Annotated in this window: 41 protein-coding genes and 1 pseudogene (1 of these 42 cut by a window edge); 14 read left to right on the top strand and 28 right to left on the bottom strand. The window is 37.5% G+C overall.

Annotation, left to right across the window (positions count from 1 at the left end; all coding sequences use genetic code 11):
* Window positions 1-222: 222 nt before the first annotated feature.
* On the bottom strand, window positions 223-1,413 hold the full coding sequence (locus tag CWR48_RS18240) for a coenzyme F420-0:L-glutamate ligase (RefSeq protein ID WP_115774745.1): 1,191 nt from the start codon (window positions 1,411-1,413) through the stop codon (window positions 223-225).
* Window positions 1,414-1,535: 122 nt separating this feature from the next.
* On the opposite strand from CWR48_RS18240, the gene CWR48_RS18235 reads away from it, so the two are divergent.
* Window positions 1,536-2,420 (top strand): LysR family transcriptional regulator, encoded by an 885-nt coding sequence (locus CWR48_RS18235; RefSeq protein WP_115774744.1) that lies wholly within the window; start codon window positions 1,536-1,538, stop codon window positions 2,418-2,420.
* A 109-nt stretch (window positions 2,421-2,529) separates the two neighbouring features.
* On the opposite strand, the gene CWR48_RS18230 is transcribed toward CWR48_RS18235, so the two are convergent.
* A complete protein-coding gene (locus CWR48_RS18230) occupies window positions 2,530-5,616 on the bottom strand; it encodes an efflux RND transporter permease subunit (RefSeq protein ID WP_115774743.1) in 3,087 nt (1,028 codons plus the stop codon).
* Window positions 5,617-5,719: 103 nt separating this feature from the next.
* Between CWR48_RS18230 and CWR48_RS18225 the strand changes: the two genes are divergently transcribed.
* On the top strand, window positions 5,720-6,556 hold the full coding sequence (locus CWR48_RS18225; protein WP_115774742.1) for a TetR/AcrR family transcriptional regulator: 837 nt from the start codon (window positions 5,720-5,722) through the stop codon (window positions 6,554-6,556).
* A gap of 70 nt (window positions 6,557-6,626) precedes the next feature.
* Here CWR48_RS18225 and CWR48_RS18220 read toward each other — a convergent pair whose 3' ends face one another.
* On the bottom strand, window positions 6,627-7,607 hold the full coding sequence (locus CWR48_RS18220) for a Gfo/Idh/MocA family protein (protein ID WP_115774741.1): 981 nt from the start codon (window positions 7,605-7,607) through the stop codon (window positions 6,627-6,629).
* Window positions 7,608-8,172: 565 nt separating this feature from the next.
* On the opposite strand from CWR48_RS18220, the gene CWR48_RS18215 reads away from it, so the two are divergent.
* From CWR48_RS18215 to CWR48_RS18200, 5 genes are all read left to right on the top strand, one after another.
* The gene (locus CWR48_RS18215; RefSeq protein ID WP_115774740.1) at window positions 8,173-9,039 is read left to right on the top strand and encodes a DMT family transporter; all 867 of its coding nucleotides are present in this window, start codon (window positions 8,173-8,175) and stop codon (window positions 9,037-9,039) included.
* A 175-nt stretch (window positions 9,040-9,214) separates the two neighbouring features.
* On the top strand, window positions 9,215-9,340 hold the full coding sequence (locus CWR48_RS21055) for a hypothetical protein (RefSeq protein WP_281270315.1): 126 nt from the start codon (window positions 9,215-9,217) through the stop codon (window positions 9,338-9,340).
* 350 nt (window positions 9,341-9,690) lie between these two features.
* Window positions 9,691-11,211 (top strand): acetaldehyde dehydrogenase ExaC, encoded by a 1,521-nt coding sequence (exaC, locus tag CWR48_RS18210; protein ID WP_115774739.1) that lies wholly within the window; start codon window positions 9,691-9,693, stop codon window positions 11,209-11,211.
* Between the two features lie 22 nt (window positions 11,212-11,233).
* Window positions 11,234-11,596, top strand: coding sequence for a DUF779 domain-containing protein (locus tag CWR48_RS18205; RefSeq protein WP_115774738.1), 363 nt, complete (start codon window positions 11,234-11,236; stop codon window positions 11,594-11,596).
* A 208-nt stretch (window positions 11,597-11,804) separates the two neighbouring features.
* Window positions 11,805-12,941, top strand: coding sequence for an acyl-CoA dehydrogenase family protein (locus CWR48_RS18200; protein WP_115774737.1), 1,137 nt, complete (start codon window positions 11,805-11,807; stop codon window positions 12,939-12,941).
* Between the two features lie 154 nt (window positions 12,942-13,095).
* Here CWR48_RS18200 and CWR48_RS18195 read toward each other — a convergent pair whose 3' ends face one another.
* The gene (locus CWR48_RS18195; protein WP_115774736.1) at window positions 13,096-13,593 is read right to left on the bottom strand and encodes an SRPBCC family protein; all 498 of its coding nucleotides are present in this window, start codon (window positions 13,591-13,593) and stop codon (window positions 13,096-13,098) included.
* A gap of 250 nt (window positions 13,594-13,843) precedes the next feature.
* Entirely contained in the window at window positions 13,844-15,271 is a 1,428-nt protein-coding gene (locus CWR48_RS18190; protein WP_115774735.1) for a catalase, read from the bottom strand.
* 145 nt (window positions 15,272-15,416) lie between these two features.
* Here CWR48_RS18190 and CWR48_RS20935 point away from each other — a divergent pair.
* Window positions 15,417-15,509, top strand: a pseudogene (locus CWR48_RS20935) (hypothetical protein); the annotation flags it as partial.
* 89 nt (window positions 15,510-15,598) lie between these two features.
* Here CWR48_RS20935 and CWR48_RS18185 read toward each other — a convergent pair.
* From CWR48_RS18185 to CWR48_RS18170, 4 genes are all read right to left on the bottom strand, one after another.
* The gene (locus tag CWR48_RS18185; protein WP_115774734.1) at window positions 15,599-16,036 is read right to left on the bottom strand and encodes a universal stress protein; all 438 of its coding nucleotides are present in this window, start codon (window positions 16,034-16,036) and stop codon (window positions 15,599-15,601) included.
* Between the two features lie 65 nt (window positions 16,037-16,101).
* On the bottom strand, window positions 16,102-17,556 hold the full coding sequence (locus tag CWR48_RS18180; protein WP_115774733.1) for a DHA2 family efflux MFS transporter permease subunit: 1,455 nt from the start codon (window positions 17,554-17,556) through the stop codon (window positions 16,102-16,104).
* A gap of 13 nt (window positions 17,557-17,569) precedes the next feature.
* Window positions 17,570-18,130 carry a TetR/AcrR family transcriptional regulator gene (locus CWR48_RS18175; RefSeq protein ID WP_115774732.1) on the bottom strand — a complete coding sequence of 187 codons (561 nt, stop codon included), beginning with the start codon at window positions 18,128-18,130 and terminating at the stop codon, window positions 17,570-17,572.
* 333 nt (window positions 18,131-18,463) lie between these two features.
* Window positions 18,464-18,892, bottom strand: a complete 429-nt coding sequence (locus tag CWR48_RS18170; RefSeq protein WP_115774731.1) for a MarR family winged helix-turn-helix transcriptional regulator — start codon at window positions 18,890-18,892, stop codon at window positions 18,464-18,466.
* A 142-nt stretch (window positions 18,893-19,034) separates the two neighbouring features.
* Here CWR48_RS18170 and CWR48_RS18165 point away from each other — a divergent pair, with 142 nt between their 5' ends.
* Both CWR48_RS18165 and spx read left to right on the top strand, forming a co-directional pair.
* Window positions 19,035-19,535: a CarD family transcriptional regulator gene (locus tag CWR48_RS18165; RefSeq protein WP_115774730.1), complete on the top strand. Its 501-nt coding sequence runs from the start codon at window positions 19,035-19,037 to the stop codon at window positions 19,533-19,535.
* A 305-nt stretch (window positions 19,536-19,840) separates the two neighbouring features.
* A complete protein-coding gene (gene spx, locus CWR48_RS18160; protein WP_115774729.1) occupies window positions 19,841-20,236 on the top strand; it encodes a transcriptional regulator Spx in 396 nt (131 codons plus the stop codon).
* Between the two features lie 161 nt (window positions 20,237-20,397).
* Here the strand turns inward: spx and CWR48_RS18155 are convergent, their stop codons facing one another.
* The 7 genes from CWR48_RS18155 to CWR48_RS18125 all read right to left on the bottom strand — a co-directional run bounded on the left by CWR48_RS18155 (window position 20,398) and on the right by CWR48_RS18125 (window position 26,311).
* A complete protein-coding gene (locus tag CWR48_RS18155; protein WP_115774728.1) occupies window positions 20,398-21,162 on the bottom strand; it encodes an SDR family NAD(P)-dependent oxidoreductase in 765 nt (254 codons plus the stop codon).
* A gap of 207 nt (window positions 21,163-21,369) precedes the next feature.
* On the bottom strand, window positions 21,370-21,528 hold the full coding sequence (locus tag CWR48_RS21265; RefSeq protein ID WP_484213803.1) for a DUF6198 family protein: 159 nt from the start codon (window positions 21,526-21,528) through the stop codon (window positions 21,370-21,372).
* A gap of 212 nt (window positions 21,529-21,740) precedes the next feature.
* Entirely contained in the window at window positions 21,741-22,613 is an 873-nt protein-coding gene (locus tag CWR48_RS18145; protein ID WP_115774727.1) for a spermine/spermidine synthase domain-containing protein, read from the bottom strand.
* A 154-nt stretch (window positions 22,614-22,767) separates the two neighbouring features.
* Window positions 22,768-23,574, bottom strand: a complete 807-nt coding sequence (gene phnE, locus CWR48_RS18140) for a phosphonate ABC transporter, permease protein PhnE (RefSeq protein ID WP_115774726.1) — start codon at window positions 23,572-23,574, stop codon at window positions 22,768-22,770.
* Between the two features lie 10 nt (window positions 23,575-23,584).
* A complete protein-coding gene (gene phnE, locus CWR48_RS18135; RefSeq protein ID WP_115774725.1) occupies window positions 23,585-24,400 on the bottom strand; it encodes a phosphonate ABC transporter, permease protein PhnE in 816 nt (271 codons plus the stop codon).
* Window positions 24,375-25,160 carry a phosphonate ABC transporter ATP-binding protein gene (gene phnC / locus CWR48_RS18130; RefSeq protein ID WP_115774724.1) on the bottom strand — a complete coding sequence of 262 codons (786 nt, stop codon included), beginning with the start codon at window positions 25,158-25,160 and terminating at the stop codon, window positions 24,375-24,377. Before phnC ends, phnE (CWR48_RS18135) begins: the two co-directional genes overlap by 26 nt.
* A gap of 80 nt (window positions 25,161-25,240) precedes the next feature.
* Entirely contained in the window at window positions 25,241-26,311 is a 1,071-nt protein-coding gene (locus tag CWR48_RS18125) for a phosphate/phosphite/phosphonate ABC transporter substrate-binding protein (protein ID WP_115774723.1), read from the bottom strand.
* Window positions 26,312-26,755: 444 nt separating this feature from the next.
* Here CWR48_RS18125 and CWR48_RS18120 point away from each other — a divergent pair, with 444 nt between their 5' ends.
* Window positions 26,756-27,073 carry a DMT family transporter gene (locus CWR48_RS18120; protein WP_115774722.1) on the top strand — a complete coding sequence of 106 codons (318 nt, stop codon included), beginning with the start codon at window positions 26,756-26,758 and terminating at the stop codon, window positions 27,071-27,073.
* A 9-nt stretch (window positions 27,074-27,082) separates the two neighbouring features.
* Window positions 27,083-27,418: a DMT family transporter gene (locus CWR48_RS18115; protein ID WP_115774721.1), complete on the top strand. Its 336-nt coding sequence runs from the start codon at window positions 27,083-27,085 to the stop codon at window positions 27,416-27,418.
* Window positions 27,419-27,466: 48 nt separating this feature from the next.
* Here CWR48_RS18115 and CWR48_RS18110 read toward each other — a convergent pair whose 3' ends face one another.
* The 4 genes from CWR48_RS18110 to CWR48_RS18095 all read right to left on the bottom strand — a co-directional run bounded on the left by CWR48_RS18110 (window position 27,467) and on the right by CWR48_RS18095 (window position 30,928).
* On the bottom strand, window positions 27,467-28,015 hold the full coding sequence (locus tag CWR48_RS18110; protein ID WP_115774720.1) for a cupin domain-containing protein: 549 nt from the start codon (window positions 28,013-28,015) through the stop codon (window positions 27,467-27,469).
* A gap of 92 nt (window positions 28,016-28,107) precedes the next feature.
* Window positions 28,108-29,043, bottom strand: coding sequence for an SDR family NAD(P)-dependent oxidoreductase (locus CWR48_RS18105; protein WP_115774719.1), 936 nt, complete (start codon window positions 29,041-29,043; stop codon window positions 28,108-28,110).
* An 83-nt stretch (window positions 29,044-29,126) separates the two neighbouring features.
* Complete coding sequence (locus CWR48_RS18100) at window positions 29,127-29,651, bottom strand: TetR/AcrR family transcriptional regulator (protein WP_281270317.1); 525 nt, start codon at window positions 29,649-29,651, stop codon at window positions 29,127-29,129.
* Between the two features lie 398 nt (window positions 29,652-30,049).
* Window positions 30,050-30,928, bottom strand: a complete 879-nt coding sequence (locus CWR48_RS18095; RefSeq protein ID WP_115774718.1) for a LysR family transcriptional regulator — start codon at window positions 30,926-30,928, stop codon at window positions 30,050-30,052.
* A gap of 196 nt (window positions 30,929-31,124) precedes the next feature.
* Here CWR48_RS18095 and CWR48_RS18090 point away from each other — a divergent pair, with 196 nt between their 5' ends.
* On the top strand, window positions 31,125-32,336 hold the full coding sequence (locus CWR48_RS18090; RefSeq protein WP_115774717.1) for an MFS transporter: 1,212 nt from the start codon (window positions 31,125-31,127) through the stop codon (window positions 32,334-32,336).
* Window positions 32,337-32,516: 180 nt separating this feature from the next.
* On the opposite strand, the gene CWR48_RS18085 is transcribed toward CWR48_RS18090, so the two are convergent.
* Window positions 32,517-33,650: a 5-methyltetrahydropteroyltriglutamate--homocysteine S-methyltransferase gene (locus CWR48_RS18085; RefSeq protein ID WP_115774716.1), complete on the bottom strand. Its 1,134-nt coding sequence runs from the start codon at window positions 33,648-33,650 to the stop codon at window positions 32,517-32,519.
* Window positions 33,651-33,751: 101 nt separating this feature from the next.
* Window positions 33,752-34,675 (bottom strand): LysR family transcriptional regulator, encoded by a 924-nt coding sequence (locus tag CWR48_RS18080; RefSeq protein WP_115774715.1) that lies wholly within the window; start codon window positions 34,673-34,675, stop codon window positions 33,752-33,754.
* Between the two features lie 425 nt (window positions 34,676-35,100).
* Here CWR48_RS18080 and CWR48_RS18075 point away from each other — a divergent pair, with 425 nt between their 5' ends.
* The gene (locus CWR48_RS18075) at window positions 35,101-35,466 is read left to right on the top strand and encodes a VOC family protein (RefSeq protein ID WP_170140805.1); all 366 of its coding nucleotides are present in this window, start codon (window positions 35,101-35,103) and stop codon (window positions 35,464-35,466) included.
* Window positions 35,467-35,506: 40 nt separating this feature from the next.
* On the opposite strand, the gene CWR48_RS18070 is transcribed toward CWR48_RS18075, so the two are convergent.
* The 6 genes from CWR48_RS18070 to zwf form a co-directional block, all read right to left on the bottom strand.
* Window positions 35,507-35,968: a MarR family winged helix-turn-helix transcriptional regulator gene (locus CWR48_RS18070; protein ID WP_115774713.1), complete on the bottom strand. Its 462-nt coding sequence runs from the start codon at window positions 35,966-35,968 to the stop codon at window positions 35,507-35,509.
* Window positions 35,969-36,271: 303 nt separating this feature from the next.
* Window positions 36,272-36,742: a hypothetical protein gene (locus tag CWR48_RS18065; protein WP_115774712.1), complete on the bottom strand. Its 471-nt coding sequence runs from the start codon at window positions 36,740-36,742 to the stop codon at window positions 36,272-36,274.
* Window positions 36,743-36,813: 71 nt separating this feature from the next.
* A complete protein-coding gene (locus tag CWR48_RS18060) occupies window positions 36,814-38,148 on the bottom strand; it encodes a glucose-6-phosphate isomerase (RefSeq protein ID WP_115774711.1) in 1,335 nt (444 codons plus the stop codon).
* A gap of 75 nt (window positions 38,149-38,223) precedes the next feature.
* Window positions 38,224-38,889: a fructose-6-phosphate aldolase gene (fsa, locus tag CWR48_RS18055; protein WP_115774710.1), complete on the bottom strand. Its 666-nt coding sequence runs from the start codon at window positions 38,887-38,889 to the stop codon at window positions 38,224-38,226.
* Between the two features lie 50 nt (window positions 38,890-38,939).
* On the bottom strand, window positions 38,940-39,833 hold the full coding sequence (gene gnd, locus CWR48_RS18050) for a phosphogluconate dehydrogenase (NAD(+)-dependent, decarboxylating) (RefSeq protein WP_115774709.1): 894 nt from the start codon (window positions 39,831-39,833) through the stop codon (window positions 38,940-38,942).
* A gap of 101 nt (window positions 39,834-39,934) precedes the next feature.
* On the bottom strand, window positions 39,935-41,245 hold the 3' portion of the coding sequence (gene zwf, locus CWR48_RS18045) for a glucose-6-phosphate dehydrogenase (protein WP_115774708.1). Its footprint extends 177 nt past the window's final position; only the last 1,311 of its 1,488 coding nucleotides appear in the window; its start codon lies beyond the right edge, outside the window; it ends in the stop codon at window positions 39,935-39,937.

The following is a 41,245-nucleotide window of genomic DNA, read 5'->3' as shown; positions in this document are numbered from 1 at the left end:
ACCATAACTCTATCTATAAATAGGTAGTTTAACTGTAGAGTTTCTTGGGGGCTGCGGACCTCGGCAAAGAAATTCTGAATTAAAGTTATCAGCAGTTTATCTAAATACCAACAAATCATACGAAAAGAGCCATTATGAAAATGTTATCGGCAGCTCTCCATTTTATTGAGTCTTAAACGATGAAAAAGCAATGCCAATCGACTGATTAGCATTGCTCCACCATTATTTTGTATAGTTATCGAAATAACCTTGAATAAAGACGAATGGTGTCCCTTTATCGCCACTTCCGGAAGTTAAATCTGCTAACGAACCGATCAAATCGGTAAGTTTTCTAGGTGTTGTTCCTTGCGCTTCCATTGCCCCAACAAGATCGGCATCTTTGTTCTCAATGTATTCGGATATCGCCTTTTGAAGCTCCTCACCTTTTAGATCTGCAAAGTTGTTATCTGCAAGGTATTTTAATTTGACTTCATTCGGTCTACCATCAAGTCCCGCGGTATATGCTGGCGAAACAACTGGATCAGCAAGTTCCCATATTTTTCCGATTGGGTCTTTAAATGCGCCATCGCCATAAACCATGACTTCCACATTTTTACCTGTCTTTTCTTTAAGTATCGTTTGAATATTATCAACGATTGGTTGGCAATTCCGTGGGAAAAGCTTAACCTTCTCTTCAGTCGATTTATTTGAACCTAATAAGCCATATTCTTCGTTATAGCCGCTGCCGTCAATAGATTCAACTAATATATCATCGAGACTATAAACTTTTTCTCCACCATTTTCATTCAAAATTTTCTTCGTTCTAAATCTTGTATGAATATCACATGTTAGCACGCTTTTCGTATAATCTAAAATTGTCTTTGCATTATTTGAGAAAATGACTTCACATTCAATACCATATTCTTCAATGAGTGATTTATAATACTCAATATAATCAACACCAGTAAATGTATGCTTTAAATAGCCGAAGTAGTCACGGAATTGCTTTTCAGTTAACACATCTGTCCACGGATTGACTCCCTTTTCATCAAGCATATCAATGCTCACTAAATGGTTACCAACCTCATCAGATGGATAGCTAAGCATTAAGACAATTTTTTTTGCACCTTTTGCAATCCCACGAAGGTTATTAGCAAATCGATTTCGGCTTAAAATAGGAAAGATGACACCAATTGTATCGTCACCAAATTTGGATTCCACATCTTTCGCGATATCATCAATTGTTGCATAATTCCCTTGTGCACGGGCAACGATTGATTCTGTAACTGCAACGATATCCTGATCCAGAATTTCAAATCCTTCTTGTTTTGATGCTTGCAATACACTATCTACAACGATTTCCTCAATATTATCACCTTGATTAATGATTGGACCACGCAGCCCTCTAACAACCGTTCCAACTACTCTTTCCATTCCGTTCACTCCTCTAGAACACTTAAGTTTATATGTTTATCATGACCCTACTTGTAATATACATGATATACTTGATATAAGTAAAATGAATATATCTAATAACCGATATAAGGAGTAGTTATATGGTAAGTAAATTGGATTTATATAAAGTATTCACCCAGGTAGGAAAAAGTAAAAGTTTCTCTGCAGCAGCGAAAGATTTATACATGACCCAACCAGCCGTGAGCCAATCCATCATGCAGTTAGAAAGGGAATTAGATACTCGGCTCTTCACAAGAACAACCAAAGGAGTTACCTTAACAAATGAAGGTCAGCTATTGTTTGAATATGCTAATTCAGCGATAAATCTAATTGATGTCGGTGAGGAAAAGATCTTGGAGTTTAAAAACCTTACCGCCGGCGAATTGAAAATTGGTGTAGGTGATACCATATCTAAATACTTCTTACTCCCATACCTTGAAGCGTTTCATAATCATTTTCCAAATATTAAATTTAACATTATAAACGGAACAACGTCAGAGCTCTGTGCTATTTTAAAATCAGGAGAAGTCGACATTGCTTTTTGTAACTTTCCCGTAGATGAGCCAAGATTGATTCAAATACCTTGTATTGCTATTCACGATATTTTTGTTTGCGGGGATAAGTTCCAACATCTCTTAACTGCACCTGTCACCTTTGAAGAATTAACAAATGAACCCTTAATTTTACTTGAACAAAAATCCATTTCGCGAAAGTATGTCGACAACTTCCTTAGCGCAAATGGCTTTACTATTTCTCCAGAGATTGAACTTGGCTCCCATGATTTATTATTGGAATTCGCCAAAATTAATTTAGGTGTTGCCTGCGTAACGAAAGAATTCGCTAAGGAGTATTTAGAAAATGGAAGCTTATTCGAAGTTCCATTAGCAAATGAAATACCTCCACGAAGTATTGGTATGTGTTATTTAAATAGCGTCTCCCTGTCTCCTGCAACCACGAAATTTATTGAGAGCATCAACGTGCAATAGGAACAAAGACTATTTTAGGAAACTTCCTGTTGGCCCCAAGATTATGCAGTAAGAAAGTAAAAAGGCCCACCAAGGTAATTCATTCACCTTGGTGGGCCTTTTTTAACGATTAATTTTCTTCTTCATCTTTACGATTTTTCCTAAATAGCTTGGAAAGTATTTCATAGGCAATTGGTACAACGATTAATGTTAATAATGTTGAACTTACTAGCCCGCCGATTACAGTGATTCCAAGACCTTTCGATATTAAACCGCCACCACCAGCTGAACCGAATGCTAATGGAACTAACGCACCAATCGTTGCGATTGCTGTCATTAAGATTGGGCGTAGACGCGTGCTACCTGCTTCTAAAATAGCTTCACGCATAACCAAGCCATCGCGTTCCATCCGAACAATTCGGTCTACAAGTACAATAGCGTTCGTTACGACGATACCAATTAACATCAGTAGTCCCATCATAACGGATACGGAAATGGTTTCACCAGCAATCAATAGACCAACAAATGAACCAATTACCGCGAACGGTAGTGATAAGAGAATTGCAAATGGTGCAACACCCTCACGGAATGTAACAACTAGGATGAAGTACACAATCGCAATTGCCGCAAGCATCGCGATACCAAGCTGAGTAAATGCTTCCGTCATATCTGCAGTTACACCGGCAACACCGACTGTAACACCCTTAGGTAAATCTAACTCGTCGATTGATTTCCCTACTTCAGACGATGCTTTTGAAACATCATTACCAAGCACTGTTCCCGATACAGTTGCATAGTACTCACCTGCGCTACGTGCAAGTGTATTCAATGTTGTGCCTTCTTCAACTGTCACAAGCTCAGAAAGTGGCATTGATGTGCCCATTGCTGTTGGCACTTCTGTTGCTAACATCTCGTCAACTGACTTCGGTTGTGCAGCCTGTTCTTGCTGTACAATCACATCAATTGTATTTCCGTCCTTTTCAACGGTTGTTAATACTTCAGGAGTTACATTCGGATTCAACATCATAATGATTTGCCCTGTTGTTAACCCATACTGCAGTAATTCATCTTGCTCAACATTGAATGTATATTCTACATATGCATCCTCAGCTGTTGATGAGATATCTTCTAAACCGTCATTCTCATTCATCACATCTTCTACCATTAATACAGCCTCATTTAGCTTATCTAAATTCTCACTGTAAAATGTATAGCTAATTTCATTTGACGCCACTCCCATCGATGAGAAGTTCTGGCTCTTCCACTCACCTGATTGGCCTATGTTAAACACATAATCCTCAATTTCTGTGCGCACTTCTGGGAAATTTTTCATTTCAGGATCAAATATAAGATACATTAATGCGCCATTCGATCCCCCGCCCGACATTGCTGCCATTGGGTTACCACTATCCGTTACCGATAGTTGAAGGATATCAATATCATCACGTTTTAATAATTCTTCTTCTACAACTGCAATATTTGCTAATGTATCTTCTTCAAGCTCACCAGTTTCTGGTGTATATGTTAAATACATTACTTTTTCTTCTTCACTACCTAAGAAACTAAAACCGATTAAAGGTGTTAGCGCTAGGCTACCAACTAATAAAATAATTGCAATCGCTGAAGTAATAATTTTATGGTTTAAAGCCCATTTAAGTATACTTTTATACCAATTAGCTAGTTTTCCAGCTTCTTTATGACTGCTCTCTGTCTTCTCGCTATATAATTTTTTCTTAAACAATGTATGAGATAGGACAGGAACAATGGTAATTGCAACAAGTAATGAAGCAATCAGTGCAAATGCCATCGTTAATGCGAACGGCATGAATAACTCGCCAACCATTCCACCAACGAATACAAGTGGTGCAAATACTGCAATCGTCACTAATGTAGACGACATGATCGGTTTGAACATTTCAATCGTCGCTTCACGAATTAGTGCTCGCCCTGTTAATTTCTCTGTTCTTAAATGAAGTCGCCTGAAAATATTTTCAACTACAACAATCGAGTCATCAATTACACGACCGATTGCAACTGTAATTGCTCCAAGCGTCATCATGTTTAGCGTTATATCCAACCAATTCAATATCAATAATGCCATAAAAATGGATACTGGGATGGAAATAATGGAAATAATCGTTGATTTGAAATCGCGTAGGAATAAAAGAATGATCAATACGGCAATTAAACCGCCAAATACCGCTTTTTCAATCATCGTTGAAACCGAAGATTCAATTGGTGCACCTTGATCTAATGATATATCTATTACTAAGCCTTCATTATTTCCTTCTTGCTCTTTCACTAACTCTTTTACATCGTTTACAACATCAACCGTGTTTGCTTGTTGGTCTTTAACAATTTGAATCGCAATTGCATCTTCCCCATTTGTTCGGGAAACGGATTGTACCTTACCAACCACTTCAATTGTTGCAATATCGCTAAGTTTTACAAATGGAGAAGGATTTGCTTCTGATGGTTCTGCTGGAATAATCATTTCATTTAATTCATCTGCAGTCATGAACTTACCATCGATTGCTACAGCTTGTTCTCCCTCTTCAAACTCATAAAGTCCTAATGAAACAGCAAGGTCACTTGCTTGGATCATATCTTTAACGTTATCTTCCGTAATACCGAGCTCCGCCATTCTCTCTTCATCATACGTAAGCTCTACTTCTTCAATATGTTGACCAGTTATCGTCGCAGACGCAACACCATCAAGTTTCTCGATATTTGGAACAATGATTTCTTCTACTGTTGATGTTAAGTCAACAATATCCTCTGACTCACTGCTTACACTTAATGCTACGACAGGCATCATATTCATACTAATCGCCGTAACCGTTGGATCCTGTGCATCTTCTGGTAAGTTCACTGTATCAATTGCCGATTCTAAAGCACGTTTTGCTTCGTCCATATCAATGCCATAATCATATTCAACTTGAATACTAGACATATTTGAATAGGAATTCGAGTAAACGGCTTTCACATCTTCAAGACCTTCTACCGCCTTTTCTATCGGCATGGATACATCTTCCATTACTTGCTCAGGGGTCGCTCCAGGATATACACCGCTCACCATTAAGTAAGGGATTGAGATATCTGGAATCGTCTCTGTTTTCATTTGTGTACTAGAATAAATCCCAGACACAGTTATGATGATCGTTAGCAGCCATACTGCTAATTTATTTTTTAACACAAAATTAACTAAACCCTTCACTTTCACACCTACCCTTAAATTGACTTATCGTTCCCAATTACTTATACTAGATGACTAGTCGGTCATTTGTCAACTCTAGAAGTAATGGGAGCGATAATATTATATGGTTAAAAAACAATTAATTATAGATAAGGCATTAGAATTATTTGCAGAACAAGGTTTTGAAGCAACTTCCGTTCAACAAATAACAGAGAAGTGCGGTATTTCTAAAGGGGCTTTTTACTTATCTTTTAAATCTAAAGGCGAGCTGATCTCAGCAATGATTGACCATTTTATGATAGAGATAACCACGAGGATTGACCATGTAGTCAATAACACGGATGATAATGTGCTTCTATATACGTTTTATTATGAAACCTTTCAATCCTTTCAAAAGCATTCCGATTTTGCTAAGGTTTTTATCAAAGAGCAAACCCATACCATTGATAAAGAACTATTATTAAAAATCAGCTACTATCACAGCTTATTTGAGGGAGCAATTTTATCAATAATTGAACGTGTCTTTGGCGAAAAGGTCAAACAAACCAAATATGATTTACTCTACTGCATAAAAAGTTTCATCGGTATTTATACAGAATTAAATCTATTTTATAATGTTCCACTCGATTTACAATCGCTAGCTGAATCATTCGTCGAGAAGACTAACTTACTCGCAAAACATACTACAATTCCATTGATTTCGGCAGAAACGGTTCAATCAATGGAGCACCCATTGATTGAAGAGGTAAAGATAGAAAAGCTGCTTGAAATTATTGAACAGACAATAATTGAAACAAAGGAGCCAATAGAGAAAGAATCTTTGGTTTTATTAAAACAAGAGCTACTTGAACCAGCGCTAAGTCCAGCAATCATAAAAGGTTTAATAAATAATATTCGAAATAATCCCGATTGCAAGTGGATCGCATATTTACTTCTACACTATTTTACGTTCAAAATTTGAGCACATTTAAAGCCAGCCTCCTGATTTTACCTTAAAATCAGAGGCTGGCTTTTGTTAATATGAACAGTAATCATCTTTCATAATATTTTTTTACCATTTCATCCATAACCCAATTGGTTCTTGCACCTGTCACGCCGGTACTTGGACATTGTCCACCTTCGCCAGTTAGCTCTGCCACCATTATTTCCACTAAAGGCTGATGGACATGCTGTGGCGGATCAAAACTCCATTCTTTCGTTCCATCCGCGGTCGTTAATACTATCGGGTCGTTGCCAAATGTGGAGAAGGTTATTTTCCCCTTACTACCAACAATCTCATTCACATCTACATTTGCAAACGCGGAAAAACACCAATTGCCTACACCGTGAATTCCGGATTCAAATAGATAGCTACCGGTAACAATATCCTCTGCTGGGTAGTGCCCTGCTTGATTGGAAGCAAATCCTTGGACAGACTTAATTGGGCCAACCAAAAAGTCCAATATATCAAGCGTGTGACTCGCCAAATCAAAAAACAATCCCCCACCAGCAAGCTCTGGCTGAACACGCCATGGAATCTCTTTTTCTATTACATTCTGTTGATACTGGGTTGATGATACAAACCGAACGTCACCGATCGTATTATTTTCTAGCAACTCTTTTATCTTTACAAATCTAGGTTGCGCCCGGCGATAATAAGCTACATATAATGGGACACCAGCCACATTACAGGCAGCAATCATTTCCTGCGTTTCTTGATAATTCCTAGCCATAGGTTTTTCTACATATACTGCTTTTCCAGCTTTTGCTGCCATAATTGCATATTCTTTATGGGATTCTGGTGGTGTCGCAATATAGATGGCATCAATATCTGGATCATTTATTAGATTGTCTGCATCATCGTACCATTTGGGAACATGATGCCGCCTCGCATAATCCTTGGCAAGTTCACCCGTTCTTCGCATAACGGCAACCAGTTCAGAATTCTTGACCTTCTGGAATGCCGGTCCACTTTTCACTTCCGTTACATCCCCGCATCCAATAATGCCCCAACGAACGCTTCTATATTTCATATTGATTCCCCCCATTGCCTCGATTTTATAACATATTATAATTGGCTTACAACTTGTGACCGATTACATAAATCTCATATCATCTATTAGACTTGTGACTAATGACCTCTATTTTAACATTGGCTGAATTTCCTCTTAATTATACATGATAATGTCGTTAACGTATGTCAATGAGCAGCTTGAAGAGATTTTAAATAGAAATGAATTAACAATTGATGATATTGCTATTTTTGTTTATCCCGATTTGCTACAATCAGCATTGAAAAAGTTCAAGAACGATTTAATATCAAATAAAAAAGTCGTCTATGTAGGGACACAAGTATGAGTACACAAGGATAAGTAATCAATTCCTTGTTTCTAATGAACGAATTGAATCTGGCTGTATTGAACGTGGTGACTTAGTATTGTTTTAGATCATTGGCTGTAGTCATCAATTTGTCAACATAGTATTTAGATAATAGGCTGGTGTTCTAATAATTTTATTAGGCCGTACCTAGATAAAATATCCTTCTCTACACATGATATAATAAAATATTGGTATTCTGAAGCTGGAAGGATGAAAAAATTGTTAAGAGCATATGCTTGGCTTACTTTTTGTGTAATGGTTTGGGGCAGTAATTTCGTATTTGGTAAAATTTTAGTCCAGTATTTTTCACCAACCCTGTTAACCATGCTTAGACTATTATTCATTGTACTCTTGCTTATAGGTTTATCCATATACAAGAAGAACCTAAAAAGAGTTAATAAAATTGATTTACTTGCGCTAGTTTTCCTTGGAGTTATTGGTGTATTTATTAACCAATGGTCTTTTTTTATGGGATTACAAACAGCCGATACAACAACTTCAGCATTAATTTTAGCAACTACTCCAATATTAACTGGATTTTTGGCTGCTATTTTTCTTAAAGAAAAACTAACGATTCGAATGTTAATGGGGTCGATGCTAGCGCTCATCGGCATTTACTTAGTTGTTACTAAAGGAAATCTAACTTCTTTACATTTTGAAAAAGGGTTATTATGGATTGTCCTAACGATGATTACATTCGCCATAATGATTATTATGACAAGACTTCTCTCAAATAGAATAGATCCACTAACAATTACTCTATATTCAAATGTAATTGGCTTTATTGTATCCATTCCTTTTGCCTTTTTACTGGACAACCCCTTACGAATAAGCACTAGGCTGTCTGACTGGGCATTTCTTATCGACACAGCCATTGTTGTACATGGCATCGCGACTTTAATTTGGAATCAAAATATTCGGTATGTAGATGCTTCTAAGGCTTCCATATTATCTAATTTAGAACCGTTTGTCGCAATGTTAATGGGATTAATATTGTTATTCAAACCAATAACTGGCATGGAAATCTTAGGCTCGCTAATCATTGTGAGCGGAGTAGTGATATCAACGTATTCGAAAAATAGATAGTACGGGAAGGCGCCCCCGAGTTTTGTAGTATTTTGTTACGCAGAGCGCCTGTCACTTCCCGAAATTTGCTGTATTTTTTCGAATGAATATTAAAGCATGTTTTACTACAAGAATAAAGGGTAAATAATACATGTATGATTTTAATAATTTCCAATACTGTAAATGAGGTGATATTGTGACAAATCAAGAAAAGGAAAAATCACAAAAAAACGACTCTCTTGAACAAAAGCAAAAAACAGATGATCCGAATCAGGATATTGAGCCACAACGCGAAAAAGATTCTAAACCACAGGAAAGTTAATAATAGTCAAGGTAAAAGTCCCTTAACTTCAATAAAGTGAAACTTCATTAAGTGGGGGTAATATCCGCCCCCACTTACAATTTTTGATTTTTCCTCAATTCTTGAAATGGGATCTTACAGCCAGTCAATTCGTGATAAATAAAGTTAAGAGATTTTTTGTAGCATATTTTCCTTGAAATTATCGCCGCTAACTGTTGCCAATCTTTCATAACAGTCTCTATTGCAAATCCATTTCCTTGAAATTCCAGTAAATCAATGCTATCTTAAAATAAGGAACTCACTTAATTGTTAGCTTTAATGTAAGCGTAATCATTCGGTTGTTCCATTCATAAAGGGGGAGGAAATTTATTATGATTTATGCAAATCCGAACACAGATGGGGCTATTATTAATTTCAAGGACAAGTATGATAATTTCATTGGCGGAGAGTGGGTTCAACCAGTAAAAGGCGAATACTTCGATGTAACAACTCCGATAACTGGAGAAGCTTTTACAAGTGCTGCTCGCTCTTCAAATGAAGATATTGAACTTGCTTTAGATGCTGCACATGCTGCGAAAGATGGTTGGGGCAAAACATCTACAACAGAACGTGCGAGTATCTTAAATAAGATTGCCAATCGTATTGAAGAAAATTTAGAAATTCTTGCTGTTGCAGAATCTTGGGATAATGGGAAGGCAGTTCGCGAAACATTAAATGCCGATATCCCATTAGCAATTGATCATTATCGTTATTTTGCTAGTGTAATCCGTGCGCAAGAAGGACGGACAACGCAATTAGATAATGATACCGTTGTCTATCATTTCCAAGAACCACTTGGTGTTGTTGGGCAAATCATTCCATGGAACTTTCCTATTCTCATGGCAACATGGAAAATTGCCCCAGCACTAGCTGCCGGGAATTGTATCGTCCTAAAACCAGCGGAACAAACTCCAGTTTCTATCATGATATTGCTCGAGCTAATCGAAGACTTACTTCCAGCAGGCGTGCTTAACGTTGTAAACGGTTATGGGATTGAAGTTGGTAAACCACTTGCAACGAATCCAAGAATTTCAAAAATTGCATTTACTGGTTCAACTGCTGTCGGTCGTCAAATCATGCAATATGCAACGGAAAATATTATTCCTGTAACGTTAGAGCTTGGTGGGAAGTCACCGAATATTTTCTTTGAGGATGTCATGGACAAGGGTGATGAATTCCTTGATAAAGCTATTGAAGGTTTGGTAATGTTTGCGCTAAACTCAGGAGAAGTTTGTACTTCCCCATCACGGGCTCTGATCCAAGAATCGATTTACGATAAATTTATAGAAAAGGCGATCGAAAGAGTGAAGGCAATCAAAGTTGGGAACCCACTTGATACAGAAGTTATGATGGGCGCTCAGGCCTCTAATCAACAGCAAGAAAAAATCCTATCCTATATTAAATTAGGTAAAGAGGAAGGTGCCGAATTATTAATCGGTGGCGAAGTAAATCAGGTTGGTGATGACTTTAATAGAGGGAATTACATCCAACCAACTATTTTTAAAGGAAATAATAAAATGCGAATTTTCCAAGAGGAAATCTTCGGGCCTGTACTTGCTGTTACTACATTCAAGGATTTTGATGAGGCAATCGAAATCGCAAATGATACGATTTATGGCTTAGGCGCAGGGGTATGGTCACGTAGCGGTGATCTTGCATATCGTGCAGGGCGTGCAATTCAAGCTGGACGTGTGTGGACAAATACGTATCATAAATATCCAGCAGGCGCTGCATTTGGTGGCTATAAGATGTCAGGAATCGGCCGTGAGAACCACAGTATGATGCTGGACCACTACCAACAAACAAAAGCATTATTAGTAAGCTATGACAGAAAAGCACAAGGCTTCTTTTAAGCTTGAAAGGGTGCATGCAAATATGGTAGATCGTGTTGTTGCAACCAATGAGGCGCTTAAATTAATAGAATTGATAAGAGCTCGACAAGGAGCGATTATGTTTTATCAATCTGGTGGTTGTTGTGATGGATCTGCACCAATGTGCTACACAGAAGGAGATTTTCTACTTGGGGATTCTGATCTTTACTTAGGTTCCATCGGTGGTGTTCCTTTTTATATGCATCGAAGTCAATATGACTATTGGAAGCATACACAGCTAATCATTGACGCGATAGATGGACGGGGACCCGAGTTCTCACTGGATAGTCTTGAAGGAAAACATTTCATTACACGATCTCGTGTTTTTACAGAAGACGAGTATATATTAGTCAAGGAAATTATTTAAGATAGAAGAGCCTGTAGAGATAATTTTTCTCTACAGGCTCTTACAGGTTATGGATATGGTTACTATTCATACCAGCGGTAATTTCCAATACCACCACCCTATTAATTGAATTTTCCCTCTATCAATGAAATAATATGCTTATAATTCCAACTAATAATATAAGAATTAAATAATTAGAGACACCTATTTACTTAACGGAGGGATTCTCATGAAATTAACGGATCTTAAGACAAACTTAAAAAGAGCAGACTTACTAAGGGAAACAGTCAAAGCTTTTACTGATCGGGCAGAGCAGCATGACGCAAATGGAACATTCCCATATGAAAATTTCCAAGAATTAAAAGCAATTGGATATCCTGCTCTAACCCTTCCAGAAAAGCATGGCGGGTTAGGAATATCGCTTACAGAAATGCTTCAGCTTCAGGAGATTATTGGCAAGGCAGACGGATCGACAGCGCTCTCCATCGGATGGCATATGGGAATTATGAAGCATCTTGGTGAAAGTAATATATGGGAAGAAGATAAGTTTGCAGACGTCGCACGTGATGTAGTCATTAACGGTGCCCTGCTAAATAATGCTGCAACAGAGCCTGCAACTGGTAGCCCTACTCGTGGCGGAAAACCAGAAACCTTTGCAAAGGAAAATGAACAAGGCTGGGTAATAAATGGTAGAAAGACATTTACAACACTCGCACCGATTCTCGATTATTTTGTCGTAAGTGCATCGATCGATGGAACGGATGAGGTTGGTAATTTTCTAATTAAGCGTGGGTATGAAGGAGTAAGTGTTGATGAAACATGGGATTCTATTGCCATGCGGGGCACAGGAAGCCATGATTTGGTATTAGAAAATGTGCATGTCGCAAAAGATGACCTTGTTGAGCGCATCACTCTTGGGAAGAAAAAGGCAACTGGCTGGTTACTCCATATCCCCGCCTGCTATCTTGGAATCGCCCTTGCAGCACAAGACTATGCGAATAAATTCGCGAGAAGCTATTCTCCTAACAGCATTTCTGGAACGATCGCCGATTTACCAAATGTGAAGCAAAAGATGGGTGAAATGGAGCTTGCCATTTTGGAATCGAAGCATTTTCTTTACTCTGTTGCGAGGAAATGGGATGAAGGTGATAACAACATAAGGCAAACGATGGGGCCAGAACTTGGTGCTGTCAAACTATCTGTAGTGAACAAAGCAGTTAAAGTAGTAGATTTGGCAATGCGTATTGTCGGTGCAAGAAGTCTATCGAGACAAAATCCACTACAACGCTATTACCGGGATGTTCGTGCAGGATTGCATAACCCGCCAATGGATGACATGACAATTATGAATTTAGCAGGAAAATAGGAAGGCATTGCCTAGGTGCCACTTCCCTAGTTTTGTCACTTTTTGTCGAATATTCACAAAAAAGATGTGATTGCCTTTATTCAGCAATCACATCTTTGGATTCAATCCTATTTTCACTGATATTCATTTAAAAATCAATCGAAATTATGTCCAATTATCCTTGATAACTAACTTTTCCTGTTTCAACTAATTCTTTAAGTCCCATGAACATATAATGCCACCCTTGTTCCGTTCCATCGCGATGCTCTTTAATGGCCTTTTCAATATCAGATGCTGCCCAATTTTCTTCATGGGGTACGATAATGTCCTGTGAAAATGTCATTTCACACCCTTGTTGAAGTCCCTTTAATTCAACAGTAATCGTATCTTGTAAGTCATTAAACTGGGGCATTTTAAATGTAAACATTAATTTTTTTGGAGAATCAATTTCTAAGTACTCTCCTATCGCACGATAATCCTTTCCATCGCGATGATCAACAATTTCCCAAGTACCGGCGATCTGAGGATCATTTTTTGCTACTTTATTTGTTCCTTCCAATGTGAAGAACCACTTTCGCATCATATCAGGATTTAGCCATGCATCAAAAACTCTTTCTGATGCTACATCAAAATTCCTTACCATAGTTAACGTCGTCGTTGAGTAATTATTCATATTCGTTGGCCCCTTTATAAAAAATTCACTGTTTGTATTCCATTTTAGTCATCACCTAGCATAATCAATCATACGCTAGTTCTATTTATGATTAGTATACTATCATATCCGCTGCAAGTCTTGCTTATAAGTGGATAATCTAACCCCTTTAATTGGAAAATAGCAAAATAAAAACTACCTGTTGCTAAAGTAGTATCCATAATAATAGCACCCACAGTTTTCCTATCACCAGGAATGCCGTGGGTGCTGTTTATTTTCCTAATTCTTTTGTTTGAAGATTAATTTGCCTGTCAACCCGTTCTCCTAGTTCCGACGATGCTTGAAACAAATACTTCAAAATTACTTTTCGAATTTCAGGCGATATGACGGCAAGTTCTGCAGAAAGATTATTGATTAGATGATCTTGGTTTACAAAAGAGAGTGCATGGTAATACTGACCTGCTTGTGTAAAATCATCTTGCTTCGGTAGATCGGAGCGTACGAGACGCCCTTCAACATATCTGCCATTTCCACTTGTTACAAGGGAAGCTGGTGACCAGTCTTTTTGTTGATTAATAGGAATAGAACGAAAATCCGGCCCAAGCCGTCGTCGCTGTGAATCCCAGTAAATATTGGCACGTCCTTGCAACATCTTATCATCCGATAGCTCTGCTCCGTCCAATAAATTTGACGGAGAATAAGCCAGCTTCTCCACCTGTTCCATATAGTTATCTGGATTACGATTTAACACCATCTGCCCAACAGGTAGCAAGGGGTAAAGTTGTTCATCCCAAATTTTTGTATTATCGAGCGGATCAAAAGGAAGCATAGCCACATCATCAGGGTTCATCAGTTGTACGTACAATCCATATTCAACCGTATTTCCTTTTACAATGGTTTCATATAAATCGCTCCCGGCAATATCAGGATTTTCACCATTTAATCGAGCCGCTTCTTGACTGTCTATATATTTCACGCCACCAAATGGAACCCAGTGGTATTTCACATAGCGACGGACATCCTGTGTATTCTTCCAGACGAAAGTGTTCACACTATGACCCGGAATGTGACGGAAACTTTTTGCCGTGCCAGCATCAGAGAATAACCTAACAACAAAATGAATGGATTCTGGTGCTTTGGCTACGAAACTCCAGAACCGTTCAGGATCAATTAGATTATTAACAGGCGAGGGCATAAGCGCATTTATTGCCTCCGAAAACCGGATGGGATCCCGCACAATAAACACTGGGATATGGTTACAAAGAAGATCAAATATACCCTCATCCGTATAAAACTTAGTCGAGAACCCCCGCACATTGCGGGAAGTATCAGGTGTACCCTTTGTGCTCACAGCTAGCGAAAATCTCACCGTGACAGGAATCTGCTGCCCAGGATTCTGTAAAAAGGAAAGCGTTGTATACTCAGCCATCGAGTGAATGGTTTGAAAATAACCAAAGGCACCAAAGCCCTTAACATGGACCGGTCTTTCGATTATTTTTGTATTGACAAACGTTTCCAGTGTTTCATGCAAAACATTATCCTGTTCAAGTACGGGCCCTCTTGCACCTACAGTCTGCGAATGACTGAGTGTAGATGGATTTCCATCGCCTCTGTGAGTCGACGAGTCTTTAGTTACTGACCTTGTCTTTTCGAGAGAAGAATTTTCTTTTCGTTGAAACTGCCCGTTGTTTTTATCCATATTCCAACCTCCCACATATATCCGCTAGTATATTAATTATGTGGGAATCAACCTAATTATGATGTTCCAAGCGAAATTAGGTTAGTGTTATTCGCAAACCAAGCGGCTTGTGTATCACAACAAATGACTATTCTTCTGTATAACAAACAATGAAGGAAATGGATCGATGAAACGCTATAAGAAAGACCCATTTGATGGGTATAAACATGTCATCGATACAAATGGAGAAGAATTATAAAACAGAAGCACTACTAAATATTTATTAAAATCGCATGTCGATAGAAATTCTATCAACATGCGTTCTTATTAAGTATTATCATTAAACCATCACTCTGGTGTACGGATAACTAACACATCACACTTAGCAGAACGGACGATTGCTTCAGATACGGAACCAATTAAGTAGCGTCCAATCGTATTTAATCCTGTAGCACCACAAATGATTAAATCAGCAGTGACAGAATCTGCCACCTCATTCGTGATGAGTGTTCTTGGAGATCCATATTCAATAACTGCTTTTACATTTTCAACACCCTCAGACTCAGCCTGCGCTTTGTAGCCATTTACAAGCTCTTCTGATGTGTGCTGTGCGCGTTCCATACTAGATCGTCCATAAGCTTCGAATGCTCGAGTATCAATTATATTGATGACGTTTAATATTGAATTCGCGTTACGCTTTGCAACATCGATTGATTTGCGAAATGCGTATTCTGCTTCCTTTGAACCGTCGACTGCTACTACAATACTCTTATAATGATTTGCCATTTCATAATCCCCCTTTGTTCTATCACACTTTAAAGATATCCAATTGTAAATCCAGCCAAATATTCCTATCTATGTGCAGGCTCTGTTGCCCTCACAGCTGCAGAAGATTTTTCCTTTTGTCCGCCTGCTTTTTTCATAAAGAAGGAACAAATTAATGCAACTGCAGAAATTCCCGCAATAAAGTAGAATGCATATTTCACTCCTGCGGCCAACACTTCTGCTTGAGAAGCGTCTGGAACATCAAGTACAAAGCTGCTTTGACCAGCTGTAAATAATGTAATTGCAATAGCCGTACCAGCAGCCCCTGCTACTTGATTCAATGTATTCATTGCAGCTGATCCATCGGCATATAACTCACGTGGCAATTCGTTTAGTGCATTTGTTTGTGATGGCATTGTTACCATCGTTAATCCGAAGAATAATACCATAAATGCTGCGACAATTTGCCACACAGGTGTTGTTGCTGAGATAACGGAAGCAAAAATCAAATTCCCAATCAATACAATAATTGATCCAGTGATTACAAAAACGCGTGGGCCGAATTTGTCGAAAAGCGTTCCAACGATTGGTGACATAATAACGCTGACAGCATTACCAGGAAGCAACATTAAACCGGCAACTGCAGCACTGAATAATAAGGCACCTTTTAAATAAATTGGCAATAAAATACCCGTTGATAAAATAACTAGAATACTAAGAAACATCATCAATGTTCCTAGTGTGAACATTGGATATTTGAAAACACGTAAATTAACCATTGGCTGGTCCATTTTCATTTGACGAATTCCAAACGATAGAAGTGCGATAATACCGACAAGCAATGGTGCCCATACTTGAGGAGAGGAAATAGCTGATTCGGCCATATTACTCAAAGCAAAAATTAATCCACCAAAGCCAAATGTTGATAATACTATCGACAATACATCGATTTTCGGTTTTGTAATTTCTGTTACATTTGCAATTTGCGCAAAAGCGTATAAAGTCAATAATACATATAATATAGCGCTAATCCAGAAAATATAAGACCAACCCAATGTACTAATAATAACCCCTGAAAGTGTTGGTCCTAATGCTGGTCCTAAAGTAATAACAAGTCCCATAATCCCCATTACAACCCCACGTTTGTGAATCGGGAATATAATTAACAGCACATTTGTCATGACAGGGATTAAAATACCCGTACCAATTGCTTGCACTAAACGGCCAGTTAATAAAATTGCAAAGTTAGGAGATAATGCTGCTAAAACCGCTCCTACCAGCGAGATAATAAGCCCACCAATAACTAATTGTCTTGTTGTAAACCATTTCATTAATAGTGCTGAAATTGGCACGAAAATTGCTAATACTAATAAATAACCAGTTGTCAGCCATTGTGCAATACCAGCTGTAATTGAAAATTCCTCCATAACATTTGTTAAAGCCATATTTAAGGCTGTTTCACCAAATAATCCAAGGAAAGCTCCCAACATTAAAATAAATGCCATAGTCTTCGGATTTTTGACTTGAATTTCTGTATTCATAATAATCTCCTTTTTAATAATTTAAGCTAGTCTTTTGCAATGCCTGCGAAATTACAATCAGAGGCTCACTTGTTCTTTTCGTTAGACAAAGCATAATTCCACCTTCGATTGTTGCTGTCATCATAAGTGCTTTCGAATTAGCTTCCTCAATCGAAATACCCTCTGCCACTAGCTTGCTCGCATAAATCCCTTCAATCCTGGTATAAAGATTTGTACAGGCATTTCGGACTGCATCACTAAGTGATCCCATCTCACTAACGATACTAGTAAATGTGTAACCAGTAATCGTACCTTCCGTTTCATACTTCATAATAATTTTATCAATCATGGCAATTGCAGCTTCTTGAGCTGTCGGATATTGTGAAAATATGAATTCAATGTCCAATGTAATCGTATCACTCAAAGACCCAAGGCAAGCAATGAGCAATTCTTCTTTTCCATTTGGGAAATGGTGATATAGCGAACCTTTCGAAATATTACATTTCCTTATAATTTCGTTGAGTCCAACACCTATATATCCCTTTTGCTGAAAAAGCGTTGTCGCGATGTTGATTATCAGCGATTTTGTTTCCATTCCCCGTAGTACACCCCCACCATACCAACCGGTCTGTTTTAAATCATATCAAATAAAAATCCTATAAAGCAAGGCTTTTTTATAGTAAAATCTCATGAACGTTCACAATTTAGACACAATCGCTAACGCTTATCCGAAAGATAACGTTTGCATTTTTTAATTTTATCGAAAACTTAATGCTATTTTAACAATTGAGTGTGATTTTAAAGCACGAACAAAAGCGCTAACCATATAAGGATAACGCTAGACTATTTGCTCGAATGACTCACTCTAACACAGCTCTAACCTATTCCGATTGGATTGTATACTGACATCATCTATAATTGCCATATACTATAAACCCCAATCCGATTTTAGAATATCTTTAAGAAGATCCAATTGTTCGAGACCTATTTTATCAGCAATTTTTTGCTCTATATTTGCCTTTAGTGCTTCATTCCTTTCATAGCATTCCTCGCCTAATGCCGTTAACTGTATCCATTTATCTTTCTTATTATTTTCTACATTATGAATTTCAACAAGTCCTTTTGCCTCTAAACTTTTTATAGATTTATGGGTTGCTTGCCTAGAAATATCTACATGCTTGGACACATATGCGATAGTTGGCTGTTTTTTATAGACTCTTGCTATAATGAACCATTCTGAATTCGATAAATATATATCCATACTATCATTCCAACGTTTCTCAGTAATCCTTCTAAGTTGCAGATGGCGTTCACTTAACACATCAATTAAATCCAAGCCTTTTAATTCAAAATCCAACCGATTCACTCCTATTCATTAGCTCGACATCTACTATATAAAACCCCTTCAATATTGTCAATCAAGTTGACATTTTAAAGGGAATACCTTAAAATATAATTGTAAACTAAGTTGACAATATGAAAGTTGGAGGCTTACACAAATGTTTGATATTGGAGATCAGATCATTTATTCCGTGCATGGGCTATGTAAAATCGATGATATATGTGAAAAAACGTTTGGCAATAAAACGAGAAATTACTATGTGTTGCATCCACTTGACGATTTAAGATTAACAATAAATGTCCCTGTAAATAGCGATCAAGCAGTCATGCTGAAAGTGATGGAAAAAGAGGAAGCAGAAGAAATCTTACAATCCTTCCTACAGCCGGGAATCACATGGATAGAGGATCCAAGACAACGAAACAAAGAATATAGTAGTCTCATAAACACTGGCGATCGTAAGTCGATTGTTAAAATAGCAAATACGCTAATAAAGGAACAGTATTATGCTAGTCAGAACAAGAAGCGACTGTACGATCAGGACCGAAACCTATTAACAAACATACAAAATATTATGTTTGAAGAATTAGCCGTGTCTCTAAATACTTCTGTTGGAGAAATATCCCAAAGGGTAATTAGGATGGTTTTAACCAAAGCGTAAGCGCCCGTTTGAGCTGTGTACGGACCGCTCCTCACAGACATGGGGTGATTCCACTAAGCCTCTGGAGATAAGGGTAAATCTTTGAGAGCTTTGGCGAATCGATATTAGCTTATCGTACGGTGAAAAGGGAAGTCTCACTGGGCGCTGGAGCTGGATGTGGCCCTAAAGTCAAGAGAATTATAAAAGGAAAAATTTTATAATTTCCTCTTTCATCAAAAATGACGAACATACATTTCATTATTTAGTTCTCACAGTAACTCCTACATAACACATACAATTTAGTTAAAGAAGTGGTGATTAATGGTATGTTAAAACTATACATAAAGCCAGGTTGTACATCCTGCAAAAAAGCAAAAAAGTGGTTAGAAAGAAATGAAATACCTTTTGTGGAACGAAATATATTTACGAATTCATTAACACTATCAGAGATTAAAGAAATATTCCGTTTAACGGATAACGGAACAGATGACGTGATTTCCATGCGTTCCAGAATTGCTAGAAACCAAATGGTGAATATGGATCAATTGTCTTTAAAAGATCTATACAGCTTTATCCAGGAAAATCCTAGTATTCTAAAAAGCCCAATCATTCATGATGAAAAGCGTTTGATGGTTGGTTATAATGAACATCAAATCCGTCGATTTATACCAAGATCAATTCGCCTACTATATCTACATAAAGCGCAAAAAATGATCCCATAATAACTTAACTTTCTATTTTGAAGCCACTGAAAGTCAGTGGCTTCACGCGATAATTGCTTTAGTCTTATTTCTTCCTCAATCGATTGATACCCTCCATAAAAAGAGAGTACATACGCTCCCTTTTTATGATTTTAGTTTTCGCAATAAAGAACAATCCTCTATCAATCAGCCTGCATTCCACCATCAACATTATATAATGATCCGGTTACAAAGGATGCATTATCCGATGCTAGGAATAGAACTACCTGTGCCACTTCTTTCGGCGCTCCGAAACGGCCCACCGGAATTCCCTGTTTAATTGCCTCACCTGAAGCTTCCGGTTCACCAGGTGTAATGTTGTTCTGGATGTCTGCAAGCATTTGTGTATCAATTGCAGCCGGTGCGACAGCATTCACACGAATGCCACTTGTTGCTGCTTCCAATGCCGCAGTCTTCGTTAGTCCTGCTACCGCATGTTTCGATGCAATATAACCAGCCATTCCTGCTGAACCAATATAGGCAGCGTTTGAAGCAGTATTAATAATGCTGCCATATCCTTGGGCTTCCATTTGCTTTATCACATGCTTCAGCCCTAGAAACACTCCGGTTACATTAATATTTAAAATTGTTTCGAATGTTTCCTTTTCCAATTCCTTAATTGGTGCAAATGGTCCATTAATTCCTGCATTATTGAAAAATACATCAATTTTACCGTATGCATCCACTGTTTGTTTGACATAGTTTTGCACATCCTGCTCATCTGTTACATTGGCTTTTACAACTAATATATCGTCACTATTTCCATTCAAAGATGCCTTTGCATTGGTCAATGCTTCCTCATTAATATCAACCAATACTACTTTCGCCCCATTGTCTAAAAATAGCTGTGCAGTCTCTTTTCCGATTCCACCAGCGCCACCTGTTATTAATACAACTTTCCCTTCCATCTCTACCCCTCCTATTGTTTATATATTCAGTCATTTACCATTATGATGTAAGCGGTATCTACAATCAAGTGATATGGTTATAGTAGATGTAAATTTCGAACTAATTAAGAAGGAGCAGACTGCGTTGTCCTAAGGCGTGCGACTTTTAGAACGGAATTCAACTTTGTACCTACTTAGTTCACAGTATAAAAATAGAGAAGCATCCTTCTACTCCTCTTGAAATCTTTTCCGATGTGAAATAAAATTCATATGACTATCTAGATATTTTCTGAATAATATTATTATCGGTCCGACGATGAGAGCGGAAACGATTGTCCCTTCTCGGACTCCATTAAGTTCAGCCAACGCAAGAAGAGAAATAACAATGACACTACAACAAGACTAATACCTGCCCCCATTATTAAAATGCTAATAAAAAATAGGCAATATCGCCGAACAATATTCCCCCATGTGCTCACTACTATCTGCTACCAAATAAATCCTTTTGCTTATAATTATGCCATGTTCCATCGATAATAATTTTCTAATTACCGTAGCAAAGCATCACACATGGGGTTTTCCAATTAAATAGCAACTTATCATAAATAACACAAAATAGACTTTTCAATCCAATACATAAACACAGTATTCGGGCTCTTTCTTTCATACTTTTTCATTTTTAAGTACATGTCGATTCCATCTGAAACGTCATGCCATAAATCGGTAAATACAAAATCATACTTCCCTTTAGCCATGTGTTTTTGTGCATATTCAAAAGCATCTGCCTTGATAATCTTAACTTTCTCGGCGTTCCTAAATTGTGGTAATACATGTTTCTTGAATAAATCGATCACATCTTCATTTGTTTCAATAATCGTGATACTGTCAACATTATCTTTTTCGGAAACCATATAAGGGTAGTAGCCAAGCCCAAGTCCAAAAGTCAGCACATTACCATATGCCCCATCAACCGCTTCTTTCATTGTTTCTATCTCATTCGGTGTAATCGTCATCCAGATGCGATCATTTTCTAAAACAGCTGGGAACTTAAATTCCGTTGCAAAAAATCCAATCTGGGGAATCTGCCTCCCTTTCTCCATTTGAATAATATCATCACAAACAAAGCCTTCAAAGGGCTTATATTTTTCATATTTTAATTCACTATTACCAACTTTGATATTTGGTATCTTGATGTTCTTATAGTAGGGGTTGTTATAATACTCACTTGTATCGAGCTGATGAATCATATTCTTAAAATAATTGTAAAACAAGTCCCTATCATCAGCATTATCCACAATATCAAGCCCGAAAGCAGCAGCTAATATTACTCCAAAGGCATATTCAAAAGACACACCGCCCTTTACAATCTCCTCTATTTCTTCCTTCTCGATAAAGTCTGGTGCATGATTTAAATAATTGCTTAGCAATGCAAATACTTTATAATTCGCTTCTTTTATACTATCGTTTTCCATATCTTCACCTAGGTTTTCTATTTCTTGCTAACGAATAATGGTGAGCTTTGTATTCAAACATTACAAAGCTCACCATTGATTCTAACATACTCATCCGCAACACAGTAAAGATATAATCTTTATTCTACCTAGTCATCTTATGAAAGAAAAATGATTATCCTCTCACTAACTTCGCTCGGATCTTATTCGATACATATTCCACAATCAAAATCAGCAAAATCAAGCCAATTAATATCGAACCTACCTCTGACCAGCGATAGGAATTCATGGCAAAAATCAATGGTGCACCAATACCACCTGCCCCTACTAATCCGAGCACAGCTGCATCTCGAAGATTCATATCAAAACGATAGATTACGATTGATAGAAATAGCGCAGAAAGCTGGGGCAGGATACCGAAGCGAATCTTTTCAAATACAGTACATCCAATAGACTCCATTGATTCGAGGATTGACGTATCCAGATCTTCGATGACATCCACATATAATTTCGATAACATGCCGATACTCGTGAGCGACATCGTTAGCACACCGGCAAATGCACCTAGACCGGTCACACGGACAAACATTAGCCCATATACAATTGCAGGAATGGTTCGAATAAAGATAAGCAATAATCGTACGATAAAGGAAACAGGCTTTGGAACAATATTCGATGCGGATAAAAATGCGAGTGGAACTGCAAGAATCGCGCCAACAATCGTTCCTAAAAAGGCGATTGCCATTGTTTCAACTAGTAAATAAAGTATCCCATTCGACGAAAAATTAAAAAGCAAATTTAAATCAGGTTGAATAAGTCCTAATAAAATGTTTTTTGCTATTGTAAATCCATTTGCTGTGAATGCCTCAAACTGGACGGTTGACATTGACCATACAAAAAGAATTGCCAAGATCAGGAGTGTCGCTATTTGCGAGAGTTTACGGTTTGGTTCAAGTTGGTATTGCTTTTCAATAGTATTCATTGGTTCGCTCCTACATTAATTTCTTTCGATAATGTTCACTAATCGTTTCAATAATAAATACTGTAATCACTAATAAGAGCAAAATCATACCAACATTAGCATAGTTACGCCAGCCTAAACTTTCATTAAGTAAGAGTCCAATACCACCTGCACCAACATATCCTAAAATCGCTGCATAGCGAACATTCCCCTCAAAACAAAAAAGCGCTGTCGATAAATAGTTTGGTAGAATTTGCGGCATGATCGCATAACGAAACGATTGAATCGTCGTTAGCCCCATAGAATGCATTGCCTCATATGCATCCATATTTACATTCTCAATTTGTTCATATAAAAGCTTGCCAACATATGCAATCGTAAATAGGAAAATTGCAACTATTCCAGCGACGGTGCCAAGTCCAAAAATGAATGTAGCAATCAGCGCGACAATCAATGTCGGCAAGGTGCGCAGCAGGCTCAGGATAAATTTCATTAAAGCAGATAGCCATTTCAGCTTCGTAATATTACTTGCAGCGAGCATCGCAAGTGGTAACGCACAGATAGCACCTAAGAGTGAACCGAGTAACGACATTTTAATAGTGTCTAACAAAGGTATCCAAATTTTGGGGAAATACGCCCATGTAGGTGGAACCATATCTTTTAAGATGACAAAGAACTGCCCAATCCGTTTGATAAGCAATTCAAGGTCAAATCCGGTTATCCGAACGGATAAATATGCAAAAACAAGTACGAGCAAAATGATAAGAGGCGTCACGGATCGTTTTTCATTAACTGTTTTGCCATTAGGTAGAATGATTTTCTTAGTTGGTAACAGCTTCGCGAGCATGTGATAGATTACCCCCTTCTTCAACCGATCCATTATAAATCTGATGCAGTACCTCATCCGTCACGTCTTCCGCACGCCCGTCATAGACAATTTCCCCCGCACGGATACCAATTACACGATTCGCAAATTCGAGCGCTAATTCTACATGGTGAATATTGATAAGAACCGTCATGTTTAATTCCTTATTGATTTGGCGAAAATCCTCCATCACCTGATTAGCTGTTACAGGATCGAGTGATGCCACCGGTTCATCTGCTAAAATAATCTTTGGATTTTGTGCAAGTGTCCGGGCAAGTGCTACACGCTGCTGCTGTCCACCGGATAATTGATCGACACGAACATAAGCCTTATCCAAAATACCCACTCTATCCAGTGCCATTAATGCTCGTTTCTTTTCTTCCTCCGTGAAGACACCTAAAACCTTTCTCCATAACGGCATTTCAGGTACAGATGATACGAGGACATTTTTTATTACTGAAATTCGAGTTACTAAATTAAAGGACTGAAAAATCATCCCAATATTTCGGCGTAGTTGCCGTATCCCTTTTCCTTTTAACGTACTTATTTCCACATCGTCAACCAATAAAGAGCCATCTGTTATATCGTGCATGCGATTGATACAACGGATTAATGTTGACTTTCCTGCACCAGAAAGTCCAATAATCGCGACAAATTCCCCTTGTTCAATTTGCAGATTGATCTCGTTTAATGCTAATAATCCGTTGGGATATTGTTTCTTTACTTGTTTAAATTCAATCATGTTGCTACTCCTTTAGATAAAAAATGAGAACATTCAAGAACGTCCTCATTTTTCCTCTTATTCTATTAATCTACGCTTGATTAATTGCTACCTAATTGTTGAACAATCTCTTGTGCTTTACGTTCATTATCATAATCTGCATCATTTGCTTCTTGGTAGCCTTCATGACTGTAGATAGCGATAACTTCTTTACCTTCATCTGATTCACCTATTTCAATGAATGCTTGTTGCAATGCTTTCTTCAAATCATCATCCATAACTTCTGAGTTCTTACTTACACTAATTGTGTCATTATAAATTGCTGGCATTACACCAATTAAGTCTGTTTCTTCCCAAATATCTGCTTCACGAGCATATTCTGTTGTCCATGCTTCTTCATAGTCACGACGTGCATCAGCATACGTAACTAATACATCCGTTTGACCTGTTGCCAATCTTGCAAATGCATTACCATAAGAATCTGCTTGTACAACTTTAGATAAATCCGTAATTGTCTTATCAAAGTTTTCTTGTAACCATAATGCTGGGTAAATATAACCTGCTGGAGAAGAAGGTGACATTACGTTCCAGCTTGCACCATCTAAGTCTTCAAATGTTAGCTCTTCACCATTATTCACCTTTTCAGCTAATTCTTGGCCCTTTTCAGATGGACCAGCCACTAAAATAGCACGATATGAGGTTGTTTGATCTTCTGTTGGTTCTGTTGGTTCGTTTTTGTTCCAGTCAGCTGGATCTTCTGAATCATTGCTTAAACCTGCACGAGTGGAAGTTAAAATAACTTCTGCACCGTCATCGTATAAAACATATGTTCCACCAGGAATAAAGCCAATATCGGTTGTTCCTGCAGATAAAGCCTCTCCTACAGCTTCATAATTCGTACCAACTGTAATGTCAATTTCTCCGACATCATAGCCTAATTCTGCTAACTTTTCTTTTAATAAATCCTTTAATGGATCTGTTGCAGTAATAATTTCTTCTGGATCACGAGATGGAACGAATCCAATGGATAATTTCTCGATTGCTTGGCCTTCCGTAGAATCATTTGTATCCGTATTATCAGAAGCTGCTTCCCCATCTGTTGACTCTTTTCCACAAGCGACTAAAACAATGGATAGTAACAGTATCGTTGCAAATAGCATGAATTTCTTCATCAATGTTTCCCCCTTAAATTTTCGTACTTTGCTAACATATCATAGCTTTGTTAATTAAATGTTAATTAATTCCGTAGTTATTGTAAATTCCCCAAAGTTCTCTATAAATTTATCCCGAATTAACTGGCTGTAAGACCCTTAACGAAAATAATTCGAGAAAAATGAAGAATTGTAAACGGGGGATCAACAGAAAGTCAAAGTCCCGATTCTGTTCAACTAACATTAAGTGGGATGAAGAAAACCCTCACTTAATGAAGTTTCACTTTATTGCGGTTTATGTAAAAATTCCTTTGGGTTTGAAAGCAAATGATTTATATTAATCTAGTGCACGTAATTATATCAATGACTTACTGTAAGCTCGGTTTGCATATGTAGTTAAAAGCAGTGGATATGATAAAAGCTAACAATTACAGCAGGGATTCAACTTGTAATGGAGGAAATAGAATGCGTAGTTATGTATTATTAGGCATTGCCATAATTGCGGAAGTGTTTGGTAGCTCGATGTTGAAATTAACAGAAGGCTTCAAGAAATTATTCCCATCTATCGGAGTAATGATAGGATATGCCATTGCTTTCTATACGCTTTCGTTTGCGTTACCAACATTGCCACTTGGACTTGTCTATGCAATTTGGGCAGGTATTGGAACGGCATTAACTGCACTGGTTGGCATCACTTTTTATAAAGAAGGCATTAATCTCAAGAAAACGGTAGGCATATCGCTAATCATCGGCGGCGTTGCTTTACTGAATAGTGGACTATAGGGGGAACATATGAAAAGATATTTATACTTAAGTGTCTCCATTGTAACGGAGATCATTGCGACAATGTTCTTAAAGCTATCAGAAGGTTTCACAGTACTTGCACCATCCATTATTGTGGTGATTGGATACGGACTTGCTTTCTATAGTCTTGGAAAAACATTGGCATACTTGCCATTGAGCTTAGCCTATGCCATCTGGTCAGGCGTGGGCACAGCGATAACAGCAATTCTTGGTGTGTTAATATTCGAGGATCCTCTAAGCATCGGAGTGGTTTTCGGAATTATTCTCATAATCGGCCGGGTAGTCTTGCTCAATACTTCATCAAAGACAAAGGCGGAAAATTAGCAGAACCCGAACAGAATGTACGCTGTTCGGGTTCTGGCTATTAATTTTCTAATTTTGCCCTGCCTCAGCAGCCATTGCAGCCGCTTTTGTTGCATGAACCGTTCCAAACGGATGATGTGGTGGCGCATAAATCGAGTACAGCTTCAATGGAATGTTACCTGTATTCGTGACATTATGCCATGTCTCAGCGGGCACCATGATGGCATAATCATCGTTAACTTCCCTAACATAGTTTAAATTATCCTTGCTTTTACCCATTTGAACAATACCTTGGCCCTGTTCTATTCTTAGAAACTGATCAGTACCATGATGGATTTCCAATCCAATATCTTCGTCAACTGGGATACTCATCAGCGTAACTTGTAAATGATGTCCAGTCCAGAGCGCAGTACGGTAGGTATCGTTCTGCTTTGCGGCTTCATTAATATTCACAGCATATGGTTCTGGCCCAAAATCTTTTAGCAAAATGCGATGATCATATGGGGATGAATGGAGCATTTCATAAGGAAAAGCTCCATAAACAAAACGCCTCCCATCGTTATACATCGGGAAGTTCCCATAATAAGGATATGGATAACTATAAGGATGATAATACATCTTTTCTCAAACCCCTCTCTAATTTATCATTTATCCATTTATCCTATGCCGCTAGCTGAAGGAATGTACTTCTGCCCAAGGTTAAACTCTCTCTACCCTCTCTTCCTCATCCATTCCAATGTATTCTCAATGCCTTCGTTATATGGTGTACGTGGTACGGCTCCTATTTTTGCTTCGTATTTCTTACCGCTTAAAATCACGGGTTCTTCTGCCAAATACATCAACTCGACCATTTCACGCAAGAGTGGTTGAAACAACCCAATGAAACGGATCATCGTTTTTGAAACAGTTCTGATTGATTTCGTATAGCCAGATTCCTTCCGTATAATCTCAATTAATTCTACACCTGCTATCGGATATGCTGATGGAATATTCCAATTCTGATTGTAAGTATCTCTGCGTAACGCTAGCTCCACCATCGCCTTTGCACCATCTAATGTATAAATAAATTCCCTTGCAACCTTTGGGTTACCAACGAAATTTGCAGTTTTATTTAAAACTACGCTTTTAAGCGTTTCATGAAGAATCGTATTCTCCGCATTTGGTCCGTATATATCTGGCATATGTGCAATTAAGGATGGGACTCCGCTACTTTTTAAACGTTCTTCCATCGCGAGTCTAATCTTCCCCTTTTTCGTATGTGGATTCTTCCGCGTATCTTCATTTACATCCATCCCCAATTGTCTCCCATATGCATAAATATTATCTACAAGGGCGATTTTTGCATGATGTATTTCCGCAGCCTTAATAATATTTTCAACACATAATGGGTGCTTTTCACTCCACTCTTGGTAAGAAAAGCTGACAGCGTGAAAAATGATATCCACACCTTCAGATGCATCGATAACTTGCTTTTCCACTAATGCATCCCCGGAAACAATGGTTACCTCGGGTTTATTTTGATAAAGAGCGTCTAACTTATCTTTATTTCTAGAAAATGCAATCACATCTATACCTTGAGATACTAACTCAAGAACCAACGCATAACCCATTCCACCTGACGCACCCAGAACCAATGCTTTCTTCATCAAACACCATCCTTTATTTTTATTAACCAGTGGTCAAATAAGGCTGATAATAAAGCTCTAAACTTGAAAATGATTTAGAGTTACTATTTATTCAATCCCCTTATAATAAAATTCACATGTGCTTTTGCTGCACTCTTCTCATCTTCAAAATTATCAATATAACCAATAAAATGGGAGATAAATCCATGAAGTGCTAAAAATGCAGACTGTATATCGACTACCTTCAGATTCTCCTCCGACAAAGATTGGACAGCTTGAGCAAATTTTTGATATCTAAGATCAGCAGCAGCTTGGGATAAACTATCAACCTCTGTATTTCTTATCATAAACATGATTTCATACTGACTTTGATGGTTTAATCCAAATTTAATAAAGCGAATAAATACGTGATAACGTTTAGTAGAATTATCTTTTGGTCCTTGAATCGATTCATCTAATAGATAGTTTAGCTTAGAAAAGTCATCTTCTACAATTGCATAAAATAGCGCTGCTTTATTCTTAAAATAATAATAGATTGCACCATGACTACAGCCTAATTGTTGCGCTATATTTCGCATGGAGGCTTGTTGGAAGCCCTTTTCTATAAACTGCGTTCTTGCCTTTTCTATAGTGATTTCTTTTGTCAGTTCTCGAGATGTTGTTTTTTAGAGGACATGTTCTTACTCCTTTTGACCACTGGTTAATAACAGTATTTCAACTCTTATTTTTTAATATAATTAATTTTTAATCTAACACAAAAACTATGAATAATTAACTTTATTCCAGCTCAATGAATGACCCCACCTTACCATTCTTTCGGAATGCTTGAAGATAGGGCTTCCTGTTTCAATGACCTTTGCATCTTAGGGGATTCCTAAGCCGACTGACACGATCTCCACAGGCGTTGTATATACTTGTTCGGACACGACCTTGCCCTACAGTTTTTTAGGCTAGCCGTGTACTCCTTGATTTACCATGTTATCTATTTGTTCGAGTACTATGATTAGAATTCGCCCCTTCTACCCCTCTAAATATTAAAATCTTTTAAAAAATTCTTCGCTGCTGTATTAAGAGTATGTTCCTTCCGATAAATAATTGCATGTTCAATAAATAGGGAGAAATCCTCGATTTCCAGTGCTTCAATCTCTTGATGGAATGAGCCATAAATATCTGACTTTGGAATAATAGAAATCCCAATTCCTAAGGCAACAAAGCTTAACAGGGTCGAGATATCAATGCATTCCATTACAATGTTCGGTGAAAACTTATGCATATAAAATTCCCGCATAATCGTTTCATACATGATATATCCCTTCATTGGTCCCAGCATAAGAAAAGGATAATCAATGATCTCCTTTAAGCTGACAGTTCCATTAGGAAATTTACTTTTCCAGCTTGCAGGAATTACGACGACAAAAGGATACTTTGGCAAAAGCTTCACATGGTAGTCCTGAAAACTGGTAGGTAGCAGCATTAATGATAACTCAATTTTGCGTTCTAATAATAGATTTTGCAGATAGGAGGAATCTCCTTTCCAAATTTTGATAAATACATGTGGATAACTCTCTCTAAATCGCTGTATATTTTTAGGTAGAAAACCAACACAGCTCGAAGTGACACCAATACTTAATGTCCCGCTCGTTCCATCCTCCATCTCGTTGATTTCTCTTTTGACCTCTTTCATATCTTGCAGCATATTGACTGCATGGCGATATAAAATTCTCCCTGTTTCTGTCAGCTCCCATTTATGCGTGTAACGCTTGATTAGCACCGTATCTAATTCCGTCTCCAGTCGTTTCAATTGCTGGCTGAGCGGTGGCTGTGCTATATGCAGCGTTTTCGCAGCTTTTGTGATATTTCCTTCATCTACAATCGTTTTAAAATACAAAAGTTGTTTAATATCCACGTTGGTACCCCTATCATATGTTTTATATATACTATTATAACAATAAATATATTTTTTATATGATGATTCATCTGATAAAGTAATATATAGTTACTGCATCTTACATTCAATTTCTGCAATGTTTCTTCCATCTAATAATCAACAAGATTTATATATCTGATCAATGAATAAAATAAAGAAGAAAGAGGTAATCAATTTGAAGGAAAAATTATGGACAAAAGACTATATCAGTATATTAATAACCAATTTCCTCCTCATGTTAACTTTTTATTTGTTAATGGTAACTATTTCCGTATTTGCTGTTGATGCATTTAATGCTAGTGAAAGTCAAGCTGGTTTGGCATCAAGTATATTTGTAATCGGAGCACTGGTTGGGAGAATATTTGGTGGCAAATATTTGGATCGTATCGGCAGAAAAAAACTGCTAATGCTCGGAATAAGTTTGATGATTATTTCATCTTTTTTCTACTTTGGAATAAACAGCTATGGGATGCTTATCGCTAACCGTCTATTGCACGGTTTTACATTCGGGCTTGCTGGTACAGTACTTGGAACAGCAGTAGCTACTGTCATTCCAAAGTCAAGAAGTGGTGAAGGAATTGGTTATTTTGCATTAAGTATGACACTCGCAACAGCGATTGGACCATTCATCGGGATATTTATTCAACAACAATTCGAATTTAGTATGATCTTTGTTTTCTGTCTCATTTGTATTGCCATTAGTTTAGTGTTCTCACTCTTCTTAAAAACACAAGAAATAACACTTACAGCAGAGCAAACGGCAGACTTAAAAGGATTCAAGCTATCCAACCTTATAGAGAAAAAATCTGTACCAATTACACTCATAGCAGCCGTTACAGCATTTTGTTATTCGGGTGTATTATCCTTTCTTTCGTTCTTCGCAACGGAAAATAATATCGCACTAGCGGCAAGCTTCTTCTTTATTGTTTATGCTGCTGCAGTGCTTGTAACAAGACCACTTTCAGGACGGATGTTTGACTTGAAAGGTCCTAATTTCATCATGTACCCAGCAATTATTTCGCTGATTATTGGTCTATTTGTTCTTAGCCAGTCAACGGTAGGTATTGTTCTGCTTGTATCTGGCGCTTTCATTGGTTTTGGATATGGTACCTATATGTCAAGTGCCCAAACCGTTGCAGTACAATCTGCTCCAGCACACCGTGTCGGTTTAGCAACATCAACATTTTTCATTCTTACTGACATTGGATTAGGAATTGGGCCTTTCATACAGGGAATGATCGTTCCTTCAGTCGGCTACAGTGCATTATATATCATTCTTGGTATTGTTGCAGTGATTTGTTTACCATTGCATCACTTCTTGTTTGGAAGAAAACCTGCTTCAAAAAAAGGTACGGTTGAAGCATTAACATCCAATACTGAAGAATAAGCAAAGGTTTGACTATAGATTAATAGAGGTTTACTATCAACATTAGAGCTTACGTTGATGGAATACCTCCTTATTGGTATAGATACATGATGTTGTATGCCAAAAGCAAAAAAGCATTACATTAGATGCTCACTCTTTAATGTAATGCTTTCACTTATTACAAACTCCCTACATTACTTCTTAACCCCAAACCTCATCCGCTACTTCCTTCACTAAGCGAAGTTTCTCCCACTGCTGTTCTTCTGTTAAAATATTTCCTTCTTCTGTTGAGGCAAAGCCACATTGTGGGCTGACACATAGTCGGTCAATATCAACATATTGTGCTGCTTCCTCAATACGTGCTTTAATAACCTCTTTGTCTTCTAATTCACCTGTTTTAGATGAGAAAAGACCTAATACAACTAACTTCTCTTCACTTACATGTTGTAGTGGTATGAAATCCCCTGCGCGATCTGTATCAAACTCTAAATAATAAGCAGAAACATTTTCTCTTGCAAATAAGATATTCGAGATGGAGTCATAGCCCCCGGAAGAAGCCCATGTAGAATGATAGTTTCCACGGCATACATGAGTTGTTACCACTAAATCTTCAGGAAGATTCTCAATTGCTAAGTTGTTCACTCGCAGAAAGAGTTCGCCAATTTCCTCAACGGTTGCACCATCATGACGTGATTTCCAATAATTCGGATCCACTAGCATACCCCACGTGCAGTCATCTAATTGTAGACTTCTGCATCCAGCGTCATACAAATCCTTAATAACTGTTTGATATGCTTTTGCGATATCAGCAAGTAGTTCTTCTTCATCTGGATAAATGTCTTCAGTTATTTTTAAATTATCCGGACGTTGCAATTCTGCTAAAAACTGTGCAGGAGCTGGGATTGTTTGTCTTGCAACAACACCGTCTTCTTCATATGCCCGAATAAATGAAAAGTGTTCAACGAATGGATGGTTCTCGCCACTAATCTTTCCTGTTAAGCTAGCTGTTTCTGGACGTGTTTCTTCATCATTAAAAATATAGCCTTGTTCAATCGTCTTTTTGCCTACACCATTTAATCCCCACATAAAATCTAAATGCCACCAAGAACGTCTAAATTCTCCGTCTGTAATTACTTGAAGACCCACTTCTTTTTGTTTTTGAATTAAATCGATAATGCACGTATCTTCAACCTGTTTTAATTCTGTTTCCGATATGCTGCCCTCTTTAAAAGAAGCACGTGCTTTCTTTAACCTTTCAGGACGCAAGAAGCTCCCCACAATATCAAACCGAAATGGTGTAACCAATCTTTTCCCCTGTGTAAGACTTACTCCCATTTAAACCTCTCCCTTTCGTTTCATTTATATAAGGTATAGTCTAGCACAGGCTAATTAACATAGGGTAAGACATAAAATCTTCGGCTTGATATAGCTTTAAACTATATGTGTCGTTGTCTTAGCTCTTCCGCAATCGTTTCTTTTAAGTATTCAATATAAATATTGGCGAGCGAGCTGTTTGTTATATTTTTATGGGTAACATAGCCAATATTAATGCGTTCCTCTACCTCTAGCGGTACTGCGATAATGTCACTGCCATTTAATTCCTCACTAATGACACCCGTTGTAATCGTATAACCATTTAATCCAATAAGCAGGTTAAATAAAGTAGCCCGATCACTTACCTTAATATTCTTCGGTCTCGATAATGTGCTGAGAATCTCCTCTGAGAAATAGAAGGAGTTATAATCCCCCTGCTCATAGGACAAGTATGGATACGGGTCCAGATCAGATAATGTCACATATTTCTTTTCTGCAAGCGGGTTTTTTGAGCTGATAAAAATATGCGGTTTTGCTTCAAATAACTCATGAAACACAAGATTTCCTTCTCTCAAAAGCTTAGAAATAACTTTTTTATTGAATTCATTTAAATACAATACGCCAATTTCACTGCGCAAGTTTTTCACATCATCAATAATTTCGTATGTTCTCGTTTCCCTCAAGGTAAACTCATATTCTTCCCGGTCGTAATCTTTAAGCAATCGAACAAAAGCACTCACCGCAAATGCGTAATGCTGTGCTGATACGGCGAAATGCTGCTGGGGAGTTGGTGCCTCCGAATAGCGATGTTCCAGAAGCCCAGCCTGTTCCACCACCTGTCTAGCATAACCGAGAAACTCCGATCCTTCAGGCGTAATCATGATTCCCTTGTTGGTTCGGAAAAAGAGCGTAATTCCCATTTCCTTCTCCAGTTCCTTGATTGCATTTGAAAGGCTTGGCTGACTAATAAACAAATTCTGCGCCGCATTGCTAATGGAACGACTTCTTGCCACTTCAATCACATATTTTAATTGTTGTAATGTCATTTTTAATTCCTTTCTTATATGGATTCTAGATATAAAGTGAAACTTCATTAAGTGGGGGTCTTACAGCCTGTTAACTCGGGATAAACCAAATTTTGGGAAATCCAATATGAGATTTGTCTATCACACGTTTTATTTATAATAGAAAAGATTAGCTGAAAAGTCTATGTAATTGTTATTTATTATTTTGTTTTATATGTTTATATAAACCTTTTCTAAGCTAAAAAATAAAAGGATTGATTAACCCCTCTGGAAAATTGCAATATCGTAAACGAAACTGTCTCTTAACTACACTTCTTTAAAAAATATAAGTAAATTTCAGAAAAATAATGAATATAGGAGGATATTAAATATCCATTGACGAAAGTATTGAATAGACACTATTATGGATTCTTTTACGACTATAGAAATGGAGGAAGGGGTATTTGATGAACAATAGTTTATGTATGATATCTATTAAAGTACAGGATATTGAAAAAGCAAAACAGTTTTATTGCGAGACTCTTAATTTTAAAGTTGAACGAGCGTATGGTGATGAGATTGTTGAATTAAATTTAGATGGATTTCCACTTATTCTCGAAAAAGTCCCGAATCCAAATACATTAGTCTATGAGGAAAATTCACAAGTAGTAATCGGCTTAAAAACAGAAGATATCCAATCTGACATTCTTTATTTAACAGAAAAAGGGGCTAAACTATTATACCATACCCCTCAAGAATGCCCCCCAGGACATTTTACAGTAATTGAAGATCCATTTGGAAACAAGATAGAATTACTGGAATTTGCAGAGTAAAGATAAAACTGTATCAAAGCGCGAAGCCTTTGGTACAGTTTCATTCAAACGAATATTTTTTAGCGAATAACCCCAAACGCTTTAATTGCTCAATCATCTTCTCCTTTTCATTCACATCTAAACCACGCATCATCTCAACCATGAATGCTTGTAGCTTGGGGAAAACCTCTTCCATTAATTCCCTACCTTCATCAGTAATGGCGGCATAAGTAATCCGGCGATCCGTGGGACAGGCTACCCGTTTAACATGCTTCTTCTTCTCCAGTTTGTCGACTACATATGTAATACTACTCGAAGCAATCAGGATTTTTTTGCCTATTTTTTGTATTGGCTGATCTCCTTTATGGTACAACAATTCAAGTACCCCAAACTCTGTGAGGTTTATCCCATAATCTTTTAAACCTTTAAGCAACTTACATTCCATCATATCGATTACTCGAGATAAAACAGCGAATAATTTTAATGACAAATCACTGTCCGTATGTTTGTATGTTTTGTTCATTTTATCTATTCCTTTATATATTTATCCCGAATTAACTGGCTGTAAGACCCCCACTTCAAGAATTCGAGAAAAATCAAGAATTGTAAGTGGGGGATCAACAGCCAGTAAAGTCCCGATTCTGTTCAACTAACATTAAGTGGAGGATGAAGAAAACCCCCACTTAATGAAGTTTCACTTTATCTGAAAGAGACATTAGATATCTCAAATTTATATTAAATCCAATCTATCCAACACTGTACCACATATTAACTGTGAGCAAAAAGGGATTGGCAATAAACCAACCCCTTTCCCTCTGATAGCTCATTAATTATAATGTTCGATCAAAGCATCTTTAATATCATTCGAATCTAAGTATAAGAGATTCTTGAGAAAATAATCTGTGTTTGATAAATCATTCTTCATATCTGCTTGCTGATTAATCCGTTCCATAATCGCATGTTTATATGAATCTGTCTTGATAAGCCACTCCCCAACCAATTCCCTAGTAGCTTCTTTTTCTTTATCATTTTTTAGTGCAAATATATTTTTCTTTTCTGTTTCTTTAATTTTAACCGATTGAAAATCAGGACTCATACTAATCCAGAAATCATTTTCCATCTTATTAAAGTATTTTTGATCTTTCATAAGTAGAAATTCTACCCCTATTCGTACTTCGTAAAAGGGGTTTTCTATTGTTGGAGAATGAACTTCCTTTATTTCTACACTTTGTATATCGTCAACATACATTTCCAATCCATATTTGGTGTTAATTACCTTTGCATCCATAACATTCATTTCAACATCCCCCTTTAATAGAGAAAAGTGCAGCGGGCTTGCCCTCTATCTCTAGACCACAAGATAAAAACTTAATTTAGTCGTTTTAGAAGTGCTGCCCTTTCTTCTTCAAATCCTGGTTTTCCTAGTAACGCAAACATATTCTTCTTATACGCTTCTACCCCAGGTTGGTCAAATGGATTAACCCCCATTAATAATCCACTTATGCCGACCGCCTTTTCGAAGAAGTATACTAATTCTCCAAACGTATATTCATTCAATGAATCTAGTTCAACCACTAGATTTGGTACGCCACCATCCACATGGGCAAGGACTGTACCTTGGAATGCACTTTTATTAACTTCATCCATTGTTTTGCCAGCAAGGAAGTTTAATCCATCGAGATTTGCTGGATCTTCTTTTATTGTTAATTCAGCAATTGGATCCTTTACTTGAATTACTGTTTCGATCAAATCACGACGTCCTTCTTGCACATATTGACCCATAGAATGCAAGTCTGTTGAGAAGTCAACGGAAGCTGGGAATAATCCTTTTTGATCCTTTCCTTCACTTTCGCCGAATAGTTGTTTCCACCATTCAGACACGTAATGAAGAGATGGCTCATAATTAACTAGCAACTCAATTGATTTTCCTTTTCTGTATAGTGCATTTCTAACCGCTGCATATTGATAGCTTTCATTTGTTTGAAGATCTTCATTATTGTATTTCTCAGAAGCTGCACGTGCACCTTCCATCATCTTGTCAATATCCAATCCTGCTGTTGCAATTGGAAGCAGACCTACTGCTGTCAATACAGAGAATCTTCCACCAACACTATCCGGAATAACAAATGTTTCATAGCCCTCTTCGTCTGCCAATTGTTTTAATGCACCTTTTTCCTTATCCGTTGTGATAAAGATACGTTCCTTCATTTCTTCCTTCGAATATTTCTTCTCCATGTATTCACGGAAAATACGGAAAGCAACTGCAGGTTCAGTTGTTGTACCAGATTTCGAAATAACATTAATTGAGAAGTCTTTTCCTTCTAGCAATTCAAGCAGTTGTGTGATATATTTTGAGCTGATATTTTGCCCTGCAAAATAGATTTGTGTGTTTCCAGCAATTTGGTTATAGAACGTATGGGAAAGCGCATCCACTGCCGCTCTTGCTCCAAGATAAGAACCACCAATCCCTATGACAACAAGTGCTTCGGAATTGCTGCGGATTTTTTCTGCAGCTTTCTTAATTCTAGAGAATTCTTCCTTATCATAATCGCTTGGTAAATCAACCCAGCCATGGAAGTCAGATCCTGGCCCTTTATGGTCATGAAGCATATCATGTGCAACCTTTACTTGTTCTGTTAAATTATCAATCTCGCTCTTGTTAAAAAATGACAAAGCATTTGTATAATCAAATGAAATAGACATATTTATCCCCCCATAAGTTATTAAATGTGATCAGCCATACAGCTGATCACATCCTGTAAATTAATGATTTAATTCTTAGTTAACTGCGTTTTTCCAGTCAGCAACAAATTTTTCGATTCCTTGATCTGTTAATGGATGTTTAGTAAGTTGTTCGATTACGGAATATGGAACTGTTGCAATATCTGCTCCTGCCATTGCTACACGAGTTACATGATCAGGATGGCGAACAGATGCGGAAATGATTTGTGCATCCAAGTTGTGAATACGGAATAATTCAGCAATTTTTGCTACAAGTTGTACACCATCTTCAGAGATGTCATCTAAACGTCCAAGGAATGGAGATACGTAAGTTGCACCAGCACGTGCAGCTAAGAGTGCTTGGTTTACTGTAAAAATAAGCGTTACATTAGTTTTTACACCTTTTTTAGATAGGTATCTAGTTGCTTCTAAACCAGCTAATGTCATTGGTACTTTAATTGTAATTTTTTTATCGCCGCCGTTAATTTTAATTAATTCTTCAGCTTGTGCGATCATTTCTTCTGCAGTTTCTGCATCAGGACTTACTTCTGCAGAAACAGATTCTACTTCTGGTACTGCTTGTAAAATTTCTTCAATACGATCTTCAAATTTTACTCCTTCTTTTGCAACTAAAGAAGGGTTCGTAGTTACACCTGATAAAACTCCCAATTTGTAAGCTTTTTTAATGTCCTCTAGATTTGCAGTGTCGATAAAAAATTTCATGATTAAATTCCTCCATTTTTTTAGTTTTGATTCAATTTATAGATAACGCACTATTTTTTATCTACAGCGTGTCCACCAAATTCATTACGAAGCGCTGCGACTACTTTTCCTGTGAATGTATCTTGTTCAGTTGAGCGATAGCGCGATAGCAGCGACATTGCAATGACTGGTGTTGCTGTTTGTAAATCTAGTGCAGTTTCTAACGTCCATTTTCCTTCACCAGAAGAATGCATAATCCCTTGAATACTGTCTAATTTTGCATCTTGTGAGAAGGCATGTTCTGTTAATTCCATTAACCAAGAACGGATAACCGAACCATTATTCCAAACACTTGCAACTTTTTCATAGTCGTAATCAAATTCACTTTTCTCAAGAATTTCAAAACCTTCACCGATTGAAGCCATCATACCATATTCGATACCATTGTGTACCATTTTTAGAAAATGACCGCCACCAGCTTTACCAGTAAAAATGTAGCCCTTCTCTACTGCAGTATCTCGGAAGATTGGTTCAGTGATTGCCCAAGCTTCTTGATCTCCACCGACCATATAGTTTGCGCCGTTTCTTGCGCCTTCCATACCGCCTGAAGTTCCCGCATCCATGAAGGAAACGCCAATTTCGCGCAATTGATGATAACGGCGTATTGATTCTTTATAATGAGAGTTTCCAGCATCGATTACAATATCACCTTGTTCTAACAGTGGAGTAATTTCACCGATTACGGAATCTACAGCACTATGTGGTACCATTACCCAAAGCACTCTAGGCTTTTCTAGTGATTCGAAAAGCTCGTTTAGTTTATTTGTACCTTTTGCACCGTATTTTTCCATCTCTTGTACAGCTTCAGCATTTAAATCATAAGCGACCACTTGATGTTCGTGATCGATTAAGTTTTTACCGATATTTAACCCCATTTTGCCTAATCCAATTAATCCAACTTGCATAATAATTCCCCTTCCAAATTCATTCTTACATTTATAATTTGTTGACCAAACAAACTATTAAAAGTGTTGTCCGGTATAATACAAATCATTTGGTAGATGTCTTAACCTTGTACCACTAATTCTTTTTCTTCTGTTGCTGGTTTGTCTAACCACCATTTAAACCCGTCCTCTTCAAGCATAAGATTTGCTGCATCTGGGCCATTTGATCCTGCGGCATATTTATGCAATGGGATACGGTTTTCTTCAAATGCTTCTAAGATAGGTTGAACCCACTCCCATGCTAGCTCCACTTCATCCCAGTGTGAGAAAAACCTGGAATCTCCACGGAGTGCATCGTAAATTAATAATTCATAGCCATCAGGTACATCCAATTTCTCGGAAGCATAATCGACATTGATAGATTCCATCTTACCATTCGCAGGGTTTTTACTATTTAAAATCAATGAAACAGACTCATTCGGATTAATTTCTATTACGAGCAGGTTAGGATCTTCATCTGAATAGATCTCATTTTCATTCGCTTTAAATTCAACTACGATACGTGTGGATTTTTCCTTCATTTTCTTACCAGTACGGATATAAAAAGGAACACCAGTCCAATCTGGATTATCAATCTGTAACCTTGCTGCGATAAATGTATCGGTTAGGGAGTCTTCTGAAACACCTGGTTCATCTCGATACCCAGGAACATTTTCGTTTTCCCCTATTCCTGAATCATATTGTCCTCTTATCACGTTTTTCTCAATTTCATTCTTCTCTAATGGACGAAGGGATTCTAACACTTTTCGTTTTTCTGCGCGAATCTCGTTTTCACCCGTTTGTTTTGGTGCGTGCATTGCCGTCATCATTAGTATTTGTAGCATATGGTTTTGGAACATATCGCGTAATGCTCCAGCTTGATCATAATAACCAGCCCTTTGTTCTACTCCAACTGTTTCGCTTGCGGTAATTTGAACATTGGCAATGAATTTATTATTCCATAATGCTTGTAAAACTGGATTTGCAAATTCTAATGTTTCAAGATTTCGAACCATCGGCTTACCAAGGTAGTGGTCAATCCGATAAATTTCTTCTTCAGCAAACGCATTGCTTAGATTCTGATTTAAGGATCTTGCAGACTCCAAGTCACGACCAAATGGCTTTTCAATTATTAGACGTTTCCAGCCTTTGGTTGTTCCTAAACCACTATTCTTAACATTCATCGCAATCGTTTCAAAGAACGTTGGTGAGACAGAAAGATAAAATAACCGATTTTCTGGAATATTTAACTCTTTTTCTCTATCCTGTACAAGCTTAAGTAAACTATGAAAATCTTCTTTATTCGCTGCATCTAACTTGCTATATCGAATAAAAGTTAGAAATCTCTCCATTGTCGAGTCATTCTTTGACATACGTCTAGAAAAGGTATGGAT

Origin of the sequence: Oceanobacillus arenosus (genome assembly GCF_003369575.1) — a bacterium.
Classification (GTDB): domain Bacteria; phylum Bacillota; class Bacilli; order Bacillales; family Amphibacillaceae; genus Oceanobacillus; species Oceanobacillus arenosus.
Note: the sequence above shows the minus strand (reverse complement) of the source record. Positions and strands in the feature narration are given on the sequence as shown.

Excerpts from the sequence above, each read along its gene's own strand:
- fsa (WP_115774710.1), bottom strand. The coding sequence starts at position 38,889 with ATGAAATTTTTTATCGACACTGCAAATCTAGAGGACATTAAAAAAGCT.
- CWR48_RS18200 (WP_115774737.1), top strand. The coding sequence starts at position 11,805 with ATGAAATTAACGGATCTTAAGACAAACTTAAAAAGAGCAGACTTACTA.
- CWR48_RS18180 (WP_115774733.1), bottom strand. The coding sequence starts at position 17,556 with ATGAATACAGAAATTCAAGTCAAAAATCCGAAGACTATGGCATTTATT.
- spx (WP_115774729.1), top strand. The coding sequence starts at position 19,841 with ATGTTAAAACTATACATAAAGCCAGGTTGTACATCCTGCAAAAAAGCA.
- gnd (WP_115774709.1), bottom strand. The coding sequence starts at position 39,833 with ATGCAAGTTGGATTAATTGGATTAGGCAAAATGGGGTTAAATATCGGT.
- CWR48_RS18060 (WP_115774711.1), bottom strand. The coding sequence starts at position 38,148 with ATGTCTATTTCATTTGATTATACAAATGCTTTGTCATTTTTTAACAAG.
- CWR48_RS18185 (WP_115774734.1), bottom strand. The coding sequence starts at position 16,036 with ATGGCAAATCATTATAAGAGTATTGTAGTAGCAGTCGACGGTTCAAAG.
- CWR48_RS18240 (WP_115774745.1), bottom strand. The coding sequence starts at position 1,413 with ATGGAAAGAGTAGTTGGAACGGTTGTTAGAGGGCTGCGTGGTCCAATC.
- exaC (WP_115774739.1), top strand. The coding sequence starts at position 9,691 with ATGATTTATGCAAATCCGAACACAGATGGGGCTATTATTAATTTCAAG.
- CWR48_RS18075 (WP_170140805.1), top strand. The coding sequence starts at position 35,101 with ATGAACAATAGTTTATGTATGATATCTATTAAAGTACAGGATATTGAA.
- CWR48_RS18065 (WP_115774712.1), bottom strand. The coding sequence starts at position 36,742 with ATGAATGTTATGGATGCAAAGGTAATTAACACCAAATATGGATTGGAA.
- CWR48_RS18195 (WP_115774736.1), bottom strand. The coding sequence starts at position 13,593 with ATGAATAATTACTCAACGACGACGTTAACTATGGTAAGGAATTTTGAT.
- CWR48_RS18115 (WP_115774721.1), top strand. The coding sequence starts at position 27,083 with ATGAAAAGATATTTATACTTAAGTGTCTCCATTGTAACGGAGATCATT.
- CWR48_RS18105 (WP_115774719.1), bottom strand. The coding sequence starts at position 29,043 with ATGAAGAAAGCATTGGTTCTGGGTGCGTCAGGTGGAATGGGTTATGCG.
- CWR48_RS18220 (WP_115774741.1), bottom strand. The coding sequence starts at position 7,607 with ATGAAATATAGAAGCGTTCGTTGGGGCATTATTGGATGCGGGGATGTA.
- phnC (WP_115774724.1), bottom strand. The coding sequence starts at position 25,160 with ATGATTGAATTTAAACAAGTAAAGAAACAATATCCCAACGGATTATTA.
- phnE (WP_115774725.1), bottom strand. The coding sequence starts at position 24,400 with ATGCTCGCGAAGCTGTTACCAACTAAGAAAATCATTCTACCTAATGGC.
- CWR48_RS18125 (WP_115774723.1), bottom strand. The coding sequence starts at position 26,311 with ATGAAGAAATTCATGCTATTTGCAACGATACTGTTACTATCCATTGTT.
- phnE (WP_115774726.1), bottom strand. The coding sequence starts at position 23,574 with ATGAATACTATTGAAAAGCAATACCAACTTGAACCAAACCGTAAACTC.
- CWR48_RS18120 (WP_115774722.1), top strand. The coding sequence starts at position 26,756 with ATGCGTAGTTATGTATTATTAGGCATTGCCATAATTGCGGAAGTGTTT.
- CWR48_RS18190 (WP_115774735.1), bottom strand. The coding sequence starts at position 15,271 with ATGGATAAAAACAACGGGCAGTTTCAACGAAAAGAAAATTCTTCTCTC.
- CWR48_RS18205 (WP_115774738.1), top strand. The coding sequence starts at position 11,234 with ATGGTAGATCGTGTTGTTGCAACCAATGAGGCGCTTAAATTAATAGAA.
- CWR48_RS18165 (WP_115774730.1), top strand. The coding sequence starts at position 19,035 with ATGTTTGATATTGGAGATCAGATCATTTATTCCGTGCATGGGCTATGT.
- CWR48_RS18110 (WP_115774720.1), bottom strand. The coding sequence starts at position 28,015 with ATGTATTATCATCCTTATAGTTATCCATATCCTTATTATGGGAACTTC.
- CWR48_RS18070 (WP_115774713.1), bottom strand. The coding sequence starts at position 35,968 with ATGAACAAAACATACAAACATACGGACAGTGATTTGTCATTAAAATTA.
- CWR48_RS18145 (WP_115774727.1), bottom strand. The coding sequence starts at position 22,613 with ATGGAAAACGATAGTATAAAAGAAGCGAATTATAAAGTATTTGCATTG.
- CWR48_RS18085 (WP_115774716.1), bottom strand. The coding sequence starts at position 33,650 with ATGGGAGTAAGTCTTACACAGGGGAAAAGATTGGTTACACCATTTCGG.
- CWR48_RS18235 (WP_115774744.1), top strand. The coding sequence starts at position 1,536 with ATGGTAAGTAAATTGGATTTATATAAAGTATTCACCCAGGTAGGAAAA.
- CWR48_RS18080 (WP_115774715.1), bottom strand. The coding sequence starts at position 34,675 with ATGACATTACAACAATTAAAATATGTGATTGAAGTGGCAAGAAGTCGT.
- CWR48_RS18175 (WP_115774732.1), bottom strand. The coding sequence starts at position 18,130 with ATGGAAACAAAATCGCTGATAATCAACATCGCGACAACGCTTTTTCAG.
- CWR48_RS18225 (WP_115774742.1), top strand. The coding sequence starts at position 5,720 with ATGGTTAAAAAACAATTAATTATAGATAAGGCATTAGAATTATTTGCA.
- CWR48_RS18155 (WP_115774728.1), bottom strand. The coding sequence starts at position 21,162 with ATGGAAGGGAAAGTTGTATTAATAACAGGTGGCGCTGGTGGAATCGGA.